Below are 57,215 nucleotides of genomic sequence, written 5' to 3'. Positions count from 1 at the left end.
ATTGACGGACCGTCAGTCCGGGCCGCCGGTACGGATACCGGCGGTCAGGCGCCGGTGAGACGCGCGACCAGCGCCTCGTGGACGACCGGCGGCAGCAGATGGGAGACGTCGCCGCCCCAGGCGGCGACCTCCTTGACCAGGCTGGAGGAGAGGAAGCTGTAGGTCGGGTTGGTCGGGACGAAGAGGGTCTCGACGCCGGAGAGGCCGTTGTTCATCTGGGCCATCTGCAGCTCGTAGTCGAAGTCGCTGACCGCCCGCAGGCCCTTGACGATGGCGGGGATGTCCCGGGCCTTGCAGAAGTCGACCAGGAGTCCGTGGTGGGACTCGACGGAGACGTTTCCGTACTCGGAGGTGACCGAGCGGATCAGGTCCATCCGCTCGTCGACGGTGAACAGCCCCTTCTTGGACTGGTTGATCATCACCGCGACATGGACGGTGTCGTACAGCTTGGAGGCGCGGGCGATGATGTCGAGATGCCCGTTGGTGATGGGGTCGAAAGACCCCGGACAGACTGCGCGGCGCACTGGAAGTCCCTCGCTCTCCGGCCCGCTCATGGGGCGTCTTCGCACGTAGAAGCCTCTGCGCAGACAGAGGCGGCGCGACCGTACCAAAGCGTTCCCTCGCCGTAGCGACGGGCCCGCAGCGGCTCGAAACCCCTCGGCCAGCTGAAGGTTCCGCCTCTGGTGCTGCGTTCCACGGTGGCGAGCGCGTCGTCGGTGAGCCAGCCCTGGGCCCGGAGTGTGAGGAGGATCTCCCGAAGATCGTCGTCGGTGACGGCGTACGGCGGGTCGAGGAAGACCACGTCGTAGGGCTCCTCGGGGGGCGGTCCCGTCACGATCTGCTCGGCCCGGCCGGTGCGGACCTCGGCGCCGGGGAGCCCGAGGGCGCGGACGTTCTCCCGGACGGTGCGGGCGGCCCGGGCGTCGGCCTCGACCAGCAGGGCGTGGGAGGCGCCCCGGGAGAGCGCCTCCAGTCCGACCGCGCCGGAGCCCGCGTACAGATCGGCGATCCGCAGCCCGTCGAGCGGGCCGAGGAACGCCTCCCAGCTGGAGAAGAGGCCCTCGCGAGCGCGGTCGGACGTGGGGCGGGTGCCGGTGCCGGGCGGAACGGCGAGTCGGCGTCCGCCGGCACTGCCGGCGATCACGCGGGTCATCTCGGTCCTCACACAGTCGTGGTCGGGGCCGGTCCGGCCCCTCGCCGCCCAGTCTCTCAGCTCGCCGCGGGGGCGGCGCGACACGGTCCCGGGCCCGGGACCGCGGGCGGGGGCGCGGGCTCAGCCCTTGTCGAGATACCGCTCGCGCTCCTCGTCCAGCAGGGCGTCCAGGGCCAGCCGCAGCCCGGGGGCGCGCTCCAGCTCCGGGTCCTCGCGCACGGTCCGCACGGCCTCCTCGCGGGCGGCGGCGATGACCTCCTCGTCGTCGATGACGGTGAGCATCCGCAGCGAGGAGCGGACGCCGGACTGCGCCTGGCCGAGGACATCGCCCTCGCGCCGCTGCTCCAGGTCGATCCGGGACAGCTCGAAGCCGTCGAGCGTGGCGGCGACCGCGCCGAGGCGGGCCCGGGCGGGACTGGCCTCGGGCATGTCGGTGACCAGCAGACAGAGCCCCGGGGCCGAGCCGCGGCCGACCCGGCCGCGGAGCTGGTGGAGCTGGGAGACGCCGAAGCGGTCGGCGTCCATGATCACCATCGCGGTGGCGTTGGGCACATTGACGCCGACCTCGATGACGGTGGTGGCGACCAGGACGTCCACCTCGCCCGCGGCGAAGCGGCGCATCACGCCGTCCTTGTCGTCGGGGTGCATCCTGCCGTGCAGCACCTCGACGCTCAGCCCCTGGAGCGGTCCCCGGCGCAGCTCTTCGGCGACGTCGAGCACGGCGAGCGGGGGGCGTTTCCCGTCCTCCTCGGCGGCGGGCTTCTTCTTGGGCTTCTCGTCCTCGTCGTCCCCGATGCGGGGGCAGACCACATAGGCCTGGTGGCCCTTGTCGACCTCCTCGCGGACCCGGTCCCAGGCGCGGGCCAGGAAGTGGGGCTTGTCCTGGGCGGGGACGACATGGCTGGCGATCGGGGAGCGGCCGGCCGGGAGCTGGTCCAGCACCGAGGTCTCCAGATCGCCGAAGACGGTCATGGCGACCGTCCTCGGGATGGGGGTGGCGGTCATCACCAGCAGATGCGGGGGCTGCTTGCCCTTGGAGCGCAGGGCGTCGCGCTGCTCGACGCCGAAGCGGTGCTGCTCGTCCACCACCACCAGGCCCAGATCGTGGAACTGGACCTTGTCCTCGATCAGGGCGTGGGTGCCGATGACGATGCCCGCGTCGCCGCTGACCAGGTCGAGCAGGGCGGTCCGGCGGGCGGCGGCGCCCATGGAGCCGGTGAGCAGCACCACCTTGGTGGCGTGCTCCGCGCCGCCCAGCATCCCGCCCTCGGCCAGCTCGCCCATCATCTCCACGACGGAGCGGTGGTGCTGCTGGGCGAGGACCTCGGTGGGCGCGAGCATCGCGGCCTGGCCGCCGGCGTCCACCACGGCGAGCATCGCGCGCAGCGCGACCAGGGTCTTTCCGGAGCCGACCTCGCCCTGGAGCAGCCGGTGCATCGGGTGCTCGGCGGCCAGCTCGGCGAAGATCTCCGCGGTGACCTTCAGCTGGCCGTCGGTGAGGGTGAAGGGCAGTCGCGCGTCGAAGGCGTCGAGGATGCCGCCGGGGCGGGGGCGGCGGGCGACGGCGGGCAATTGCGCGTCGGCGAGCCGGCGGCGGGCGAGCGCGACCTGGAGGACGAACGCCTCATCCCACTTCAGCCGCTCCCTGGCGGCCTCGACGTCGGCCCTGGTGTGCGGGCGGTGGATCTTGAGCAGGGCCTCGGGGAGAGGGACGAAGCCGCGGCCCTCGCGCAGGGCCGGGGGCAGCGGGTCGGCCGCCTCGCCGGCCCGGGGCAGCACCGCGTCGACCGCTTTGGCGATCTTCCAGGACTCCATGCCCTTGCAGGCGGGGTAGATGGGGATGAGCGCGCCGGCCCAGGACTCGACGTCGACCGCGTCCTCCTCCCCGCCGAGCTTGGCGTAGGAGGGGTGGGCGAGCTGGAGCCTGCGGTTGAAGACCGAGACCCGGCCGGCGAACATCGCCCGGCTGCCGGGCAGCAGATCCTTCTGCGGCTTGTGGACGCCCCGGCCGAAGAAGACCAGCTGGAGCCGGCCGCTGCCGTCGGTGATGGTGACTTCCAGGCGCTTGCCCCGGCCGCCGTTGAAGGTGTGCACCCGGGCGTCGGCGACCTGGGCGACCACGGTCACGTCCTCGTCGAGCGGAAGCTCGGCCAGCGGGGTGAGCCGGCCGCGCTCCTCGTACCGGCGGGGGTAGTGGTGGAGCAGATCGCTGACGGTGTCCAGGCCGAGCTGGTCGGTGAGCACCTTGGCGGTGGCGGGTCCGAGCGTCTTCTTCAGAGGCTCGTTCAGGGGTTCATCGGGCACGGGCACGCGGTCCATTGCACACCACCGCACTGACAGCCGGCGTCATCGGCGGGGTGTCCGGGGCGCGCGGGGGCCGGGGGCGGCCCCGTACGGACCAGTGCGCGGGGCGGGTCACTCGACGCCGATCTGCAGCAGGGGGGAGCCCCGGCCGCCTTCGTAGACGAGGGTGTCGACGGCGAGATAGGTCTCCCGGACATGGCGTTCCAGCAGGGCGGGGAAGCCCGCCGGGTCGGGGAGGGCCTCGCCGAGGACGAGGGTGACCAGCTCGCCGCCGGCCGCCAGCATGCGGTCCAGGACGGCGGTGGCGGTCGCGGTCAGATCGGCGCCGATGACGGCGACGTCGCCGTCCATCAGCCCCAGCACGTCTCCGGCCTGGCAGACGCCCGCGGAGGTCCAGGACTGCCGCTCGGCCACGGTCAGCTCGGCGTACCGGGTGGCGCCGGCCGCCGCCGTCATCGCGACCACGTCCTCGTCGAAGCGGCGTCCGGGCTCGTGGACCGCGAGCGCGGCGATGCCCTGGACCGCGGCGCGGGTGGGGACGAGCGCGACCCGGATCCCCTCCGTACGGGCCTGTTCGGCCGCGGCGGCCGCGGTGTGGCGCAGTTCGGCCGCGTTGGGGAGGAGGACCACCTCGCGGGCGTGCGCGCGGCGGATCGCGTCGACGAGTTCGCCGCTGGCGGGCCGCTCCCCGGGGCGGGTCGGCACCGTCGTCGCCCCGGCCTCGGCGCAGATCCGGGCGAGCCCCTCGCCGGGGACGACCGCGACGACCGCCCGCTGGACCGGTTCGGGGAGGCGGTCGGCGGTGTGCGCGCCGTCGAAGTGGGTGACGCGGATCCGGTACGGGCGTCCCGCCTCGACCCCGGCCTCGACGGCGGCGCCCGCGTCGTCGACATGGACGTGCACGTTCCACAGGCCGTCGCCGCCGACGACGACGAGGGACTCCCCCAGGGCGTCGAGGCGGGTCCGGAGCGCGGCGACGGCCTCGTCGGCGGCCTCCAGGAGGTAGATGACCTCGAAGGCGGGGCCGTCGGCGGCGCAGGGGGCGCCGGCCCCGGCGGGGACGGTCCCGGGGCGGGCCGGGGCGGGCCGGGCCGCCGGGGCCTCGCCGGTCACCGCCTCGACCAGCGCGCCGAGCACCGCGAGCAGTCCCCGGCCGCCGGCGTCCACGACTCCGGCGCGGCCGAGGACGGCGAGCTGTCCGGGGGTGGCCTCCAGGGCGGCGAAGGCTCCGTCGTAGGCGGCCCGGGCGGTCGGTCCGGCGGCGTCCGTGTCCGCGCGGGCGGCGGCTTCGGCGGCGGCGGAGGCGACCGTGAGGATGGTGCCCTCGACGGGGTGGGCGACGGCCTCGCGGGCGAGTTCGGCGGCCCCCCGGAGCGCTCCGGCGAGCCGGTCGCCCGCGCCGATCCGCTCCGCCATGCCGCGCAGCAGCTGGGCGAGGATCGTGCCGGAGTTGCCGCGGGCCCCGATCAGGGCGCCGTGCGCCATGGCCCGCGCGGCGTCGGCGGCGCCGGGCCGGGAGCCGCCGGTCTCGTGGGCGGCGAAGACCGCCTCGACGGCCTGGGCGGCGGATTCGAGGGTCAGATAGAGATTGGTGCCGGTGTCGCCGTCGGCGACGGGGTAGACATTGATCGCGTCGATCTCCGCGCGCTCGCGGCCGAGGGCCTCCAGGGATCGCGCGCACCAGATCCGTACCGCTGGGGCGTCGAGATTCTGCGGCACCTGGTGGTCCTCCTTGGGCGGCCGGGCGGGGCGGGCGGGAAACAGCCGGGCAGGGCCCTGAGCGGCGTCGCACCGCAGGGTAGACCCCGGCGGGCGGCGGCGGGCGGAGTGGGGGCGGCGGCAGTCGTGGTAGTTTCGTAGGGCGGATGCAGTCGTTGTATGCTGCTCCGGTTGCCCGATGAAAGTCGGGCCATTCCCCCGGCAGGCCACCGAATCAGATCACTGATTTCCGGCACGCCGGATTTCACTGTAAGTGCATCTGAAGTCTTTGGAGTGACCCGTGGCTGCCAACTGCGACGTCTGCGGCAAGGGGCCGGGCTTCGGCAACAACATTTCGCACTCGCACCGCCGTACGTCTCGTCGCTGGAACCCGAACATCCAGCGTGTGCGTGCCGTGGTCGGTCGGACGCCGAAGCGGCTCAATGTCTGCACCTCGTGCATCAAGGCCGGCAAGGTCTCGCGCTAAAGGTGAAGATCTCCACGCGAGTGGGGTTGATCCTGTCGTAGCGCAGCCCCTGCGGTTGCCTTGAAAAGCCGGTCCACCTCGGTGGGCCGGCTTTTCGCCGTACCCGAAAGTCCTGGGCGGGGCCCGCTGATCCCGGGTCGGGGTCCACGGGAAGTCCCGCCGACCCCGGCGAGGTCCCTCTCCGCGTCCCCCGGTCTCCCGGGGAACGCGCGAGGAGGCCGCTTCGTCAGGTGAGGGGCTGGCGGAAGCGCCAGCCGTGGTCGACCGGGCCGATGCCCGCGCCCAGGGGGAAGCCGGCCGCTATCGCGCCGGTCACATACTCCTTCGCCGCCCGGACCGCCTCGGGGACCGTGAGCCCCTTCGCCAGACCGGCCGCGATCGCCGACGCGAGGGTGCAGCCCGTGCCGTGCGTATGCCGGTTGTCGTACCGCTCCGCGCGCAGCCACACCTCCCGCGAGCCGTCGCTGAGCAGATCCACCGCGTCGCCGGGGAGATGGCCGCCCTTGATCAGCACCCAGCGGGGTCCGAGGGCGAGCATGGCGTCGGCGGCCCGGCTCAGCTCGCTCTCCTCGGTGACGCGGACGCCCGTGAGCTGTGCCACTTCGTCCAGATTGGGGGTGGCGAGAGTGGCGACGGGGAGCAGTTTGCGGCGTACGGAGTCGAGCGCGGAGGCCGCGAGCAGGGAGTCGCCGTGCTTGGAGACCCCGACCGGGTCGACGACCACCGGGGCGTCGGTCTCGGCGAGCAGCTCGGCGACGGTCTCCACCAGGGGGGCCGAGGCAAGCATTCCGGTCTTCACCGCCTGGACGCCGATGTCGTCGGCGACGCTGCGGTACTGGGCGCGTACCGCCTCGGCGGGCAGCTCCCAGTAGCCCTGCACGCCGAGTGAGTTCTGCGCGGTGACGGCGGCGATCACGCTCATGCCGTGGGTGCCGAGCGCCAGCATGGTCTTCAGGTCGGCCTGAATGCCCGCGCCGCCGCCGGAGTCGGAGCCCGCGACAGTGAGGACGAGAGGCAGTTTCACGATCCCTCCGAGGAGCCGAAGTGGTCCCAGCCGCCCTTGCTGTGCCAGGGCGCGCCGTCGACGGTCACCTGGGGCAGGGCGGAGGGGTGGAGGACTTCTCCGATGACTTTCCAGCGTGCGGGCAGTTTGGTGTCGCGGGGGAAGGTCGCGACGATCGCGTGGTCCTCTCCCCCGGTGAGCACCCACTGCAGCGGGTCGACGCCGACGGCCTGGCCGATGTCGTACATCTGGCTCGGCACGTCGACGGCTCCGGAGCGCAGGTCGATGCGGACCTTGCTGGCGTCGGCGATATGGCCGAGGTCGGCGACGAGTCCGTCGCTGATGTCGCACATGGCGGTCGCGCCGAGTCCGGCCGCCGCGGGTCCCGCGTGGTACGGCGGCTCGGGGCGGCGGTGGGCCTCGACGAAGGCGCGCGGGGAGCGGAAGCCCCGGGAGAGCACCGCGTGCCCGGCGGCGGACCAGCCCAGCCAGCCGGTGTAGGCGACGACGTCGCCGGGGCGGGCTCCGGCCCGGGTGACCGGTTCGTGGTTGCGGAGATCGCCGAGGGCGGTGATGGCGAGGGTGATCAGTTCACCGCGTACGACATCGCCGCCGACCACGGCCGCGCCCGCGACCTGGCACTCGTCGCGGATGCCGTCCATCAGCTCGGTGGCCCAGGTGACGGGCAGCTCGGCCGGGACGACGAGGCCGAGGAGGATCGCGGTGGGAACCGCGCCCATGGCCGCGATGTCGGCGAGGTTCTGCGCGGCCGCCTTGCGGCCCACGTCGTACGCCGTCGACCAGTCGCGCCGGAAGTGCCGGCCCTCCAGGAGGACGTCCGTGCTCGCCACGACCCTGCGGTCGGGCGCGGCCACGACCGCGGCGTCGTCTCCCGGTCCGATCCGGACCGCGGGGGTGGAGGTGAGGCGGGAGGTCAGCTCTTTGATGAGCCCGAACTCCCCCAACTCGCCCACAGTGCCCTTCACCCGAGTCTCACCTCTCCGTCGTCCTGCCGGACCGCCGCCCGGCCGGAACCCGCCCGCCGGAGCCCCCTCCGGCGGAACCCACCCGCCGGTCGCTCCGGCGGAAAACTCCTCCGCCGCCGAGGCCGGCGGAAACCCGTGCCACACCGCGTACGCCGTCCGGCGCGGGGGTCTCCCCGCAGCGCGTGACGACGCGATACCGTGGCGTCCCTTTCTCTCCCCCGGCGTCTCCCCACCGACCGTGGGGGACAGAGCCCCGGGGCGCCCTGGAGGTTCCGTGGTACAGGCGTACATCCTGATTCAGACCGAGGTGGGCAAGGCGTCGAGCGTCGCCGAGACCATCGGAGGGATTCCGGGAGTGATTCAGGCCGAGGACGTGACCGGCCCCTATGACGTCATTGTGCGGGCCCAGGCCGATACGGTCGACGCCCTGGGCCGGCTGGTGGTCGCCAAGGTCCAGCAAGTCGAGGGCATCACGCGTACCCTCACCTGCCCGGTCGTGCACCTGTAGCCCCCGTCCGCACCGGGCCGGTGATTCCCGCCGGCCGCTCCGTACCGCGCCCCGCCCTCGCCGTCTCCCCGCCCGTCGCCCTGGGCTGCGATCGTACTGCGCCCGGGCGTCCCGCGGCCGGGGAAGGGGAGTTCGAGAACCGGTCGCCGACGGGAGGTCCGGGCTTCCGGGCCGGCCGGCGCGGCCCGGAAGCCCGGGCCGCCCGGCCGGTTCGGGCCGGCTCAGCGCAGCCCGGTGGAGCGGCGCAGCGCGGCCCTGATCAGCAGGTCCACCAGCTCCGGGTAGTCGACGCCGGTCTCCTGCCACATCCGCGGATACATGGAGATCGGGGTGAAGCCGGGCATGGTGTTGATCTCGTTGATGACGAACTCGCCGCTCTCGGTGAGGAAGAAGTCGGCGCGGACGAGTCCCTCGCAGGAGACGGCCTCGAAGGCGTCGACGGCGAGCCGGCGCACCTCGGCGGTCTGTTCCTCGGTGAGCGGCGCGGGCACCAGACCGGCCGCCGAGTCGATGTACTTGGCCTCGAAGTCGTAGAACTCGTGGGACTGGACCGGCGGGATCTCGGCCGGGACGCTGGCGCGCGGCCCGTCCTCGAACTCCAGCACGCCGCACTCGATCTCCCGGCCGCGCAGCAGCGCCTCGACGAGGAACTTGGGGTCGTGCCGCCGGGCCTCCTCGATCGCGTCGTCGAGCCCGGAGAGGTCGTCGACCTTGGTGATGCCGATGGAGGATCCGGCGCGCGCGGGCTTCACGAAGAGCGGCCAGCCGTGGTCGCCGGCGAAGTCGATGATCTTCTTGCGGGCGGCGGAGGGATCCAGCTCCCACTCGCGCGGGCGGATCACCTCGTAGGGGCCGACGGGCAGTCCGAAGGAGATGAAGACCCGCTTCATGTACTCCTTGTCCTGGCCGACGGCGGAGGCCAGCACGCCGGAGCCGACATAGGGGATTCCGGCCAGCTCCAGCAGTCCCTGGAGGGTGCCGTCCTCTCCGTACGGGCCGTGCAGCACCGGGAAGACGGCGTCGACCTCGCCGAGCGCCTTCGGCACCGCGCCGGGCTCGGTGTAGACGATCTCACGGCTGCCGGGGTCGACGGAGAGCACCACGCTGCCCTCGTCGGACTCGACGAGCTGCTCGACGCCGGGGGTCCGGCGGTCGGCGATCGTCATCCGGTCCGGGTCGTCGGCGGTGAGCGCCCAGCGGCCGTCGGCCGTGATGCCGATGGGCAGGACGTCGTACTGGGAGCGGTCGATCGCCCGCAGCACCGCGCCCGCGGTGACCGTGGAGATCCCGTGTTCGGAGCTGCGTCCGCCGAAGACGACGGCCACACGCGGCTTGCGGAGCGGCTGCCCGGGGGCTGACGGCCCGGGGCTCTGGGGGAGGTTCTCGGTGCTCATATCGCCATGAGACTACCGTGCGGACGGCGCGCCACGGAGGGCTGGCACGGCCTCGGAGCGAAGCCCGCGCGCGGACCGGGCCGGCGGGCCGGGGGGCCGTGCCGGCCCGGGATCCGTCCCGGGGCGCGTACGGGTCAGCGGCGTTCGGGCTTGGCGCTGCGCGACATGAGTTCCTTGAGCGCGACGACCGGCGGCTTGCCCTCGTGGACGATGCCGACGACGGTCTCGGCGATGGGCATGTCGACGCCGTGGCGGCGCGCCAGATCGAGTACGGACTCGCAGGACTTGACGCCCTCGGCGGTCTGCCGGGTGACCGCGATGGTCTCCTGGAGCGTCATGCCCCGGCCGAGGTTGACGCCGAAGGTGTGGTTGCGCGAGAGCGGCGACGAGCAGGTCGCCACCAGGTCGCCGAGGCCCGCGAGTCCGGAGAAGGTGAGCGGGTCGGCGCCCATCGCGAGGCCGAGCCGGGTGGTCTCGGCCAGTCCCCGGGTGATGAGGGATCCCTTGGCGTTGTCGCCGAGGCCCATGCCGTCCGCGATGCCGACGGCGAGGCCGATGACGTTCTTCACCGCGCCGCCGAGTTCGCAGCCGAGGACGTCGGTGTTGGTGTACGGGCGGAAGTAGGGGGTGTGGCAGGAGGACTGGAGCCGCTGGGCGACGGCCTCGTCCGGGCAGGCGACGACGGCGGCGGCCGGGCGGCGCTGGGCGATCTCCTTGGCCAGATTGGGTCCGGTGACCACGGCGACCCGTTCGGCGGGGACGCCCGCGACCTCCTGGACGACCTCGCTCATCCGCTTGGCGCTGCCGAGTTCGATGCCCTTCATCAGGGAGACGAGGACGGTGTCGGCGGGCAGCAGCGGGGCCCAGGCGGCGAGATTGCCCCGCAGGGTCTGGGAGGGGACGGCGAGAACGGTGAAGTCCGCGCCGTCCAGCGCCTCGGCGGGGTCGGTGGTCGCCCGCAGGGCGGCCGGGAGTTCGATCCCGGGGAGGTAGTCGGGGTTGGTACGGGTGGTGTTGACGGCCTCGGCCAGCTCGGCGCGGCGGCCCCAGAGGGTCACGTCGCAGCCCGCGTCGGCGAGCACCATGCCGAAGGCCGTTCCCCATGAGCCGGTTCCGAAGACGGCCGCCTTGGCGCGGTGAGTCACAGTGTTCCTTCCCCTGCGGCCTTGCGCCGCTGTTCTGCCCGTGCGGTGCGGTGGTCGTACGGCTCGGCCGGGGCCTTCTCGTCGCGTACGTCCTCCAGCAGCGCGGTGATCTCGGCCATGATGGCCTCGGTCGCCTCGCGCAGCACCTCGGGGGTCGGCTCCCGATCGTAGAACCGGCTCAGATCGACGGCGGGTCCGGCCTGCACAATCAGGGTCTTGCGGGGGAAGAGCCGGAACTTCCGCTCCCTGGCGTACGGCGGCATGGCCAGATGGGCGCCCCACTGGGCGACGGGCACGACGGGCACCTTGGTCTGGAGGGCGATCCGGGCGGCCCCGGTCTTGCCCGCCATGGGCCACAGGTCGGGGTCGCGGGTGAGGGTGCCCTCGGGGTAGAAGGCCACGCATTCGCCCTGCTCGATGGCGGCGACGGCGGCGCGATAGGCGTCCAGGGCGTCGGTCGTCTCACGGTAGACGGGGATCTGGCGGGTGCCCCGGAGCATCATCCCGACGAAGGGCGTCCGGAAGAGTGCGGCCTTCGCCAGAAAGCGCGGCACTCGTCCGGTGTTGTACTGGTAGTGCGCATACGAAAGGGGGTCGAGATACGAGTTGTGATTGACCACGGTGATGAATCCGCCGTCGGCCGGAATGTGTTCCATTCCCCGCCAGTCCCGCTTGAACAGAACCAACAGCGGCGGTTTAGCGATGACCGCCGCCAGGCGGTACCAGAAGCCGATTCTACGGCGGGACACTCGGACACCCTTCCTCGCTGACCGGGCCTTTGCCCGGATGCCGGGGGACAAGTGTCGCCCCCGGCACCTGGTCTGTCGAGCACACCGTACGCCCCGGTCACCGGACCGGACCTCCTGATGCGGCGGGCTCCGGGCCACAATGGGACCCCATGCGCACGGACGGAGACCCAGCCACGAACACCGACCCGCCGGCCCACTGGTCGCTGGTGGTCCCGCTGAAACCCCTCGTACTGGCCAAGAGCCGACTGGCCCCCGCGGCGGACGGCGTTCTGCGGCCCCGGCTCGCCCTCGCCTTCGCCCTGGACACGGTCGCGGCGGCGCTGGCCAGCCCGGCCGTGAGGGATGTGGCAGTTGTCACGGACGATCACGTGGCGGGCGCCGAGCTGGCCGCGCTGGGGGCGCGGATCGTGCCGGACACCCCGGCGGCGGGGCTCAACGCGGCCCTGGTCCACGGGGCCCTGGCGGTGCGCCGGAGCAGACCGGGGGCGGCGGTGGCCGCGCTCAACGCCGATCTGCCCGCACTGCGCCCGCTGGAATTGGCGCGGGTGCTCGCCCACGCGGCGGGATTTCCCCGGGCATTTCTGACGGACGCGGCCGGGGTCGGCACCACGCTGCTCTGTGCGAGAGGCGGCTCCGAATTGCGGCCGGGATTCGGCGGGCCGTCCCGCCGTCGTCATTCGGCCTCGGGTGCGGTGGAAATCGCGCTCGACGGCGTCGATTCCGTGCGACAGGATGTGGACACCGCGGCGGATCTGGCGGCGGCGCGCGCTCTGGGAGTGGGCGCGCACACCGCGCGGCGACTGGCGGCGGGCGCTCTCACGACGGACCGCTGAGCCGTTTTCGCGGGCTGTCGCGGGCCGGGCATTAGGGTGGCGTTCATGCAGGCGACCTCGTACACATACGACTTTGAAACCCGCGGCGGGAGCGTGCTCCTCGACGACGGCACCCCGGTGGAATTCGACGCGGCGGCCTTTGACGCGGGCGGGCTGCGGCTGCTGCGGCCGGGGCAGCGGGTCCGTATCGAGACGGAGGGCGAGGGCGAGAGCCTCCGGATCACCCTGGTGACCCTCCAGACCCTCTGAAGGCCCTGAGCGCCCCGCTCGCGCCGCCGAGGGGCCTGTCCGGCGGATTCCCCCGGACGCCATCGGATTCCGGCCTCAGCGGCCGGAAAAGGCCCTTCTGGGGCGCGGCGGCCTGGACACCCGCCCCCGGGCACGCCGCGGGCCGGGCTCCCCGAGGGGAGCCCGGCCCGGCGCGTCCGTGCCCGGTGGTCCGGTGCCGTTACCTCTTCCTGGCGGTGGCGCTCTTCTTGGCGGCGGTCTTGCGCGCCGTGGCCTTCTTGGCGGGCGCCTTCTTCGCGGTCGCCTTCTTGGCGGGCGCGGTCTTCTTCGCGACGGCGGCCTTCTTGGCGGGAGCCGCCTTCTTCGCCGGGGTCGCCTTCTTGGCGACGGCGGCCTTCTTGGCGGTGGTCGCCTTCTTCGCGACCGCCTTCTTCGCCGTCGTGGCCTTCTTCGCCACGGTCTTCTTCACCGCGGTGGCCTTCTTGGCGGTGGTCGCCTTCTTGGCGGTGGCCTTCTTCGCCGCGGCCTTGGTGGTCGTCCGGGTGGAAGCACCGCCCGAGAGGCTGCCCTTGGGCGCCTTCTTGACCGAGACCTCGCCGCCGCGCGGGAGCTTCTTCGAGCCGCTGACCAGGTCCTTGAAGCCCTGACCGGCGCGGAAGCGCGGTACGGAGGTCTTCTTGACCCGGACCCGCTCACCCGTCTGCGGGTTGCGGGCGTAGCGGGCGGGACGGTCGACCTTCTCGAACGAGCCGAAGCCGGTGACCGAGACACGGTCTCCGGCGACGACCGCGCGGACGATCGCGTCAAGCACCGCGTCGACGGCGTCTGCGGCCTGCTGACGGCCGCCGAGCTTGTCGGCAATCGCTTCTACGAGCTGCGCCTTGTTCACGTCTTCCCCTTCGGAGACATCGCCTGGACGAATGCGCCCAGGCTTTTTCGCACGTTAGGCAGATATATACCGCAAATCAAACACGAAACGGTCTAATCACCCTAGTGCCGCAACGAAGTCGACTGCGGAAGTCGTCTCCGTGGAGTTCGGGTGTCAGTCGCCTTCAGGGAATCGGCCCTCGTCGAGGTCCTTCATCAAGCGGTCCAGACGCCGTGCGGCATCCGGGAGATCGTGCTTCGCCGCGGCCGTGATGACCAGCAGCTTCCGGGTCAGCGCCATCCGTACGCTCTCCGGGACTTGCAGTGTGCGCACAGCGGTGTGCGCTTCCTTCAATCGGGCCGCGACAGCCGCATAGAGCTTGAGTTGGCTGTCGCGTTCCATGCACCGATTGTGCCATCTGGGGCGAGTTGTCGCCCGGCAGGGTCTCAACAGACGGCTGCGCCCCCCACCGGACGGTGAGGGGCGCAGTCGGGTAAAACCGCTGATCAGACCTGAATCGTGCGTGGTTTGAAGGCCGGCCGGGAGGCCTCGTAGGCGGCGATGTCGCCTTCGTTCTGAAGGGTGAGGCTGATGTCGTCCAGCCCGTTCAGCAGCCGCCAGCGGGCGTTCTCGTCCAGCTCGAAGGGGGCCGTGAGACCCTCGGCGCGGACCTCGCGGGCCTCCAGGTCGACGGTGATCTCGGCGGTGGGGTCGGCGTCGGTCAGCGCCCACAGCCGGTCCACGGTCTCCTGCGGGAGAACGACGGTCAGCAGACCGTTCTTGAGCGAGTTGCCCCGGAAGATGTCGGCGAACCGGGAGGAGATGACGGTCTTGAAGCCGTAGTTCTGGAGCGCCCAGACGGCGTGCTCACGGGAGGAGCCGGTGCCGAAGTCGGGTCCGGCGACCAGCACCGTGGCGCCCTGGCGCTCGGGACGGTTGAAGACGAACTCGGGGTCCTTGCGCCAGGCCTCGAAGAGCCCGTCCTCGAACCCGTCCCGGGTGACCTTCTTCAGCCAGTGGGCGGGGATGATCTGGTCGGTGTCGACATTGCTGCGGCGCAGCGGGACGGCCCGGCCGGTGTGTGCGGTGAATGCTTCCATGGCTGATCAGACTCCAGCGGGCGTACGGGCGGCGTCGTCGGACAGGTCGGCCGGGCAGGCCAGGTGACCGAGGACGGCGGTGGCGGCGGCGACCTGGGGGGAGACCAGATGGGTCCGTCCGCCCTTGCCCTGCCGGCCCTCGAAGTTGCGGTTGGAGGTGGACGCGGAACGCTCGCCGGGCGCGAGTTGATCCGGGTTCATGCCCAGACACATCGAACAGCCGGCGTGCCGCCATTCGGCGCCCGAGGCGGTGAAGACCTTGTCCAGGCCCTCCGCGACGGCCTGGAGGGAGACCCTGACCGAGCCGGGGACGACCAGCATCCGTACCCCGTCGGCGACTTTGCGGCCCTCCAGGATCGAGGCCGCCGAGCGCAGGTCTTCGATACGGCCGTTGGTGCACGAGCCTACGAAGACGGTGTCCACCTTGATGTCCCGCAGCTGCTGTCCGGCGGTCAACCCCATGTACTCCAGGGCCTTTTCGGCGGCGAGCCGCTCCGAAGCGTCCTCGTACGAAGCCGGGTCGGGGACGCTGGCGGAGAGCGGGGCGCCCTGGCCCGGATTGGTGCCCCAGGTGACGAACGGGGCCAGCGAGGCGGCGTCGATGACGACCTCGGCGTCGAAGACGGCGTCGTCGTCGGTGCGGAGCGTCTTCCAGTAGGCGACCGCCGCGTCCCAGTCCTCGCCCTGCGGCGCGTGGTCGCGTCCGCGCAGGTACTCGAAGGTGGTCTCGTCGGGGGCGATCATGCCCGCGCGGGCGCCGGCCTCGATGGACATGTTGCAGACGGTCATCCGCGCTTCCATCGAGAGCTTCTCGACGGCCGGGCCCCGGTACTCCAGGACATAGCCCTGGCCGCCGCCGGTGCCGATCTTCGCGATGATCGCCAGGATGAGGTCCTTGGCGGTGACGCCGTCGGGCAGCTCGCCGTCGACGGTGATCGCCATGGTCTTGGGGCGGGCCATCGGGAGCGTCTGGGTGGCGAGCACATGCTCGACCTGGGAGGTGCCGATGCCGAAGGCCAGCGCGCCGAACGCGCCGTGGGTGGAGGTGTGCGAGTCGCCGCAGACCACGGTGGTGCCGGGCTGGGTCAGCCCCAGCTGGGGGCCGACGACGTGGACGACGCCCTGCTCGACGTCGCCCAGCGGGTGCAGCCGCACGCCGAACTCCGCGCAGTTCTTGCGCAGGGTCTCCAACTGCACGCGGGAGACCGGGTCGGCGATGGGCTTGTCGATGTCGACGGTGGGGGTGTTGTGGTCCTCGGTGGCGATGGTGAGGTCCAGGCGGCGTACCCGGCGGCCGTTGTGCCGGAGGCCGTCGAAGGCCTGGGGGCTGGTCACCTCGTGCAGCAGGTGCAGATCGATGAAGAGGAGGTCGGGCTCGCCCTCGGCGCGCCGGACGACATGGTCGTCCCAGACCTTCTCCGCGAGTGTCCTACCCATCGCTTTCCCTCCGGCCGGCCGCTCTGCCGGCGCTTCTAGACACCTGTCGCGAGCCCATGGTTCCGGGGCCGCCTCTACAGACTGGCGGGTTCTCGGGAAATGTGAACTTGCGTTTCACAGTGTGAGACGCAAGTATCGTTGCATGGACAACTCTAGCGGCGTGGGCGTTCTCGACAAGGCGGCTCTGGTATTGAGCGCACTGGAGTCCGGTCCGGCCACCCTCGCCGGGCTGGTCGCGGCGACCGGGCTGGCACGGCCCACGGCCCACCGCCTGGCCGTGGCACTGGAACACCACCGCATGGTGGCGAGGGACATGCAGGGCCGCTTCATCCTGGGCCCCCGGCTCTCGGAGCTGGCCGCGGCGGCCGGCGAGGACCGGCTGCTGGCCACGGCGGGCCCGGTGCTCACCCATCTCCGCGATGTGACCGGCGAGAGCGCGCAGCTCTACCGCCGGCAGGGAGACATGCGGATCTGTGTGGCGGCGGCGGAGCGGCTGTCCGGTCTGCGGGACACCGTGCCGGTCGGCTCCACGCTCACCATGAAGGCCGGCTCCTCCGCGCAGATCCTGATGGCCTGGGAGGAGCCCGAGCGGCTGCACCGGGGCCTCCAGGGCGCGCGCTTCACGGCGACGGCCCTCTCGGGCGTACGGCGCCGGGGCTGGGCCCAGTCGATCGGCGAGCGCGAGCCGGGCGTGGCCTCGGTCTCCGCTCCGGTGCGCGGCCCGTCCAACCGTGTGGTGGCCGCGGTCTCGGTCTCCGGGCCGATCGAGCGTCTGACCCGGCACCCGGGCCGGATGCACGCCCAGGCGGTCATCGACTCCGCCGCCCGGCTGAGCGAGGCGCTGCGCCGCAGCGGCTGACTCCGGATCGCTCGACCGTCCGGCCGTGGTCCGCGGGGCTCCCGCGGACCACGGCCAACTCGGTTCCGGGGGCCCGCGCTTACCCGGGCTCGCGAGCGGCCGGGAACACGAAGAAGCCCCCCGCGTCACCGCGGGGGGCTTCTTCTCTGCGTACCCCCGACCGGATTCGAACCGGCGCTACCGCCTTGAGAGGGCGGCGTGCTAGGCCGCTACACAACGGGGGCAAGACTGAGATCGTGAGATCTGCTGGGCTACCAGGACTCGAACCTAGACTAAATGAACCAGAATCACTCGTGCTGCCAATTACACCATAGCCCATGGTGGTTTAGACCAGTACCCCCGACCGGATTCGAACCGGCGCTACCGCCTTGAGAGGGCGGCGTGCTAGGCCGCTACACAACGGGGGCCCTAGCGATCCCACCCGGCCGGAGCCGGGTGATGTCACTGCGCGGTCATCGGGTGCGACCCTGATGATCAGCAGGATGGATCTGTACCCCCGACCGGATTCGAACCGGCGCTACTGCCTTGAGAGGGCAGCGTGCTAGGCCGCTACACAACGGGGGCTTTGCAGATAAAGCTCTGCGAGCTGGCCTACCAGGACTCGAACCTAGACTAACTGAACCAGAATCAGTCGTGCTGCCAATTACACCATAGGCCACCAAAACGCAACCCCCGGTGGGGGGCTTGTTTGGCTTGCGCCTTCCGGTCCGGCCTCTTGGCCTTTCCGTGCGGCGCAGGAAGAACATTACCCGAAGGTGGACGACGCTCCAAAACGGGTATCGCCCCGCAACAGAGCGGGAAGCTGGTCGAGACCGGTGATCCGGATCAGCTCGGGCCGGCCGCCGGCGCCGGCGCGGTCGAGCCAGACGCCGGTGAGCCCCGCCTCGGCGGCGCCGCGCGCGTCGATGTCCGGCTCGTCGCCGACGTACAGGACCTCCCCGGGCGGCAGCCCCAGGGCCTCGCAGCCCCGGTGGAAGGCCTCGGCGAAGGGCTTGGCGACGCCCAGCTCGGGCCCGCAGAGCACGGCCTCGAAGCGGTCGTACACGCCCAGGGTCCGCAGTTTGCGGTCCTGGACCTGGATCGAGGCGTTGGTGAGGACCGCGTGGCGGTACTCCCCCGCCAGGGCGTCCAGGACGGGCAGCGCGTCGGGGAAGAGGGACCAGGCGGCCTCGTAGTGGACGAGATAGCGGTCGAACCAGCCGTCGGCGTCCGCGTCGCTCAGCGAGGCGTGTCCGGTGAAGCTCCGCACCCGGTCGCGGCGCTGGCCCTGCCAGTCGGTCTCCCCGGCGGAGAAGCGCTCCCAGTGCAGGGCCGTGACCTCGCGCCAACGGTCGAGGGCCTGGTCGGCGGAGGGGAATCCGCCGGCCAGGCCCTCGGCCCGGAGATGGTGCGACATGCCGGCCCGGTCGGCCGTGCGGTAGTCGAAGAGGGTGTCGTCCACGTCCCAGAGGATCGCGCGTATGGGCATGATCCAAAGGTAGCGGGGCGGGCGGCCCCTCCGCCCGGCGTTCTATCCGGCGAGTTTGGCCAGGGCCGCGTCGATCCGCGCCAGGGTCTTGTCCCGGCCGAGGATCTGGAGCGACTCGAAGAGCGGCAGACCGACCGTGCGGCCGGTGACCGCGACCCGGACCGGGGCCTGGGCCTTGCCGAGCTTGAGGCCGTGGGCCTCGCCCGCGGCCAGGACCGCCTCCTTGAGGGAGTCGGGGCTCGTCCAGTCCGCCGCGTCGAGCTTCTCGCGGGCCGTGACCAGCAGCGCGTCCGAGCCCTCCTTCATCGCCTTGGTCCAGGAGACCTCGTCCTCGACGGGGGCGTCCAGGAAGAGGAAGTCGACATTGGCGGTGATGTCGGAGAGCACGGTGAGCCGGGTCTGGGCGTACGGGGCGATCGCCTCCCAGGCGGCCCGGTCGAACCGTTCCGGGGCCCAGTTCGCGTACGGGGCCTCCAGCCACGGGGCGCAGGCCTCGGCGAACGCCTTCACATCGAGGCGGCGGATGTGGTCGGCGTTGATCGCCTCGGCCTTCTTGAGGTCGAAGCGGGCCGGGTTGGCGTTGACGTCGGCGATGTCGAACCGCTCGATCAGCTCGGCGACCGAGAAGACGTCCTGGTCGGCGGAGAAGGACCAGCCGAGCAGCGAGAGATAGTTGAGCAGGCCCTCGGGCAGGAAGCCGCGCTCGCGGTAGAGGTTGAGCGAGGCCTGCGGGTCGCGCTTGGAGAGCTTCTTGTTGCCCTCCCCCATGACGTACGGGAGGTGGCCGAAGGCGGGGATCTCCTTGGCGACGCCCAGCTCGATCAGCGCCTTGTAGAGCGCGACCTGCCGGGGAGTGGAGGAGAGCAGATCCTCGCCGCGCAGTACGTGGGTGATCTCCATGAGCGCGTCGTCCACCGGGTTGACCAGGGTGTACAGCGGGGCGCCGTTGGCCCGGACGATGCCGTAGTCCGGCACGTTCTCCGGGGTGAAGGTCAGCTCGCCGCGGACCAGGTCGGTGAAGGTGATCGTCTCGTCGGGCATCCGGAAGCGGACGATGGCCGGGCGGCCCTCCGCCAGATACGCGGCGGTCTGCTCGGCGGTGAGGTCACGGCAGTGGCCGTCGTAGCCGGAGGGCCGGCCGGCCGCGCGGGCGGCCTCGCGGCGGGTCTCCAGCTCCTCGGCGGAGCAGTAGCAGTGGTAGGCGTGTCCGCCGTCGAGCAGCCGCTGGGCGACGTCGCGGTAGATCTCCATGCGCTCCGACTGGCGGTAGGGCGCGTGCGGGCCCCCGACCTCGGGGCCCTCGTCCCAGTCCAGGCCGAGCCAGCGCATCGAGTCGAGCAGCTGCCGGTAGGACTCCTCGGAGTCGCGGGCCGCGTCGGTGTCCTCGATACGGAAGACCATGGTGCCGCCGTTGTGCCGGGCGAAGGCCCAGTTGAAGAGGGCGGTGCGGACCAGACCCACATGGGGGTTGCCGGTCGGCGAGGGACAGAAACGTACGCGGACGTTCGCGTTAGCCACGCTTGATCACCTTGTTGGTGAGAGTGCCGATGCCTTGGACGGTGACGGCGACCTCGTCGCCGACGTTGAGGGGGCCGACTCCGGCGGGGGTGCCCGTGAGGATCACGTCTCCCGGGAGCAGCGTCATCGCCTCGGAGATGTTGACGATCAGGTCCTCGATCGAATGAGTCATCTGACTCGTCCGGCCGAGCTGGCGCTGTTCGCCGTTGACCGTGCACTGGATCGCGAGGTCGCTCGGGTCGAGGTCGGTCTCCACCCAGGGGCCGAGCGGGCAGGAGGTGTCGAAGCCCTTGGCCCTGGCCCACTGCTTCTCACGGCGCTGGACGTCGCGGGCGGTGACGTCGTTGGCGCAGGTGTAGCCGAGGATGACGTCCTTGACCCGCTCGCGCGGGACCTCCCGGCACATCCGGCCGATGACCACGGCCAGCTCGGCCTCGTGGTGCAGCTCCTGGGAGAAGGAGGGGTAGGCGATGGCGTCGCCCGGGCCGATGACCGAGGTGGAGGGCTTGAAGAAGGCGAACGGCGCGTCGGGGACCTCGTGGCCCAGCTCCGCCGCGTGCTCCGCGTAGTTGCGGCCGAACGCCACGACCTTGTTGGGGAGCACGGGCGGCAGCAGGCGGACCTTGTTCAGCGGGACCTTGGTGCCGGAGAGCTCGAAGTCCGCGAACGGGATGCCCTTGATGATGTCGAGAACGAGGCCGTCGGGGCCGTCGCCCTCGACCGCGCCGAAGGCGACATTGCCGTCGATGGAGAACCTGGCGATGCGCACGGGATGCGGCTGCCCCTCTACTACTGCTGACGCTGCTGGAGTCTGACGCTCCAGGCTAACGCGGCGGGGGCCGCCGCCTCGCGCGGCGGCGCACGCCGGGGGCCGGGGAGCCGGTCAGGAGACCGGGGCGTCCATCAGGATCGTGCGGCGGGGGTTGGCCGTCTGGGTGGGAAGATCGAGCGGGTGCTCCGGCAGCTCCGGCGCCCGCAGCTGTTCAGCGTCCTCGAGGTGCGCGAGCGTGGTGCGACGGGGGTTGGCTATGTTGCGGAGCAGCAGCGTCTTCATCGGGTGCGTCCGGCCTTCGCGGTGAGGCCGCTCGGGGAGCGGCGGTTGACAGAATGGCGTGCCTGTAAAGCGCCAGGCTAAACATGCGATTCCCCGCGAAAGCCCGGCGGGACCCTGACTCAGATGTGAGTTTGCTCACGACTTGCATGGCATTTCGGTCATTTCAGACCGGTCTCTGACCGTAAAGAAACGGACATTGACCATTCAAGCCGTCATTCCGCTCCCGATCATGGCGACTGGGGCACCCTTCACCCCTCACGAAATCAATGGGAAATGTCCCTTTGATCCCTGAACTCTTTCTACACCTGGTGACTCATCGCTCACGCCGCGTCACCCAGATCACAGCACGGTACGCCGCCCTTGTTGGAGATCCGGCACTGTGCTGGAATTCCACGCACCGCCGCGGTTTCAGGCCGGCGCGCAAGGGCGCAACGCAGCGCCGAGCGGCGGCGGGAAAGGGGGAGCAGCGCCGGTCACTCACGACCACCATCGGGGCGCACCGCGCCTCACCGACGCCGACACCGTCCCGCCGTGCCCCGGGGGACGCCTGGTCAAGAGGTTGCGACGCTAGTGCAGGGACGTTTCAAGAGGGATGGCACGGGGTCTCCCCAGGCCCGCCAGGGCAGAGGGGAAGCTGCGGCGGAACAGGAGCCGCGCGGCGCGACCGACCGCGGCTCCTCACCCCAGCACACCCAGAACCAGGGGCCCGCGACGCCCGGCGACGGCGTCGAGCGGGCCGCGCGGTCCGGTCCTGCGCCGGTTCCCGGCGCCCCCAGGCCCGGCGCGACTCCCCCCGGGGGTCCCGGCGGTCCTGGCGCGGGCGGCGGCCCCGGCGGTGGATCCGGCGGCGCGGGCGGTCCGAGCGGCCCCGGCGGTCCCGGCGCCCCCGGTGCTCCGGGCGCTCCCGGTGCTCCCGGCGGCGACAGCCCGAAGCCCGCTCCGAAGGCCAAGGGCCCCACGGACACCGGCTCGCGCATGGCGCTGCGCAACTGGCGCATCAGCACCCGTCTGATCTCCCTGCTGACCCTGCCCGTGGTCGCGGCGACCACCCTGGGCGGTCTGCGGATCAACGAGTCGATGGAGCGGATGCAGCAGCTGGATCACATGCAGCTGCTCACCGACATGACCCAGGAGGCGACCAAGCTCGCGGTCGCGCTCCAGGCCGAGCGCGACCTGACCGCCGGTCCCCTGGCCAACAACGTCAAGCAGACGGACTTCCGGATCACCGTGCCGCGTCAGGCGACGGACCGGGCCAGCCGCAGCTTCCTCGACACCACGCACGACATCCCGAACACGGACGACGACGACTCGCTGGAGAGCATCCGCGCCAACGCGAGTCAGATCGCGACCGAGGTCACCAAGCTCCAGCAGATCCGCAAGACCGCGTACGACTCCGATCTGCCGAACATGCTGACGGTGGAGAGCTACCACCAGCTGATCGAGTCCCTGCTGAGCCTCTCCCAGGACATGGCGCAGGCCACCAGCAACCCGGACATGATCAAGCGCACCCGTGCGCTGGCGGCGTTCTCGTCCGCCAAGGAGTACGCCTCCATGCAGCGCGCGATCATCGCGTCGGCGCTGCCCGGCGGAGCCGACTCCAAGGGCCCCGGCCTGGAGGAGAACGACCGGCAGTACGGCCGTGCGGCGCTGAAGAACGGCAATGACGAGCTGCGCCGGTTCTCCCGGATCTACCGGTCCTCGGGCGGCGACGCCCACGCGCTGACCGAGCCGCTGGACAAGGGCAACTCGACGGTCGCAGCCGCCGAGGAGTACGCGGAGCGGGTCTTCGCCTCCCCCGACGGTCTGAGCAGCCGCAAGAAGCGGTCGCACCTGGACTGGACCGACGACTACGGCGTCCGCATCAACCTGATGAAGCAGATCGAGTCCACGCTGCTCGGCGAGATGGAGGCCAAGGCCCGTCAGCTGCGCGAGGAGTCCCGGCAGGAAGCCATCATCAACGGTGCGCTGATCCTCGTCGTCCTCGGCGTCTCGCTCGTCGGCGCCTTCGTCGTGGCCCGCTCCATGATCCGCTCGCTGCGCAGGCTCCAGGACACCGCGACCAAGGTCGCCCAGGACCGGCTGCCCGAGCTGGTCAAGCAGCTCTCCGAGTCGGACCCGCAGGACGTCGACACCTCCGTCGAGTCGGTCGGCGTGCACTCGCGCGACGAGATCGGCAAGGTGGCCGCGGCCTTCGACGACGTGCACCGCGAGGCGGTCCGCCTCGCCGCCGAGCAGGCGCTGCTGCGAGGCAACGTCAACGCGATGTTCACCAACCTCTCGCGGCGTTCGCAGGGCCTCATCCAGCGTCAGCTCTCGCTCATCTCCGAACTGGAGTCCCGCGAGGCCGACCCGGACCAGCTGTCCTCGCTCTTCAAGCTCGACCACCTCGCGACCCGTATGCGCCGGAACGGCGAGAACCTCCTCGTCCTCGCGGGCGAGGAGCCGGGCCGGCGCTGGACCCGGCCCGTGCCGCTGGTCGACGTGCTCCGCGCCGCCGCCTCCGAGGTGGAGCAGTACGAGCGGATCGAGCTGGCCGCCGTCCCCGCGACCGAGGTCGCCGGACGCGTGGTCAACGACCTCGTGCACCTCCTCGCCGAGCTGCTGGAGAACGCGACCTCGTTCTCCTCCCCGCAGACCAAGGTCCGGGTCACCGGCCACGCCCTGCCCGACGGCCGGGTCCTGGTCGAGATCCACGACACCGGCATCGGCCTCTCCCCCGAGGACCTGGCCGCGATCAACGAGCGGCTCGCGTCGCCGCCGACCGTGGACGTCTCGGTCTCCCGCCGCATGGGTCTGTTCGTGGTCGGCCGGCTGTCGCTGCGCCACGGCATCCGCATCCAGCTGCGCCCCTCCGACTCCGGCGGCACGACCGCGCTGGTCATGCTCCCCGTCGACGTCGCCAACGGCGGCAAGAAGGCGCCCGGCGCCCCGGGTGTGCAGGGCGGCGCGATGCCGCCCGGGACCCAGGGTCCCGGCGGTGCGGGCGGCCGTCCCGGCGTCGGCCCCGGCGGTCCGGCGAACCGTTCCCAGGGCCCCGGCGGCCCCGGTGCGGGAGCGCCCTCGGGCGGCGGACTGCTCGGCGCGGGCGCACCTCCGCGCGGCCAGGTCGGCGCGGGCGGCCAGCGGGCCGCCCTGCCGAGCCGCGACGGCGGACCCGGCCAGGGCCCGGCCCAGGGCCAGGGGCGGACCGGCGGCGGTCTCGCCGGAGCCTTCGGCAACCGCGGCGCGCAGCAGAGTCCGGGCCCGAACGCGCCCGGCCGCGGGGAGTCCCCGGCCCTCGGCGGACCCCAGGGCGACCGGGGCCGCGGCCGTCAGCTGCCGCCCCCGCCGTCCGGCGGACCCCGTCCCGAGCTGCCCGGCGGCGGCGGACCGCAGCGTCCGCAGACCACCAGCTGGGGCACCGACCAGCAGCAGCCCGCCCGCCGTCGCGGTCCCGAGGACGCGCCGCGCGGCCACGACGACGGTGGAGCGGCGCACGGCGCGGGCGCGACGGCCGAGTTCAAGCGGCCCGACGCGAACGCCTCGGCGCAGGACGCGGGCGGCCCGGCGACGGAGCCGTTCCAGCTTCCGGACTTCCAGTCGCCGCCGCCGCAGCAGCGCGGTCAGTTCGTCCGCCCGGACGTCTTCGGCCCGCCGGCCTCCGGCGGACCGGGAGCGCCCGGCGGCGACCGCCCGCAGCAGCGTGGCGAGGGTCAGGGCCGCGGCCGCGGCCAGGGCCCCGCGGGCGACCCGTTCGCCCGCCCGGAGCTGGGCTCCCCGCAGCGCCAGGAGACGGCTCAGGACCCGGCCGGCTTCGGGAACCCGCGGCAGCCCGCGCCCGACCAGGGCCGTTACGCGCACTCCGACTTCCCGGACCAGCAGACCGGCCAGTACCCGCGCCCGGACCAGCGGGACCCGTCGACCGGCGGCGAGTACCCGCGCCCCGAGCGCCAGGACCCGTCGGCCGGCGGCGAGTACGCACGGCCGGATCAGCGGGACCCGTCGACCGGCGAGTACCCGCGCCCGGACCGCCAGGACCCGTCCGTCACCGGCCAGTACCCGCGCAACGACTTCCAGGACCCGCAGACCGGTCAGTACCCGCGGCCCGATCACCAGGACCCGCTGACCGGCCCGTATCCCCGGCCCGACTATCAGGACCCGTCGGCCGGCGGCGAGTATCCGCGCCCGGACCGCCAGGACCCGTCGGCCGCCGGACAGTACGCGCGCAACGACTTCCAGGACCCGCAGACGGGGCAGTTCCCGCGCCCGGACCTGGGCGCGCCGCAGCCGCCCGCGCCCGGACAGGCTCCGGCTCCGCGCGGGTTCGAGCAGAACGCCGGGCAGGACGGACGCCGTCCGCAGGCCCTGCCGCCGCAGCCGCAGCACGAGGCGCTGCCGCCGGCCGGTCCGGGAGACGGTCGTACGCCGCTGTTCGACACCCTGGAGACGGACTGGTTCCACACCCAGGGCCGGGGCAGGTCCGGCCACCCCGAGCAGCCGGGTCACCAGGACCGGCAGGGGCATCCGGAAGCGCCCGCGCGGCCCGACGACCGCCTCCGGGCGGACGGCCCGGCCCCCGCGCTGCCGCAGCGCCCTCCCGCCGAGGACGACGGGCAGGGCACGAACGGCAGCGGCTGGCGCGCCTCCCCCAACGATGAACTGGTACGCCAGGCCGAGCGGATCCGGAAGCCCGCGGCCGGCGGCGTCACCACCTCAGGTCTGCCTCGCCGGGTCCCGCGCGCCAATCTGGTCGCGGGCACGGCTCAGGAGCAGAGCACCCAAACCGGTCCGCAGGTCTCGCGAGCGCCCGACGATGTGCGCGGCCGGCTGACCAACCTCCGCCGGGGCATCCAGCAGGGTCGTCAGCAGAACACGTCGACGACCGGCAGTTTCGACCTCGGCCCCTCTCACCCGCAGGAGCGTTAGTTGAGCCCGATGAGCCAGGCGGCGCAGAATCTGAACTGGTTGATCACCAACTTTGTGGACAACACCCCCGGGGTGTCCCACACGGTGGTGGTCTCCGCCGACGGACTCCTGCTGGCCATGTCCGAAGGATTCCCGCGCGACCGCGCCGATCAGCTGGCGGCCGTCGCCTCCGGACTGACCTCGCTGACCGCGGGAGCTTCGAGGATCTTCGAAGGCGGTCCGGTGAGCCAGACCGTCGTCGAGATGGAACGCGGTTTCCTCTTCCTGATGTCCGTCTCCGACGGCTCCTCACTGGCCGTCCTGGCCCACCCCGAGTGCGACATCGGTCTGGTGGGTTACGAGATGGCGCTGCTGGTCGACCGCGCGGGCGGGGTCCTCACCCCGGACCTGCGGGCCGAGCTCCAGGGAAGTCTGCTGCATTGACCCGCCCACTCCGATCCCATCAACCCCGATAGCGCGCCCTCGCGCCGTCAACCGTCAGGTCGCCCAACCGGACCCCCACCGGCCCGCTCAGACGGCACGCCGACCACTTGCTGTCCCGCCCGGAGGACTCATGACCCCGCCAACCGCCTCTCACGATCCGTACGGCGTTCAATCGGACGCCTACGGCTATGAGGGCGACCAGCCGCTGGTGCGTCCGTACGCCATGACCGGCGGCCGTACCCGGCCGCGCTACCAGCTCGCCATCGAGGCGCTGGTCAGCACCACGGCCGACCCCGCGCTCCTCGCCGGGCTGCTCCCCGAGCACCAGCGGATCTGCCATCTGTGCCGTGAGGTCAAGTCGGTGGCCGAGGTGTCGGCCCTGCTGTCCATGCCGCTCGGCGTGGCCCGGATCCTCGTGGCCGACCTGGCCGAGGCGGGAATGGTGGCGATCCACCAGCCGGGCAACGGAGATGCCGGCGGCACGCCGGATGTGACACTGCTCGAAAGGGTGCTCAGTGGACTTCGCAAGCTCTAGCGGCGGTACCGCCCCGAGATCGACCACCAGCGCGAAGATCGTGGTGGCGGGCGGCTTCGGCGTGGGCAAGACCACGTTCGTCGGCGCCGTCTCGGAGATCAACCCGCTGCGTACCGAGGCCGTGATGACCTCCGCCTCGGCGGGCATCGACGACCTGACCCACACCGGGGACAAGACGACGACCACCGTCGCCATGGACTTCGGACGCATCACCCTGGACCAGGATCTGATCCTGTACCTGTTCGGCACCCCCGGGCAGGACCGTTTCTGGTTCATGTGGGACGACCTGGTGCGCGGCGCGATCGGCGCGGTGGTCCTGGTCGACACCCGCCGGCTCGCGGACTGCTTCCCCGCGGTCGACTACTTCGAGAACAGCGGGCTCCCGTTCGTCGTCGCCCTCAACGGGTTCGACGGCCATCAGCCGTACAACCCGGAGGAGGTCCGGGAGGCGCTGCAGATCGGCCCGGACACCCCGATCATCACCACCGACGCCCGCCACCGCGGGGACGCGAAGAGCGCTCTGATCACGCTGGTCGAGCACGCTCTGATGGCGCGGCTCAAGTAGACAGAGACGTACGGCAGTTGTCGTAGTTAGCAGGGGGCGGACTGTGTCCTTTGACACGGTCCGCCCCCATGTTCATAACGTTTCGACAGAGAATTGCCGCCGTTCGGACACCCGATGCATACGCCCGGTGCCGCTGCGCTCATATTTACCTCGCCTTTTGAAAGGGCTCGCTCTTTATGCCCGTTTTATCTCCGGGTATGATCCCTTGGAATGGCTGATTCCAACTGTTTGGAACGGACCCGCTCCACATGCTGAAATTCGACGGACTTCTGAGTAGTACGGCTCCGAACGAAACACGGCACAGCGTAGGTGCCGACGCCGAGAGGTTGTTGGTCGAGTGAGGCGAAGCACGAACGGCTCCGCGGAGCAGCAGGCACGGGGCAACTTCACCCCGCCGCCGCGCGCAGCGGCGCCGCCCGCCGACGAGCCGCCGCCACCGCCACCGGCCCCCGGCGGCTCCAGCAGCCGGCTCTCGCCGCGCAACTGGCGGGTGCCCGCCCGGCTGAACGCGATCCTCCTCATTCCGGTCGCCGTCGGCCTGGTCATGGGCGGTTTCCAGGTCAAGGGCTCGATCGACACCTGGGGCGAGGCGCAGGACGCCGAGCGGACCGCGCTGATCGTGCGGGCAGCCTCGGAGTACGGCGAAGCCCTGCTCAACGAGCGCGACCTCACGGCCCGCCCGCTGCTCACCGCCACCACCCCCGGGGACCGGAACGCCCCCGAGGTCAAAAAGGCCTACGCCGCCACCGACGCGGCCAAGGAGAAGTTCGACACGGCCGTCGGCGACCTGCCCCCCGGGCAGGGTCTGGAGCGACGGCTGAGCCTCTTCCGCGAGGAGGAGCCCGGACTGAAGAAGCTCCGGGAGGCCGCCTACACCACCAGCCTCGACCCGGTCGCCACCGAAGAGGGCTATGTCCAGGTCCAGCACTCGCTCATGGAGTTCTCCAACGAGCTGGGTCTCGGCACCGGAAATGTCACCAGTTTCGGTCGGATGGTCTATGCCATTCAACTCGCCAAGGCAGCCGAATCCCTTCAACGCTCCATTGGCACACACCTTCTGGTGCGGCCGAGCCAGAAGAAGGATGTCTTCGCCAAGCAGACCATCGCCTTCAATTCGTACAACTACCTTGAGCAGATCGCCATCGCGGAGTTCGTCTCCGGCGGCACCCAGGCCGACACCGACCGGCTCCAGGCGGTCACCGCGAAGAAGGCGGCCGAGGCCGACCGGAAGCTCCAGCAGGCCGGACTGACCCCGCCCAAGGAGGGCGACTCCGTCTTCACCGGCATGGCCCGCAGGATCGGCGCCGGCGCCGCCCCCTCGGAGCTGGCGAAGGAGGACCTCACCCCCGAGTCGTGGAACACGGCCGCCACCGCGCGCTTCGACGCGTACAGCGAGGTCGAGCGCGATCTGGTCGACCGGGCCGTCGAAGAGGCCGTCGCCATCGCCGACGACGCCAAGCAGGACGCGGTCGTCAACGCCCTGATCACCCTGATCTCCCTGCTCGCGGCCTTCGTCCTGGCCGGCGCGGTCGCCCGGCAGATGAGCCGGTCGATGCAGCAGCTGCGCACCGCGGCCTTCGCCATCGCCGAGCAGCGGCTGCCGATGCTGGTCGACCAGCTCTCCCGTACCGAGCCCGGCCGGGTCGACACCCGGGTGGAGCCGATCCCGATCGACACCCAGGACGAGATCGGCGAGGTCGCCCGCGCCTTCGACCAGGTGCACCGGGAAGCCGTCCGGCTCGCCTCCGAGCAGGCCATGCTCCGGGGCAACGTCAACGCGATCTTCACCAATCTCTCCCGCCGCAACCAGTCCCTGATCGAGGGCCAGCTGACCCTCATCTCGGACCTGGAGAACAGCGAGGCCGACCCGGACCAGCTGGCGTCCCTCTTCCGGCTGGACCATCTGGCCACCCGGATGCGCCGCAACGGCGAGAACCTCCTCGTCCTCGCGGGCGAGGAGCCGGGCCGGCGCTGGAACCAGCCGGTCCCCCTCGTGGACGTGCTGCGCGCCGCCTCCTCCGAGGTGGAGTCGTACGAGCGGATCGAGCTGACCGGAGTCCCGGAGACGGAGATCCACGGCCAGTCCGTGACCGACCTCGTGCACCTCCTGGCCGAGCTGCTGGAGAACGCCACCACGTTCTCCTCGCCGCAGACCAAGGTCCGGGTGACCGCCACCCGGCTGCCCGACGGCCGGGTCATGATCGAGATCCATGACAAGGGCATCGGCCTGACCGCCGAGGACTTCGCCGACATCAACCACAAGCTGGCCAACCCGCCGACGGTGGACGCCGCCGTCTCGCAGCGGATGGGCCTCTTCGTGGTCGGCCGCCTCGCCGACCGGCACGGCATCCGGGTGCAGCTGCGCCCCTCCGGCGAGCAGGCGGGCACCACCTCGCTGGTGATGCTCCCCGACGCGATCACCCACGGCGGCGGCGGCGAGCCGCTGCCCCAGGACGACTTCACCGTCTCGCAGATCATCCCGGAGCAGCAGTCCTTCAACGGCGCTCCGATGCTCACCGCGGCGGAGCTGGGCTTCGACGACTCCCGCTACGAGGAGAACCCGGAACCGCCGGCGGCCATCCGTCCGACGCCTGTCAACCGCTCACTGAAGCGCGAAGAGCGGCGTGCGGCACTGGCGGCGCAGACGCCGGAGGCCGAGCGCCCCCTGCCGCAGCGCTCGGACCGGCCGTACGAGCAGCCGTACGAGCAGCCGGGGTACGCGCCCGAGTTCGGCGCCCAGGGCTACGCCGAGCAGGGCTTCCCCGCCGCGGACCAGTCGCGGCAGCCGTACGGGGGCTATCCGGAGGGCGGCTTCGCGAACCCCGCCGAGCACCCCGCGCCGCAGGGTCAGGGGCATCTCGGCGCGGCGTACCCGGAGCCGGTCCACGAGACCGGCGAGCATCCGCGTCCGGCGTACGAGGACCCGTTCGCCACCCCGCCCCACCAGGGCGACTGGACGGATCAGACCGCCTACTCCACCAGCTTTGAGCCGAATTTCCAGCCAGAACCGGAGCTTGATTCCGGCGCTTCGGGCACCCCCACGAGTGGTCCCGAGAGCGTAGGCTTCGACCGTCCGGGTCACTCTTCGGGCAGCCATGAGCTGACCGAGGCGGGTCTGCCGCGGCGCGGTTCCCAGCAGAAGCCGCAGCCCGCGCAGCAGCCTCAGCAGCAGTGGCAGCAGCCCGTGGACCAGGGCGCTCAGGCGCCGCGGAGCGCCCAGTCCGAGGCGGTCGTCGGCGAGAGCGATCCCGCCGACGCCAAGGACTGGCGCTCGGCCAACGACGAGCGCTGGCATCGGGCGGAGAAGCTGCGGGAGCCGAAGGCGGGCGGAGTCACCTCGTCCGGGCTGCCGCGGCGGGTGCCCAAGGCCAATCTCATCGAGGGCGCCGCGGAGCAGACCACGCAGCAGGGCCCCCAGGTCTCGCGCGCCCCGGAGGACGTGCGGGGCAGGCTGAGCAACCTGCGCCGCGGCGTCCAGCGGGGACGCAGCGCGGGGACGGACACGAACGGACCGGCCACCTACGATCACAACGGTGGCCCGGGCAGTACCTACAACCAGGAGCGTTAGTGTGAGCCCGATGAGCCAGGCGGCGCAGAATCTCAACTGGTTGATCACCAACTTCGTGGACAACACCCCCGGGGTGTCCCACACGGTGGTGGTCTCCGCCGACGGACTCCTGCTGGCCATGTCCGAAGGATTCCCGCGCGACCGCGCCGATCAGCTGGCGGCCGTCGCCTCCGGACTGACCTCGCTGACGGCAGGCGCGTCGAGGATCTTCGAAGGCGGGGCCGTCAACCAGACGGTCGTGGAGATGGAGCGGGGCTTCCTGTTCATCATGTCCATCTCCGACGGCTCCTCGCTGGCCGTTCTCGCGCACCCGGAGGCCGATATCGGCCTGGTGGGGTACGAGATGGCACTGCTGGTGGAGCGGGCCGGAAATGTCCTGACTCCGGACCTCCGCGCGGAACTTCAGGGCAGTCTTCTCAACTAACTGGCAGACAGTGCGTTTCACGCCACCGCACCATAGGGTGCGGTGGCGCGGCTCCACAGGGACGGGACCGGCGACTCGCAGTCGGAGGAGGAAACGTGGCAACACCCCCAGGCGGACGCCCCTATGACGGCGGTGCCCACCAGACGCCGCACGAGCACTCCCGCAATCGCTACAACTCCCCCTCGACGCCGGGCAGACACGGCGCCCAGCAGCCGCCCTACCAGCAGCCGTACGCGCCCTCGTACGACCAGCAGCAGCACTACCAGGGGCAGTACGAACAGCGACCGTACGGCCAGCAGCAGCCCTACCAGCAGCAGCGGGCCGTTCCGGAGCTTCCGCACCACCAGAACGCGCACAATCCGCTGGTGCGGCCGTACGCGATGACCGGCGGCCGTACCCGGCCGCGCTACCAGCTCGCCATCGAGGCGCTGGTCAGCACCACGGCGGATCCGATGAGTCTGCAAGGGCAGTTGCCCGAGCACCAGCGGATCTGCCGACTGTGCTTCGAGATCAAGTCCGTGGCGGAGATCTCGGCACTCCTGCATATCCCCCTCGGCGTCGCCCGGATCCTCGTCGCCGACCTGGCGGAGGCCGGACTCGTCGCCATCCACCAGCCCGGCGGCGACGAGGCCGCCGGCGGCCAGCCAGATGTGACACTGCTCGAAAGGGTGCTCAGTGGACTTCGCAAGCTCTAGCGGCGGTGCAGCCCGCTCAACCACCAGCGCGAAAATCGTGGTGGCGGGCGGCTTCGGCGTGGGCAAGACCACGTTCGTCGGCGCCGTCTCGGAGATCAACCCGCTGCGTACCGAGGCCGTGATGACGTCTGCGTCGGCGGGCATCGACGACCTCACGCACACCGGGGACAAGACGACGACCACCGTCGCCATGGACTTCGGACGCATCACCCTGGACCAGGATCTGATCCTGTACCTGTTCGGCACGCCCGGGCAGGACCGTTTCTGGTTCATGTGGGACGACCTGGTGCGCGGCGCGATCGGCGCGGTGGTCCTGGTCGACACCCGCCGGCTCGCGGACTGCTTCCCCGCGGTCGACTACTTCGAGAACAGCGGGCTCCCGTTCGTGATCGCGCTCAACGGGTTCGACGGGCATCAGCCGTACAACCCGGAGGAGGTCCGGGAGGCGCTGCAGATCGGCCCGGACACTCCGATCATCACCACGGACGCGCGGCATCGCGCGGACGCGAAGAGTGCGCTGATCACGTTGGTGGAGCACGCTCTGATGGCGCGGCTGCGCTGATCGTTTCGCCGATCGTTCGCCGATCGGGCGTTGTGGCTCAGGGGCCCTCGCGTATCGCCGTCGCGGCGGGGCGGGGGCTCTGTTGCGCGCGGTTCGTCTTCCGCCCGTCCGCGCGGTTCGTCTTCCGCCCGTTCAGGCGGTGCACTTCAGCCCGTCCGGCGCTTGAGGACGGACCCCGGCCCCGGGCTGCCCGAGCCCTACCGGTCCCCAGGCTGAAGATGCGCTTCGCCTGCGGCGGGGAGACGGAAGGCCCCGGGAGCCGGTAAGGCTCTGGCCGCCGGGGGCAGGGTCCGTCCTCAAACGCCGGACGGGCTGGAAATGCACCGCCCCGGACGGGCTGGGTTCTGCCCGGGGCGACCGGGAAGCGGAAGGCCCCGGGGGCCGAGAGCCGGTAAGGCTCTGGCCGCCGGGGCCGAGGTCCGTCCTCAAACGCCGGACGGGCTGGAAATGCACCGCCCCGGACGGGCTGGGTTCTGCCCGGGGCGGCCGGGAAGCGGAAAGCCCCGGGGGCCGAGAGCCGGTAAGGCTCTGGCCGCCGGGGCCGAGGTCCGTCCTCAAGCGCCGGACGGGCTGGAAATGCACGCCCGGACGGGGTGGAGTGGAAATGCACCGGCCAGACGGGGAGATGCACCGGCCGGAGGAGCCGGAAATGCACCGGCCCGACGGGCTGGAGACGCCGCGCCGGACGGTGGGTCAGCCCTGCCAGCTGTGGGAGGGCTGGAAGCCGCGTTGGCGTTCGAGGCGGCGCCAGGCGGCGGGGGTGCGGGGGTGGGAGGGGGCGGCGGGGCCCGGCTGGGAGGCGGCGCGGGCCAGGAGGACGGCGGTGATCGCCGCCAGCTCCTCCGGGTCGCAGTCGCCCTTCTCCACCCTCAGCAGCGAAGACTCAGGAGTGCTCATGTCTGATCCGGCTCCGTTTCTCCCCGCGGCCATCACTGCGGGGGGTTGCCGTGCTTGCGCGACGGCAGGTCGGCATGCTTCGTGCGGAGCATCGCGAGCGAGGCGATGAGCACCTCGCGCGTCTCCGCGGGGTCGATGACGTCGTCGACGAGGCCCCGCTCCGCCGCGTAGTACGGATGCATCAGCTCGGACTTGTACTCCTTGACCATGCGCGTCCGCATCGCCTCGGGGTCCTCGGCCTCCGCGATCTGCCTGCGGAAGATGACGTTGGCGGCGCCCTCGGCGCCCATCACCGCGATCTCGTTGGTCGGCCAGGCGTAGGTCAGGTCCGCGCCGATGGACTGGGAGTCCATCACGATGTACGCACCGCCGTACGCCTTGCGCAGGATCAGCGAGATCCTCGGCACCGTCGCGTTGCAGTACGCGTAGAGCAGCTTCGCGCCGTGCCGGATGATCCCACCGTGCTCCTGATCGACCCCGGGGAGAAAGCCGGGTACGTCCAGAAGAGTGATGATCGGAATATTGAAAGCGTCGCACATCTGGACAAAGCGCGCAGCCTTTTCGGAGGCCTCGATGTCCAGCACCCCGGCCAGCGACTGAGGCTGATTGGCGACGATGCCGACGACCTGGCCGTCCAGCCGGGCGAGCGCGCAGATGATGTTCCTCGCCCAGCGCTCGTGGATCTCCAGGTAGTCGCCCTCGTCGACCAGTTCCTCGATCACCTGGTGCATGTCGTACGGGCGGTTCCCGTCCGCCGGCACCAGGTCGAGCAGCACGTCCGAGCGGCGGTCCGCCGGGTCGTCGGTGGCGACGGTCGGCGGGTTCTCGCGGTTGTTCTGCGGGAGCATCGACAGGAGGTAGCGGACCTCCGCGATGCAGGTCTCCTCGTCGTCGTAGGCGAAGTGCGCCACACCGCTGGTCTCGGCGTGCACATCCGCGCCGCCGAGCCCGTTCTGGGTGATCTCCTCACCGGTGACGGCCTTGACCACGTCGGGTCCGGTGATGAACATCTGGGAGGTCTCACGGACCATGAAGACGAAGTCGGTGAGGGCCGGGGAGTAGGCCGCGCCGCCCGCGCAGGGGCCGAGCATCACGCTGATCTGGGGGATCACTCCGGAGGCCCGGGTGTTCCGCTGGAAGATGCCGCCGTATCCGGCGAGCGCCGAGACGCCCTCCTGGATCCGCGCGCCGGCCCCGTCGTTCAGCGACACCAGCGGCGCGCCGGCCGAGATGGCCATGTCCATGATCTTGTGGATCTTGGTGGCGTGGGCCTCGCCCAGCGCGCCGCCGAAGATCCGGAAGTCATGGGCGTAGACGAAGACGGTACGGCCCTCGACCGTGCCCCAGCCGGTGATCACACCGTCGGTGTAGGGCTTCTTGGCCTCCAGGCCGAACCCGTTCGCCCGGTGCCGCCGCAACTGCTCCACCTCGTGGAACGAGCCCGCGTCCACCAGCAGCTCAATGCGCTCGCGCGCGGTCAGCTTGCCCTTGGCGTGCTGCGCCTCGGTCGCGCGGTCGCTCGGTCCGCGCAGGGCCTGCGCGCGCAGCTCGTGCAGCTCGGCGACGCGCCCGCGCGCGTCCGTCGGCTCGCTCGGGGTCTCGTCCACAACGGTCATGTACTGACCCTACGGATCCGACCAAGAAAACCCTTCCGTTGACTCCGTACAGTCTCGCGACCTTTCTCCTGTGAGCCTCTGACAGAACCCCTCGTCCCAGCAGCCCAACCACCAGCGCGAGGGCGGTGATGTTTGTGGAAGTCCCACAAGCTGTTCAGCTGAGTGTCACCTCGCAGCGGTGGCCCGCCCCCGCCGTCCCCCCGGTGAGCCGCAGCCGCAGCACGGGGCCGGCGGCGAGCACCTCGATCCCCGGGTCGTGGGCGAGCACCCGCCGGACGGGCCGCCGCCAGACGATCTCGACCGGCGATCCGCAGCGCGGCGGATCGCTGAGCCACAGGGCGGCCGTCCGGTCCCGGCGACGGCGTACGAGCACGCTGGCGGGCGCGCTCGCGCCGAGCGCGCCCACCGTACCGGGCCGCCAGAAGTTCGCGGCCGTCAGTCCGACGGAGGGCACGGCGACGGCCTGGCGGGCGGCGCTGTTGGCGAGGACGAGGACCCGGCGGCGGCCGGCGGCGCGCGCCGCGACGGCCCGGCGGCTCGCGCCGGGCATCAGCAGATAGGCGTATCCGGCGTTCACGGGGTCGGTTCCGTGGTCGATCCAGAGGGTCTGGTAGCGGCGGGTGGCGCGCTCGTCCGAGCCGCCGGTGTTGATGTCGCTCCAGGCCCCGGAGCGGTCCTCGCGCAGGGTGCGCAGCCGCCGGGTCCCGTACGGGAGGATCCAGCCGCCGTGGCCTTCGAGATGGGCCCAGCGGGGGCCGGTGGTGAGGGCGGCGGTCCCGTTCTCGCCCAGATTGCGGTTGTCGACGACGGTCTCGACGGGGACCCCGTCGGCGCAGCTGATGCCCGCGCCGAGGCAGATGATCGCGTCGTCGGCGCAGAACCAGGACTTGCGGGCGGTGAGGGTGGAGCCGAGGCCGAGCAGATGCTGTCCGACCGCCGCGTACTCCCCGTCGGTGACTCCGCCCACCCAGCGCGCGGCGGGTCGGGGCAGGCCCCATTCGCCGCCCTCGCGGTCGGCGAGCGGGCGGGTGGAGACGGTGGTCCCGGGCAGCCGGCGGGGGTCGACGGTCGGCCAGAACCAGTCGGTGTACTGGTCGCCCCGGTCCCCCGCGGGCCACCAGTAGAGCATTCCCGCTCCGGTGTGCCAGCCGCGCGGGTTCTCGCCGTTGCCGCATTCGTAGGAGGAGACGCGCTCGGAGGCCATGGAGATGTTGGCGGCCCAGCCGGGGCGGCGGTGGACGGCCCGGTCCATGGAGGCGAAGAGGGTGTGGCCGACCGGTTCGGGGGCCGGGGCCGCCGGGGAGGCGGCGATCGGGTGCAGCCGGGAGAGGTCGGCGACGCCGAACTGCGGGGAGCCGAGGACGGGCGAGGTCGTGTCGCGTTCGATCCAGCCCTTGATCCGGGCGTGCCAGCGCTCGCGTTCGGCCGGGCTCGCCGCGTCGGCGAGCAGGGCGATGGCGGCGATCATGGCGTGGCCGTGGAAGTGGTCGCCGCGGAGGATCCGGCGGTCGTCGTCCTTCAGCAGGCCCCGGCTGACGGCCCGGCCGTTGACGCTGTCCATCATCAGCCCGTCGTGGATCAGCGGGGCGAAGGCCCGCTCCACGCTGTCGAGGACGGTCTGGCGCGCCGGGTCGGTGACGGCCCACGGTCCCCGGGCGAGCAGGGCGAAGAGCCGGGCGAGGCCGTCGAGGAAGACCTGTCCGTAGGTGCCGGAGTAGGCGACCGAGGTGTGCTGGATGAAGGATCCGTCGGCGTAGAGGCCGTCTCCGGCGGTGACGTGGGGGAAGACGGGCGAGAGCGCGTCGCGGGCGAGGGCGATCCGGTCGGGGGCGCGGCCGAGGACTCCGCGCAGGGCGACCGAGCGGCACAGGTCGACGCGGTTGGCCCCGGTGGAGACGCCGCTGTAGTCGCGCAGCAGCGCGTCGGGGACGAAGTGGTCGACGGCGGCGAAGGCGGCCTCGCGGCGATCGGGGGTGAGCCCGTCGTACAGCACGGCGACGGTGTCCATGAGAAGGCGGGGGGTGCCGATCCGCCACTCCCACCAGTTGCCGTACGGGGTGGTGCCGGGGTGGTAGACGGTGGCGGCGAGGTGGTCGAGGCCGCGGACGGTGTCGGCGAGCAGCCCGGGGTCGGGGGTGTGGGCGTGGGCCTGGGCCATGGTCCAGAGCCGGGCGTGGCTGCGGGTGATGCCGGAGGGCGGGTCGTAGTCGTGGCCGGGCCACAGGGAGCGGGGGCCGGGGGCCATGGTGGCGCGGTGGGAGGCGGCGCGGGCGGCGGTCTCGGCGATCAGGGAGGCGTACGGCTCGGCGGTCGGGTCGTAGCCCGTGCCGAGGCTGATCTCCAGCCAGCGGAGCCGGAGGGCGCGGTACGGGTCGTCGTCAGTGGGGTTGGTGAGGTCTCTGGAGTCGTTGAGGTTTCTGGGGTCGGCAGGGCGGGCCGGATCGGCGGGGTCCGCCGCCGCGGTCGCGGTGGGGACGGGCAGCGAGGCGAGGGAGGCCAGTGAGGCGAGAGTGGTCAGGAGGGTGCGTCGGGACCAGTCGGACGGCTGGGGCACGGGAGCCTCCGGGGGCCGCGGGCGATGCGGGAGCGGGGTGAGTACGCGAGCGGGGTCGGCCAGGAGCGGGGTCGGCCAGGAGCGGATGGCGCGGGAACAGGGCGACGCGGGGAGCCGGGTGGTACGCGAGCGGTGCGGGCCGGGAGTGAGGCGGGCCGGGGCCGGGTGGTACGCCAGCGGTGCGGGCCGGGAGTGAGGCGGGTCAGGAGCGGGCGCCCGCGCCTCTTTCGGTGTAGCACGGCCTCGGCGCCGCTTTAAGGGGCCCGGACGGGATCCGGCGAGAGCCCCGGACCGGGGACGGCGACTCCCCCGCTCGGGGCCCGGCGCGCGGCCGCCCGCGATACGGCGCGAAGTCGCCCGGATGCGACAAGTCCACCCGATCGAGTGAGAGCGGTTTGCGGCCGCTCCGTCACCGCCCGGAGAGTGAACGCATCACGGCCCGGAACCGTGCTCGTGCGGGACCGGCGAGATCCGAGCGAGGTACCCCACGTGACCACGGTGACTCCGCAGACCGTTCCCACCGCGCCCGGAGGCGTCCCGGTGCTCGGCCATCTCCCGGCCCTGCTGCACGACCCGCTCGGCTTCCTCGGCTCGCTCGCCCGTGTCGGCGACGCGGTCGAGATCTCGCTGGGGCCCCGGCGGATGACGGTGGTCACCAGCCCCGCCCTGGTCCACACCCTGCTGACGGCGCTCTCCCACGACTGTCCGCGCGGCACGGTGCAGGGCGCCCTGCGGGAGGCCTTCGGCGACGGGCTGCTGATGTCGGAGGGCGCGCTGCACCGGGAGCGCCGCCGGGCCGTCCAGCCCGCGTTCACCGCCGAGCGGGTGGCGGCGCTGGCGGGCGTCGTCGGCGAGGCGGCCCGGGAGCGGATCGAGCGCTGGTCCCCCGGCCGGGCCGTGGACGTCGCCGGGGAGATGACCGCGCTCGCCCTCGACGTGGTCGCCCGCGCCCTGTTCGGCGTCCGGCTCGCCGAGGGCCCGGCCGCCGCCTTCCGGCGGGCGCTGCCCGATCTGGTGCGCGGCCAGATCGCCCGGTCGCTCTGTCCGCATCCGCTCTTCGCCCGGCTGCCGCTGCCGCTGAACCGGCGCTTCGACGCGGCCGTGCGAGTGCTGGACGCGGTGGTCGACCGGACGGTGGGCGGACCGGACGGACCGGACGGACGGGACAGACCGTACGGACGGGACAGACCGGACGGACGGGACGGCGCACCGGCCGGCCCGCTGCGCGACGCCGTCGACCCGGCCACCGGCCGGAGACTGGACCGGGCGGCCCTGCGCTCCGAGGCCGTGAGCCTGTTCGGCGCGGGCACCGAGACGGTCTCCTCCACGCTGACCTGGCTCTTCCATGAGCTGATGGGCGCGCCCGAGGTGTACGCCCGGCTGCTGGGCGAGCTGGAGGAGGCGTACGGCGACGGGCTGACGGGCGCGGCCTCGGGCGAGCCGGGGGCGGGGTGGCCGGGTGAGGCGCCGCCGTATCTGCGCGCGGTGCTGCGGGAGGTTCTGCGGCTGCACGCCCCCAACGCGTTTCTGACCCGGACGGCGGCCGCCGGGGTGCGGCTGGGCCCGTACGCCGTCCCGGCCGGGACCGAGCTGCTCTACAGCCTGACCGCGCTGCACCGGGATCCGGCGCGGTATCCCGATCCGCTCCGCTTCGACCCGGACCGCTGGGCGGACGGCGAGGGGGCCGGGGACCGGCGGCTGTTCCTGCCGTTCGGGGCGGGCCGGCACAAGTGCGTGGGCGAGGGCTTCGCGTGGATGGAGCTGGCGGTGATCGCCGCGACGGTGCTGCTGCGATGGCGGCTCGCGCCGCTTCCCGGGGCACGGGCCAGGGAGGTGGTGTGGACCACCGTCCAGGCGCGCGATGTGGTCATGACCGTCGCCCCGCGCGCGGTACGGGTCCCGGGGCCGCCCGGCGCGTCGGCGGGCGGCGCGCCGTGACGGCGGTGCGCGGGGGCCGCGCGCCCGTCCCCGTACGGCGGCCGGCGCGTACGCCCGTACGGCTGCCGGGTCCGGGCGGGGCGAAGGCGCTCCCGGACCCGCCGCCCCTCGCCGCCGCCGCCGGCGGCCGGCCCGCCGGCCCGGGGCCCGCCACCCGGATCGGCGGTCCCGGCGGTCCCGGGGAGGCGGCCGGGGACCGGCACACCGCGTGGCTGGTCCGGCACCGGCTGCTCGCCGGGGCGGAGGAGGAGCTGTACCGCTCGTACGCGCTCCCCGAGCTGATACGCCACGCCTACCCCGGGGCCCCGGTCGCCGAGCGGGAGCTGCTGACCGATCTGCTCGGCTGGTACACGGTGCTGGACGACCGCTTCGACGGTCCGCTGGGCCGCGATCCCGCCCTGGCCCGGGGGCTGGTCCGGCGGCTGACGGAGATCATGGTGACGCCGCCCGCCGTACGCCCCGCCCGCGGGGTGCTCGGCGCGTGGAGCGAGCTGTGGGTCCGGCAGTGCCGGGGCCGGACGGCGGTGTGGCGGAGCCGGGCCGCCCGGGACTGGAGCGACTGTCTGGGCACCTTCGTCGCGGAGACCGCCCACCGCAGCCGGGGCAGCCTGCCCTCCGTCGCGGAGACGACCCTGCTGCGCCGGCACGCGAGCTGTCTCTATCCGTTCATGAACATGCTGGAGCGCGTCCAGGGAGCCGAACTGCCCCGCCGGCTGCGGGCCGGGCCCGCCTGGCACCGGCTGCGCGCCCACACCGCCGACGCCGCGACGCTCGTCAACGATCTGTACTCGCTCGCCCGCGAGGAGGAGCGCGGCAGCGGATTCAACATGGTCCTGGTGCTCCGGCGCGAGCACGGGCTCGGCCGGGAGGAGGCGCTGACCGCCGTACGGAACCGGGTCCGGGTGCTGCGCCGGGAGAGCGAGCTGCTCCGGGCGCGGCTGGCGCGGGAGCACCCGGGGTGCGGCCGGTATCTGGAGGGGACCAGGGAGCTTGTGGACGGGGTCTGCGCGTGGAGCGCGACGACGGCGCGCTACAGGGGGCCGAAGAGCCAGTTGCCGGGGGTGTCGGTCGCCTCGCTGGTGTAGAACTCCTCGACGGCGGCGCGCAGCTCGTCCCCGTCGAGATGTCCGTCGCCGTCGATGTCGAGGGTAGTGAAGGCCTCGTTGAGCGGCCCGGACGGCAGGCCGAGGGTGGCTCCGTACATGGTGGTGTACTCGGCGCGGGTGATCCGGCCGTCCGCGTCGGTGTCGCACAGCTCCAGCCAGACCCGCAGCATCGCGCCCATCCGGTCCAGGAAGCCCTCGCGGTCGGCGGCGACGGCCCGGCGGACCCCGGCGCGCCACTCCTCGCGGTCGATCGCGCCGTTGCCGTCGGCGTCCATGTGCTGGAGGTCGGTCTCCCACAGGACGGTGAAGGCGTGCTGGAGCCGGCCGACGGCGTCGGGGGCGCCGGCTCCGAAGGCCGTGCCGAGCCGCCCGGCGAGACAGACCAGGTCCGCCGCGCGGATCCGGCCGTCGCCGTCCGTGTCGAGCATGTCGAAGGACCGGTCCAGCTTGGTGTCGAGAACGGTGCGTTCGCTTCCGGCGGGTTCGCTCATGGCGGGACGCTACCCGGGCCCCGGCCTGCGAAGACGCCGCCCCCGGGTGGTTTGGCGGGCGCGGTCATGACGTGGCGTCGCGCGCCCGCTCCCCCGGCGCGCCCCCGGCCGGGGCGGGTTCGGCGCGCAGATGGTTGTAGACCGTGGCGCGGGAGACGCCGAGAATCTGGGCGAGGGTGCGTACGGCGTGCTTGACCTGGAGCCAGCCCTGCGTCTCCAGCGCGCGGACCAGCTCCTTGCGGTCGGCGGTGCCCAGCTCGCGGGCGGTCCGTCCGCGAGCCGAGGCGAAGTCGTCGACGGCTCCGCGCAGTCCGTCGGCGGTCCGCGCCCGCAGGGTCTCGGCGAGCGGCCGCTCCTGCTCGTCGGTCCTCATCAGCCGGTCGAGCCCGGCGGCGGCCGCCGTGAGCACCGACAGATCGAGATTGAGGCAGAGGGCGGCGACGTAGACGCCGTCGCCGTTCTTGAGGCCGATGGAGGTGCTCTTCGCGGGGCGGCCGTCCGGGAAGCGGCCGGGGTAGTTCTGGACGACGCCGGGGAAGTCGGGGTCGTGGATCCGGGCGAGGCCGAGTTCGGTGACGGGCTCGCCCACCGAGCGGCCGGAGAGATTGTTCTCGATCGCCCGGACGGACCGGCCGGGGTCGCGCAGATCGTGGAGGACGACCTCGCAGAGTCCGGGGAACATCCGGCCGACCGCGACCGCGATCTTCTCGGCCTCGCGCAGCAGCAGTTCGTCCTCGGCGCTCATCGGGCGCTCCCCCTCGCGGTGACGCGCTCCATCGCCCCGGCGGCCTTGAGGCCGGAGCCGGTCAGGACGACGACGGTGCGGGTGCCCGGCCGGACGGCTCCGCGGGCGGCGAACTCGCCGACGGCCGCGGCGGCGGTGGCGCTGGTGGGCTCGGCGTAGAGGCCCCTGGCGGCGAGCCGTCGTACGGCGTCCTCGATCGCGGCCTCCCCGATCGCGGCCATGTCGCCGCCGGAGCGGCGGACGGCGCGGAGCACCTCGGGCAGCCGGACGGGCCGCTGGATGGCGGTGCCCTCGGCGACGGTCGGGGCGAAGTCGGTGGGGACGGCGGTCTCCGCGCCGGCCCGGAAGCTCGCGTGGAGGGGGGCGCAGTTGGCGGGCTGGGCGACCAGGAGCCGGGGCAGCCGCTCGATCTGTCCGGCGGCCAGCAGCTCGGAGAAGCCGAGGAAGCAGCCGAGGACGGTGCTGCCCGCGCCCGCGACGGTCACGATCTGGTCGGGGGCGCGGAAGCCGAGGTCCTCCCAGATCTCGTAGGCGAGGGTCTTGGTGCCCTGGAGGAAGAAGGGGTGCCAGTTGTGGCTGGCGTAGTAGGTGTCGGCGGACTGGCGCAGGGCCTCGGCGGCGGTGGCCTCCCGGTCCCCGGGGACGAGCCGGACGTCGGCCCCGTACGCCCGGCTCTGGAGGACCTTGGCGGGCGAGGTGGACTCGGGGGCGAGGATCCGGGCGCGGATGCCGGCGGCGGCGCAGTAGGCGGAGACGGACGAGCCGCCGTTGCCCGAGCTGTCCTCGACGACCTCCCGGACGCCGTGCTGGGCGAGGAAGGAGATCATCACGCTGGTGCCGCGGTCCTTGAAGCTGCCGGTCGGGGCGAACCACTCCAGCTTGTACGAGACGGGGACGCCGTCCCATTCGCCGTCGACCAGCGGGGTGCAGCCCTCGCCGAGCGAGACGGGTTCGCGGATCTCGACCGGGAGCGCGGCCCGGTAGCGCCAGATGGAGCGGCGGGCGGTGTCGACGTCGGCGCGGGTGATGCCGGGGAGGGGGCTCACCGAGAGGGGCGCGCCGCTGTCGGAGCGCCAGCGGAGCGGGTCGGTGAGCGGGTAGCGGGTCCCGGAGCGTTCATCGAGGTAGTGAGCGGTCATGTTCGACAAGATGTCCAGTCCTGGATGGCTTGTCAAGATCGAACGCCGGAACCGGGCGCGGGGCGGACGGCGGGGGCGGTGCGGGGGCGGGACCGTACGCGCTTCGGGTGACTCCGGATCCTAGAAGTTGAATATTGAACGGAATAGGTCTACAGTCATTCTCGTTGAAGCTTCAACAACCAAGGTGCGATCCGCGCCGAACCCCTTCCCCCACAGGAGTGCGTGATCATGGGTCTGTTCAACCGCAAGTCCGACACCGCCGTCGCCACCGCCCCCGCCCCCGTCGACCCGGCGCTCTCCGCGCTCAGCGGCGAGTACAGCATCGACCCGGCGCACAGCAGCATCGGGTTCACGGTCCGGCACGCCATGGTCACCAATGTGCGCGGCACCTTCGGCGAGCACGAGGGCACCCTGACGCTGAACGGGTCGGACCCGGCCGCCTCCGCCGCCGCCATCGACGTCCGGATCGAGTCGATCGACACCGGCATCGCGGACCGCGACGGCCACCTCCGCAGCGGCGACTTCTTCGACGTCGAGCAGTTCCCCCTGATGACGTTCCGCTCGACCAACGCCGAGCAGCTCGGCGGCGACAAGTACCGCGTCACCGGCGACCTCACGATCAAGGACGTGACCCGTCCGCTCGCGATCGACCTGGAGTTCAACGGCACCGCCAAGGACGTCTACGGCAACGAGCGCGTCGGCTTCGAGGGCAGCGCCGAGATCCTGCGCTCCGCATGGGGCCTGACCTGGAACGCCGCGCTGGAGACCGGCGGTGTGATGGTCAGCGACAAGGTCAAGCTGAACTTCGACATCTCGGCGATCAAGTCCGCCTGACGCCGGATTCCGCGCCCGGCCGCAGCTGACGGCCGGCGCCCCCAGAGCGCGCCCGTCCCGCCGTCCCCCCACGGCGAGGGCGGGCGCTCTGCCGTTCACGGACGCACGGACAGACGGGCGGACGGGCACCCGGACCTGGCGGGGCCCCGGGCGCCCCAGCGCTCAGAAGCCGCCGCCCCCGTCGAACCCGCCGCCCGCGTCACCGCCGCCTCCCCAGTCGCCGCCGAAGTCGGACGGCGAGAAGTCCGCGCCCGAGGTGTCCCCGCCGCCGAACTCACCGCCGCCGTACTCCGCCGCGTACGCCGGGGAGGAGAGCATTCCGCCGAGCATGGTGCCCACCAGCAGCCCCGGGAGCAGACCGCCGCCGAAGTAGCCGCCCGCCCAGGGGCCGTAGGCCGGTCCGGCCTCCCAGTAGGGGCGGCGGCCCGTCTCGGTCTCGACCGTACGGGCCATGGGGTCGAGCCCGTCGTCCAGCCGGGCGGCGTCGGCGGCGCAGACCGGGACCCGCCGGGGCGCGCCGCCCTCCGGGGTCCAGTCGCGCTCGTCGGCGGCGGGCCCGTGGCGCGGGTCGAAGAAGCAGGGGGCGCGCCGCTCGGGGAGCGGGCGGGCGGTGCGGCGGGCGTCCAGCACGGCCAGGCTGAAGCGGCCGTCCTCCAGGGCCCGGGTGACGTCCCGGACGTCGGAGGGGTGCTCGGCGGAGCCCATCAGGGACTTCGAGCGGTCGTACGCGTCGAGCGCGTGCTCGTAGTCGGTGCGCATGGCGTCGTCCGCGCCCCGCTCGGCGGGGTGGAAGTCGAGCCGGTCCAGCTCCTCGCCGAAGGCGGTGATGTCCTCGTCGACCACCACCCGGAGCTTGTCGAGGGCCGCCCGCTCCTCCTCGGCCCGGCGGCGGCGGTTGCGGCGGACGACCGTGTACGCGCCCGCGCCGGCGGCGGCCAGCACGACGCCGAAGGTGATCAGCGCGCCGGTGTTCACATCGTCGGCCGCGCCCTGGTTCCCGGTGGCGCCCCAGGAGGCCGGGGCGGTGCCGCGCAGCTGGGGCAGGGCCTGGTCGGCGAAGTTGTTCAGCTGGGTGGCGGCGTCGGCGCCCGGGGGCGTGGAGACCGCGGTGACCAGATTCCGTACGGCCTGCTGGGAGAGGACGGCGGGGTCGGCGCCCGCGTTGAAGCGCTCGCCGAGGCGTACCGCGTACAGGCCGGTGACGCCGGTCTCGGTACGGAGGTTCCGCAGCACGCTGTCCGGCGGGAACTCCGCCGCGGCGGGCAGGACGGCCACGAAGAGGGGCTTGTCGGCGTCCTTGATCTTCTGGGCGAGGGCGTCGGCGTCGGCACGGGAGAGCTGTCCGGCGGCGCGCGGGTCCACATGGACCGGGCCCTTCTTGAACGCCTCGGCCACCTCGGCGGGGCCGTCCGCGAGGGGCGCGGCGGGCCCCGGCGGACCGGCCGTGAACGGCGCGGCGACGGCGGCGGGCGCCCGGCCGGGGCCGGCGGCCGCCTGTTCGGGGCCGGTGGCGGCCTGCGCTCCCGGGGCCGCCAGGATGACGGCCGCCGAGAGCGCCGGCAGCAGACCGGACAGTGCGGAGAGCAGCCTGGTCCTCATACTTCGACGCTACCCGAAGAGGTGATTTTCCGGATGGGCGCCGTTTTCGATCATTCGGCCGGTTCGACCCCCGCGCGCAGCAGACCGTAGGTGTACGCGTCCTCCAGGGCCTGCCAGGAGGCGGCGATCACGTTGTCGGCGACGCCGACGGTGGACCACTCGCCCTGGCCGTCGCCGGTGGTGATCAGCACCCGGGTGGTGGAGTCCGTGCCGTGGCGGCCTTCGAGGATGCGGACCTTGTAGTCGACCAGCTCCAGCTTGGCGAGCGGCGGGTAGACCCGCTCCAGGCCGACCCGCATCGCCCGGTCTAGCGCGTTGACCGGGCCGTTGCCCTCGGCGGTGGCGACGATCCGCTCGCCCTTGACCCAGAGCTTCACCGTGGCCTCGTTGGCGTGGGTGCCGTCGGGGCGGTCCTCGACGATGGCGCGCCAGGACTCGGTGCGGAAGTAGGTCCGCGCCCGGCCCTCCGCCTCGGCGCGCAGCAGCAGTTCGAAGGAGGCGTCGGCGGCCTCGTAGGTGTACCCCTTCAGCTCGCGCTCCTTGACGCGTTCGACCACCCGGCCGACGAGGGCGCGGTCGCCGCCGAGGTCGATGCCCAGCTCCTTGCCCTTCAGCTCGATGGAGGCGCGGCCGGCCATGTCGGAGACGAGCATCCGCATGGTGTTGCCGACCAGCGCGGGATCGATGTGCTGGTAGAGGTCGGGGTCGACCTTGATCGCGGAGGCGTGGAGGCCGGCCTTGTGGGCGAAGGCCGAGACGCCCACATAGGGCTGGTGGGTGGAGGGCGTCAGATTGACGACCTCGGCGATCGCGTGCGAGGTGCGGGTCATCTCGGCGAGCGCGCCGGGCGGCACGACCCGGCGGTCGTACTTCAGCTCCAGGGCGGCGACGACCGGGAAGAGATTGGCGTTGCCGACGCGCTCGCCGTAGCCGTTGGCGGTGCACTGGACATGGGTCGCGCCGGCGTCGACGGCGGCGAGGGTGTTGGCGACGGCGCAGCCGGTGTCGTCCTGGGCGTGGATGCCGAGGCGGGCGCCGGTCTCGGCGAGGACGGCGGCGACGACGGTCTGGATCTGGGCGGGGAGCATGCCGCCGTTGGTGTCGCACAGGACGACGACGTCCGCGCCCGCGTCGGCGGCGGCGCGGACCACGGCGGTGGCGTACTCGGGGTTGGCGCGGTGGCCGTCGAAGAAGTGCTCGCAGTCGACGAAGACGCGGCGGCCCTGGGCGCGCAGATGGGAGACGGTGTCGCGGACCATCTCCAGGTTCTCTTCGAGGGTGGTGCGCAGCGCCAGTTCGACATGGCGGTCGTGGGACTTGGCGACCAGGGTGATGACCTGGGCGCCGGAGTCGAGGAGCGCCTTGACCTGGGGGTCGTCGGCGGCGCTGCCGCCCGCGCGGCGGGTGGCTCCGAAGGCGACGAGCTGGGCGTGCCGGAAGGTGATCTCCTGCTGGGCGCGGGAGAAGAACTCGGTGTCGCGGGGGTTGGCGCCGGGCCAGCCGCCCTCGATGAAGGCCACGCCGAAGTCGTCCAGGTGCCGGGCGATGGTCAGCTTGTCCGCGACGGTGAGGTTGATGCCTTCGCGCTGGGCCCCGTCGCGAAGGGTGGTGTCGAAGACATGGAAGCTGTCGTCGAGGCGTGAGCTGTCGTCGGTGGCCGTGCCCATGTCCGTGTCCTTGGGCTGTGTGGTCATGGCTGCTGTGACTCCTGTCGGGTGAGTGGCTCCCGGAATTTCTGGCTCCACTTGCCCCCATTTTCCCGTGCGGTCCGTATCCGGCCGGGGTGGGGCCGGAAAACGAAAAAACCCCTCGCGGGTGCGAGAGGTCTGCGCGCGGGTCTGGGGCGTGGTGGGCGCTGCGTACGGATGGTACGGAGCGATCACGGCGGACCGGCGCGCCTGCTGCCGATAATCATGGCGAACGAAAGCACGGGGGCAGTTTGCCATACGTCGACAGGGGGTGGGGGATCTGTCTCGGGATGCGGTCCTGCCGCGTGTCGGGGGGCGGCGCGCGAGGGGGCCCGGGCCCCGGCGCCGCGTGTCGGGGGCGGCGTGGCCCCGGCCCTCGCCGGGGCCCCCGCGATCCAGGGGCCCCGTCACGCGTCGACCGGTCGGTCCGCCCCCGTACGTCCTTCGGCCGGGGTCGGTCGGAGGCGCGCGGGATACCGATCACGCGGGTGCGCGGTCCCGGTCAGGAGGCGGGGACCTTGGCCGGCTCCCGGCCCTCCTCGGGCTCCCCGGCGGAGCGGCCCACCAGATTCAGATCGATGTCGCGGGTCTCGCGCATGGCGAGGTACACGATCAGCGAGACGGCCGCGCAGCCCGCCACGTACCAGGAGAAGCCCGACTCCATCCCCGCGTCCTTGAACCAGAGCGCCACATACTCGGCGGTGCCGCCGAAGAGCGCGTTGGCGATCGCGTACGGGAGCGCGACGCCCAGCGCCCGTACCCCGGTCGGGAACAGCTCCGCCTTCACACAGGCGTTGATCGAGGTGTAGCCGGTGATCACCACGAGCGCGAGCAGCGACAGCCCCAGCGCCGGCCAGAACGAGTCGGCGTGCTTGAGCATCGCCATGATCGGCACGGTCAGCAGGGTCGAGCCGACCGCGAAGGTGATCAGCAGCGGGCGGCGGCCGATCCGGTCGGAGAGCATGCCCGCGAGCGGCTGGAGACAGGCGAAGACGATCAGGGCGCAGAACGAGACCAGGGTCGCGGTCTGCTTGTCCAGCCCGGCGGAGTTGGAGAGGTACTTGGTGAGATAGGTGGTGTACGTGTAGTACGCCACGGTCCCGCCCATGGTGAGGGCGATGACGAGGAACGCCTCCCGCTTGTGCGCGAGCAGCGCCCGCAGGGTGCCCTTCTCGCTCGCGGGGGTGTCGTCGGCGGACTCCTCGTACACCTCCGTCTCCAGCATGTTGCGGCGCAGATAGAACACGACCGCCGCGCCGAGCGCGCCGATGATGAAGGGGATGCGCCAGCCCCAGCTGTGCAGGGCCTCGTCGGACATGGTGCGCTGGAGGACGATCAGCAGTCCGAGGCCGAGGATCTGGCCCGCCGTCATGGAGACGTACTGGAAGCTGGAGGCGAGGCCGCGCCGACCGGGCGCGGAGGCCTCGGTGAGATAGGTGGCGCTGGCCGCGTACTCGCCGCCGACGGAGAGGCCCTGGAGGAGACGGGCGACGAGGAGCACGGCCGCGCCGCCGTACCCGGCGACCGAGTAGGTGGGGGCGACGGCGATCAGGAGCGCGGAGGCGGACATCAGGGTGACGGTGAGCGTCAGCGCCGCCTTGCGGCCCTTGCGGTCGCCGACCCGGCCGAGCAGCCAGCCGCCGACCGGGCGCATGAAGAAGCCGACGGCGAAGATGCCCGCCGTGTTCATGAGCTTGGCGGTGTCGTTCCCCTCCGGGAAGAACGCGCCCGCGAAGTAGACCGCGAAGCTCGCGTACACGAACCAGTCGAACCACTCGACCATGTTGCCGGCCGACCCGACCCAGATCTTCTTCCAGTGCTCTCGTCCCATGGGGGGAAACCGTGCCGGAGGGGTGGGGGGCCGACAAGGGCTGCCGGGGCAACGATCGGGAGTACTTGCGTGCGTTGCGTTCCCGGCGTGGTGAGGGGCTGTGTTCCCGGCGTGGCGAGGGGCCGTGGCAGGGGGCGCGCGGCCGTCCCGGAGTGCTTCAGGACGCCGGGGCGAGCAGGGTTTCGGCGAGGAATTCGCTTACATGGGCGAGGACTTGGGGCCGTCCGGCGCCGGGGAGGCCGACGGCGACATGGACGCTGAGCCCGTCGAGCATCGCGCGCAGCCGGGCGGCGTGGCGGTCGGGGTCGACGGGGCGGAACTCGCCCCGGGAAATCCCCTCGGCGAGCAGCGCGACCAGATCGCGGTGCCAGGCGGTCTCGATCGCGCCCTGCCGGACGAGGGCGTCGTCCTCGGCGGCCCGGGAGCGGTTCCAGACCTCCAGCCAGAGCGTCCAGTGGGGATCGCGCGGGCCGTCGGGGACGTACAGCCCGACATAGGCGGTGAGGCGTTCGGCGGCGCTGCCGGGGCCGGAGAGCAGGGCGGCGCGCTCGGCCCCGAGGCGTTCCTCGCTCCACTCCAGGGTGCGCAGCAGGAGTTCGTCCTTGGTGCGGAAGTAGTAGAGGAGGTGTCCGCTGCTCATCCCGACGTCCCGGCCGAGGCCCGCCATGGTGAGCCGGTCGAGGCCGTGTTCGGCGATGGTGGCCATGGCGGCGGCGAGCACGGTCTCGCGGGGCGGGGCGATATTGCGCCGCCGGGCGTGCGGGGTCATCCGGATACCTCGGGGTGCGCTTCGTTCACTCGTACGTTCTACCTGATCGGAGCGGCGGACCGGGGCGGTCCGCCGTCAGGGGCGGGGCTGCTGCTGGGTGACGCAGTGGATGCCGCCGCCGCCCGCGAAGAGGGTCCGGGCGTCGACCTGGACGATCTCCCGGTCCGGGTGGAGACGGCCGAGGACCGCCGCCGCCCCGGCGTCGCGCGGGTCGTCGAAGGCGCACAGCACCAGACCGCCGTTGCAGAGGTAGTGGTTGATGTACGAGTAGTGCGCCCAGCCGCCCTCGTCGTCGCGCAGGACGGTGGGGGCGGGGATCTCGACGACCTCCAGCGGGCGGCCCCGGGCGTCCGTCCGGCTCCTGAGGAAGGCGGCGTTCTCGGCGCAGAGGTCGTGGTCGGGGTGGGCCGGGTCGGGCTGGGTGTGGACGACGACGGTGCCGGGGGCCGCGAAGGCGGCGACGATGTCGACATGGCCGAGGGTGCCGTAGCCGTGCGGCGGGTAGTCGGCGGTCAGCCCGCGCCGCAGCCAGATCGCCTTGGTCGTGCCGAGCCGGGCGTGGATCTCCGCCTCGACCCGCTCCCTGGTCCAGCCCGGGTTGCGCTCGGGGCCGAGCTGCACGGTCTCGGTGAGCAGCACCGTGCCCTCGCCGTCGACGTGGAGTCCGCCGCCCTCGTTGGTGAGCGGGGAGCTGTGCACGGGGACGCCCGCCAGTCCGGCGACCTCGCGGGCGAGGCCGGCGTCGTGCTCCCAGCTCGCCCACTCCTGCGCTCCCCAGCCGTTGAAGACCCAGTCCACGGCGGCGAGCCGTTCGCCGTCGGTGACGAAGGTGGGGCCGGTGTCCCGCATCCAGGCGTCGTCCAGCGCCCGTTCCACCAGGTCGATCCCCGGGCCCAGCAGCTCGCGCGCCGCCGTGGACTGGCCGGGGCCGACCACCATGGTGACCGGCTCGAAGCGGCGTACGGCTCGGGCGACCTCGGCCCACGCGCGGCGGGCCGCGGCGAGGCCGTCGCCGGTGAAGGTGTCGTTGGGGACCGGCCAGGCCATCCAGGTGCGCTCGTGCGGGGCCCATTCGGGGGGCATACGGAACATGGTCACGTCCTGGGGGGTGAGGGGGGCGGGGACATCCGGCGGGGCCGCCGGGGGGCGTCCGGGCCTGATCGGGTCCCATCGGGTCCGACCTGGTCCGACCTGGCCTGATCGGGCCTGATCGGGTCTAGAGGAAGTAGAGGCGGTTCAGGGAGACCGAGTCGGCGGGGTCGGAGCGGATCGGCTCGCCGTCGAGGGTGACCAGCCCGGTGCGGGCGTCGACGTCGACCTCGCCGAGCCGGGAGTTGAACCGGAGGTCGGCGGGCCCGATGCCCCGGGTGTCCCGGACCGCGACCCGGCGGCGGCGGGTCGGCATCGCGTCGGCTCCGCCCTCGGCGGCGGCCCGTGCCGCGAAGGCGACGGACAGCTCCGCCGGAGCGGCCCCGTACGCGCCGAACTGCGGCCCCATGACCAGCGGCTCACAGGCGTCCGTCGCCGCGTTGGGGTCGCCGGTCACCCCGTACGCGGGGAACCCGGACTTCAGCACCAGCTGCGGTTTCGCCCCGAAGAACTCCGGTCTCCAGAGCACGATGTCGGCCATCTTGCCGACCTCGACCGATCCGATCTCATGGGCGAGGCCGTGGGCGAGGGCCGGATTGAGGGTCAGTTTGGCGAGGTAGCGCAGCACCCGGGCGTTGTCGTCGTGCGGTCCGTCGCCGGGCGCCGGTCCGCGTTCGGCCTTCATCTTCCCGGCCAGCGCGAAGGTACGGCGCACGGTCTCGCCCGCGCGGCCCATGCCCTGGGCGTCGGAGGAGGTGATGCCGATCGCGCCGAGGTCGTGGAGGACGTCCTCCGCGCCCATCGTCCCGGCCCGGACGCGGTCCCGGGCCATGGCGGCGTCGCCGGGCAGCTCGGTCTTGAGGTCGTGTACGGAGACGATCATCCCGTAGTGCTCGGCGACGGCGTCCCGGCCGAAGGGGAGGGTCGGGTTGGTGGAGGAGCCGATGACGTTCGGCACGCCCGCCATCTTGAGGACGTTGGGGACATGGCCGCCGCCGCAGCCCTCGATGTGGAAGGCGTGGATCGTCCGGCCGTCCAGCACGCGCAGGGTGTCCTCGACCGACAGGCACTCGTTGAGGCCGTCGCTGTGCAGCGCGACCTGCACATCGTGCTCCTCGGCCACCCGCAGGGCGGTGTCCAGGGCCCGGGTGTGCGCGCCCATGTCCTCATGGACCTTGAATCCGCAGGCGCCGCCCTCGGCGAGCGCCTCCACCAGCGGCGCTTCGCGGGAGGACGAGCCCCGGGCGAGGAAGCCGATGTTGACGGGCCAGGCGTCGAAGGCCGCGAAGGCGTGCCGCAGGGCCCAGGGCGAGTTGACGCCGACGCCCCAGACCGGGCCGAACTCCTGGCCGATGAGGGTGGTGACGCCGGAGGCGAGGGACGCCTCCATGATCCGGGGCGAGAGCAGATGGACATGGGTGTCGACGGCTCCGGCGGTGGCGATCAGACCCTCGCCGGAGACGATCGCGGTGCCGGTCCCGGTGACGACGTCGACCCCGTCCAGGGTGTCCGGGTTCCCCGCCCGGCCGATGGCCGAGATCCGGCCCTCGCGGACGCCGATGGAGACCTTGCGGACGCCCTGGACGGCGTCGATCAGCAGGACGTTGCTGATGACGACGTCACAGGTGTCGCGGACGGCGGCGGCCCGCAGATGGAGTCCGTCGCGGGCGGTCTTGCCGAAGCCGGCGAGGAACTCGTCGCCGGGCCGCTGCGCGTCGGACTCGACGCGCACGACGAGCCCGGAGTCCCCGAGGACCACCCGGTCCCCGGCCCGGGGGCCGTGGACGGCGGCGTACTCCGACGGGTCGACGGCGGTCATACGCGGTGCTCCTCCGGGAGGACGGGGGCGGGCGGGACGGGGTCGGCCCCTCCGGGGTGTACCGGGCCGGTCCTTCCGGGCTGAGCGCGGCCGGCCCTTCCGGGGCGAACCGGGCCGGTCCTTCCGGGCTGAGCGCGGCCGGCCCCTCCGGGGCGAACCGGGTCGGACCTTCCGGGGCGGCGGCGGGCCGCCGTTCCGGCGCGGGGCGAGAGCAGACCGGTGGCGGCGGTGACCGCGGCCACCGCCAGCACGACCGCGAGCAGCGAGAGGCCCGACGGCGGCGCGCCGGGGGGCGGGTCGTCGGAGGCCCGGCCGTGCGCGGTCACCGCGATCACGGCGACGACCGCGATCATCGGTCCGCCCCCAGATATCCGCAGGCGGCGGCCTTGCGCAGGGCTTCCTCGCGGGCCCCCGGGGCGTCCAGCGGACCGTCCACCAGGCCGGCGAAGCCGATGGCGACCCGGTCCCCGCCGATCGGGACCAGCCCGACCTCGGCCTCGCCGCCCGGGTCGAAGCGGACCGAGGAGCCGGCCGGGACGCAGAGCCGCATGCCGTAGGCGGCGGCCCGGTCGAAGTCCAGCCGGGGGTTGGCCTCGAAGAAGTGGAAGTGGGAGGTGACGCTCACCGGGACGGCCGCGGTGTTGCGCACCGTCAGCCGCAGCGCGGGAGCGGGCGCGGGGCGGGCCGAGCCGGGCAGCACCGCGCCGGGGGCCTCGGCGCCCGAGCCGCCGCCCCCGATCGGGTCCGGGACCACCGCGAGCCGGGAGCCGTCGTCGAAGACCGCCTCGACCTGCACCTCGGTCACCACGTCCGCGACCCCGGGCAGCACATCGCCGGGGCCCAGGACCGAGCGGGCCGCCTCGATCGCCGCCGCGAGCCGCAGCCCGTCGCGGGCGGCCTCGCAGACCGTGTCCGCGATCAGCGCGGTCGCCTCGGGGACGTTGAGCCGCAGACCCCGGGCCCGGCGCGCCCGGGCCAGCTCGGCCGCGCCGAACAGCAGCAGCCGGTCCCGTTCGGTGGGAGTCAGTCGCACATCACCACGCCCCTGAGTTAGAACAGCACTCTAATCAAGAGGCGCGGGAGAGGGAAGAGGCCAGTTCAGCTTGATCGAGCAGCGCTCGATCAGAAGCGCTCAGCCAGTGGTCGCGGTCAGATCCCGGGCATAGGTCTCGATCGCCGCGCGGAACGGCCGCACGGTCGGGTCCTCGCTCGTCGCCGCCAGCAGCTCCAGCAGCAGCCGCACGGACTCCTCGTGACGGCCGGTGTTGAAGAGCGCCATGGCCAGAAAGGCCCGCAGTCCGCCGTGGTCGGGGAACTCGGCCACCCCCTGCCGCAGGGTCCGCTCGGCCTCCTCGTACCGCCCGAGCACCCGGTAGGTGCTGCCGAGCCCGAGCAGCGCCTCGCGGCGGTCCCGGGCGGGCAGGTCCGGTCCGGCGAGGGCGCGCTCGTAGTACGGCACGGCCTCCGCCTCCCGTCCCAGGACGTCGTGGGCCCAGGCGGTCTGGTAGGCGATCTCGGCGTCGGCGGGCAGCCGTTCGGCGAGCGCGAGCAGCCGGCGGCGGGCCTCCTCCGCGCTCCCCCGCTCCCTCAGGCGTATGGATTCGGCCAGCTCACGGTCGCGCTCGGACGCAGTCATGCCCCCATCCTCACCGATGCGGGAGGACGGGGGCATGCGGAGGACGCGGGGGCGGATCAGCCCAGTTCGTGCATCCAGCCGTGCTCGTCGGCGGCGATGCCCCGCTGGATGTCCAGCAGCGCCTCGCGCAGCTTCAGCGTCACCTCGCCCGGCCGGCCGGCGCTCTGGGTCCACTCGCCGCCCGCAGACTTCACCAGGCCGATCGGGGTGACCACCGCGGCCGTGCCGCAGGCGAAGACCTCGGTCAGGGCGCCGCTCTCGGTGTCGCGCCGCCACTGCTCGGTGGAGATCCGGCCCTCTGCGGACTCGTAGCCGAGGTCCTTGGCGAGCTTGAGCAGGGAGTCGCGGGTGATCCCGGCGAGGAGGGAGCCGGTCAGCTCGGGGGTGACGATGCGGTTCCCGTACACGAAGTACAGATTCATCCCGCCCATCTCCTCGACCCAGCGGTGCTCCAGCGCGTCCAGCCAGACGACCTGGTCGCAGCCCTGCGCGGCGGCCTCGGCCTGGGCGAGCAGCGAAGCCGCGTAGTTGCCGCCGGTCTTGGCGAAGCCCATGCCGCCGGGGACGGCGCGGACGTAGTTCTCGGAGAGCCAGACGGAGACCGGCTGGACGCCGCCGGGGAAGTAGGCGGCGGCCGGGCAGGCGATCACGATGAAGAGGTACTCGTTGGCGGGGCGCACCCCGAGGCCGACCTCGGTCGCGATCATGAACGGGCGAAGATAGAGGGAGGCTTCGCCGCCGTGCTCCGGGACCCACGCCTTGTCCTGGCGGACCAGGACGTCACAGGCCTCGACGAACAGCTCGGTGGGCAGTTCGGGCATGGCGAGCCGGCGGGCGGAGCGCTGGAAGCGCTCGGCGTTGGCGTCGGGGCGGAAGGTGGCCACGGAGCCGTCGGGGCGGCGGTACGCCTTGAGCCCCTCGAAGATCTCCTGCGCGTAGTGCAGGGTCATGTTGGCCGGGTCGAGCGAGAGGGGCGCGTACGGAGTGAGCTGGGCGTCGTGCCAGCCCACACCCTCGGTCCACTTGATGGTCACCATGTGATCGGTGAAGTGGCGGCCGAACCCGGGGTCCGCCAGGATCGCCTCCCGCTCCGCGTCGGAGAGCGGGTGCGAGGAGGGCTTCAGCTCGATCGTGGGCGTCGTCATGAGTGCTATGTCCTTCACCGTTGGTTGTGACGGACCGCGCTCACGCCGCTACTGATGCTAGGACGTCCGAGCATTCCCGCATGCCACGGCCCGGTTCCGATTATCGCCCCACGGGGGCGATGCGTGAAACAGGGTGCAACGGGTGAAAGCGGTCCCGGTCTGATGGTGCGCCCGGGAGCCGCGCAGAAGAAGCCGCCGGGCGCGGAACGCGACCCGGCGGCTTCGAGGTAAAGGCGTCGGGTCAGCTCGCTACTCGTACCGCGAGCGCGTCGCCGATCTCTTCCGTGGTGCGGAAGGTCCCGTCACGTCCCGCGAGGTCGGCGGAGACGGCCTCCTCGATGCGGACCGCCTCGGCCTCGAAGGAGAGGTGGCGCAGGAGCAGGGCGACGGAGAGGATCGTGGCCGTCGGGTCGGCCTTGCCGGTGCCCGCGATGTCGGGGGCGGACCCGTGGACGGGCTCGAACATCGACGGGAAGGCGCCCGTCGGGTTGATGTTGCCGGAGGCGGCCAGGCCGATGCCGCCGGTGACGGCCGCGGCGAGGTCGGTGAGGATGTCGCCGAAGAGATTGTCGGTGACGATGACGTCGAAGCGCTCCGGCTGGGTGACGAAGAAGATCGTCGCGGCGTCGACGTGCAGATAGTCGGTGGTGACCTCGGGGTACTCCTGGCCGACCCGGTCGAAGATGTTCTTCCACAGATGACCGGCGTAGACGAGGACGTTGTTCTTGTGGACCAGCGTCAGCTTCTTGCGGGGGCGGGAGTTCGCCCGCTCGAAGGCGTCGCGGACGACGCGCTCCACTCCGTACGCGGTGTTCAGGCTGACCTCGGTGGCGACCTCGGCGGGGGTGCCGGTGCGCAGCGAGCCGCCGTTGCCGGTGTACGGGCCCTCGGTGCCCTCGCGCACGACGACGAAGTCGATCTCGGGCTGGCCGGCGAGGGGGGTGGAGGTGTTCGGGAACAGCTTCGACGGACGCAGGTTCACGTAGTGGTCGAAGGCGAAACGCAGCTTGAGCAGCAGCCCGCGCTCCAGTACGCCGGAGGGCACGGAGGGATCACCGATCGCGCCGAGGAGGATCGCGTCGTGGCCCTTGAGGGCCTCCAGCTCCGCGTCGGGAAGGGTCTCACCCGTGCGGTGCCAGCGCTGGGCGCCGAGGTCGTAGTCCTTGGTCTCCAGCTTCACATCCTGCGGGAGGACGGAGGAGAGGACCTTCAGACCCTGGGCCACGACCTCCCGGCCGATGCCGTCACCGGGGATCACTGCGATGTTGAGGCTGCGAGACATGTCGGGCACCCTACTCTTCGTCCCACCCCATGACATGGCACGTCCACGATGTGGACCGCCCGACGGGGAGGGCGCGTTCAGCGGCCGGGGGCTCCGCCGTTGTCCCGGCGGTCCAGGGCGCGCTGGAGCGCCGCCGCCGCGTTCTTGCGGTCGGACTCGGACAGACGGCGCGCGGCATGGCGGACGCGGCGGACGGTCTCTGCGGGGATCGCGGACATGATGATCGACTCCTTGGAGATCGCGAGATGTCGAAGGCGCCGGGCGGGGCGGGGAGCGTGCCACAGGGATCGCCTGCGGGGGCACCGGCTCACAACCGCCATTCGCTGGATCGAGCGAGGCGTTCGGCTTCTACCAAGCTAAGGCAGCGGGCCCGCACTGTCTCCATAAGTAGTCGGACTTCCTACTATCTGAGACGGAGATCATGGAAACCGCAGGTCAAGTGTGGTCCTGAAGGGAGCGGCCGGGGGGGGGGGGGTGGGGGGGGGGGCCCGGCCCCCCCCCCCCCCCCCGCGGGGGGGGGGCGGCGCGGGGCGGCGGGGGGGGGGCGGCGGGGGGGGGGGGGGGGCGA

50 protein-coding genes and 5 tRNA genes are annotated in these 57,215 nt (G+C 72.4%); 16 read left to right on the top strand and 39 right to left on the bottom strand.

The genetic code is table 11. The features are described from left to right. Positions 1-44: 44 nt before the first annotated feature. The 4 genes from coaD to ACF089_RS01615 all read right to left on the bottom strand — a co-directional run bounded on the left by coaD (position 45) and on the right by ACF089_RS01615 (position 5,176). Positions 45-524, bottom strand: a complete 480-nt coding sequence (gene coaD / locus ACF089_RS01630) for a pantetheine-phosphate adenylyltransferase (protein ID WP_392020333.1) — start codon at positions 522-524, stop codon at positions 45-47. A 26-nt stretch (positions 525-550) separates the two neighbouring features. After that, on the bottom strand, positions 551-1,153 hold the full coding sequence (gene rsmD / locus ACF089_RS01625) for a 16S rRNA (guanine(966)-N(2))-methyltransferase RsmD (RefSeq protein ID WP_392020331.1): 603 nt from the start codon (positions 1,151-1,153) through the stop codon (positions 551-553). Between the two features lie 120 nt (positions 1,154-1,273). Further along, positions 1,274-3,472, bottom strand: coding sequence for an ATP-dependent DNA helicase RecG (recG, locus tag ACF089_RS01620; RefSeq protein WP_392020329.1), 2,199 nt, complete (start codon positions 3,470-3,472; stop codon positions 1,274-1,276). A gap of 96 nt (positions 3,473-3,568) precedes the next feature. Then, complete coding sequence (locus ACF089_RS01615; protein ID WP_392020326.1) at positions 3,569-5,176, bottom strand: DAK2 domain-containing protein; 1,608 nt, start codon at positions 5,174-5,176, stop codon at positions 3,569-3,571. A gap of 280 nt (positions 5,177-5,456) precedes the next feature. Between ACF089_RS01615 and rpmB the strand changes: the two genes are divergently transcribed. Continuing rightward, a complete protein-coding gene (gene rpmB / locus ACF089_RS01610) occupies positions 5,457-5,642 on the top strand; it encodes a 50S ribosomal protein L28 (RefSeq protein ID WP_003957616.1) in 186 nt (61 codons plus the stop codon). A gap of 226 nt (positions 5,643-5,868) precedes the next feature. On the opposite strand, the gene thiD is transcribed toward rpmB, so the two are convergent. Both thiD and ACF089_RS01600 read right to left on the bottom strand, forming a co-directional pair. After that, a complete protein-coding gene (thiD, locus tag ACF089_RS01605; RefSeq protein WP_392020323.1) occupies positions 5,869-6,666 on the bottom strand; it encodes a bifunctional hydroxymethylpyrimidine kinase/phosphomethylpyrimidine kinase in 798 nt (265 codons plus the stop codon). After that, the gene (locus ACF089_RS01600; protein WP_392020322.1) at positions 6,663-7,631 is read right to left on the bottom strand and encodes a thiamine-phosphate kinase; all 969 of its coding nucleotides are present in this window, start codon (positions 7,629-7,631) and stop codon (positions 6,663-6,665) included. Before ACF089_RS01600 ends, thiD begins: the two co-directional genes overlap by 4 nt. A 274-nt stretch (positions 7,632-7,905) precedes the next feature. Here ACF089_RS01600 and ACF089_RS01595 point away from each other — a divergent pair, with 274 nt between their 5' ends. Beyond that, positions 7,906-8,139, top strand: a complete 234-nt coding sequence (locus ACF089_RS01595) for an Lrp/AsnC family transcriptional regulator (protein WP_392020320.1) — start codon at positions 7,906-7,908, stop codon at positions 8,137-8,139. 221 nt (positions 8,140-8,360) lie between these two features. On the opposite strand, the gene ACF089_RS01590 is transcribed toward ACF089_RS01595, so the two are convergent. The 3 genes from ACF089_RS01590 to ACF089_RS01580 form a co-directional block, all read right to left on the bottom strand. Next, positions 8,361-9,533 carry a D-alanine--D-alanine ligase family protein gene (locus ACF089_RS01590; RefSeq protein WP_392020318.1) on the bottom strand — a complete coding sequence of 391 codons (1,173 nt, stop codon included), beginning with the start codon at positions 9,531-9,533 and terminating at the stop codon, positions 8,361-8,363. Between the two features lie 134 nt (positions 9,534-9,667). Then, positions 9,668-10,678 carry an NAD(P)H-dependent glycerol-3-phosphate dehydrogenase gene (locus ACF089_RS01585; protein WP_392020316.1) on the bottom strand — a complete coding sequence of 337 codons (1,011 nt, stop codon included), beginning with the start codon at positions 10,676-10,678 and terminating at the stop codon, positions 9,668-9,670. Beyond that, positions 10,675-11,427, bottom strand: coding sequence for a lysophospholipid acyltransferase family protein (locus ACF089_RS01580; RefSeq protein ID WP_392020315.1), 753 nt, complete (start codon positions 11,425-11,427; stop codon positions 10,675-10,677). Before ACF089_RS01580 ends, ACF089_RS01585 begins: the two co-directional genes overlap by 4 nt. A 149-nt stretch (positions 11,428-11,576) precedes the next feature. Between ACF089_RS01580 and cofC the strand changes: the two genes are divergently transcribed. Together cofC and ACF089_RS01570 are read left to right on the top strand one after the other, a co-directional pair. After that, a complete protein-coding gene (gene cofC / locus ACF089_RS01575; RefSeq protein ID WP_392020313.1) occupies positions 11,577-12,260 on the top strand; it encodes a 2-phospho-L-lactate guanylyltransferase in 684 nt (227 codons plus the stop codon). 45 nt (positions 12,261-12,305) lie between these two features. Further along, positions 12,306-12,509 (top strand): hypothetical protein, encoded by a 204-nt coding sequence (locus tag ACF089_RS01570; protein WP_392020311.1) that lies wholly within the window; start codon positions 12,306-12,308, stop codon positions 12,507-12,509. Positions 12,510-12,708: 199 nt separating this feature from the next. Here ACF089_RS01570 and ACF089_RS01565 read toward each other — a convergent pair whose 3' ends face one another. The 4 genes from ACF089_RS01565 to leuC all read right to left on the bottom strand — a co-directional run bounded on the left by ACF089_RS01565 (position 12,709) and on the right by leuC (position 15,893). Then, positions 12,709-13,377, bottom strand: a complete 669-nt coding sequence (locus ACF089_RS01565) for an HU family DNA-binding protein (RefSeq protein ID WP_392020309.1) — start codon at positions 13,375-13,377, stop codon at positions 12,709-12,711. Between the two features lie 153 nt (positions 13,378-13,530). Continuing rightward, entirely contained in the window at positions 13,531-13,758 is a 228-nt protein-coding gene (locus ACF089_RS01560) for a hypothetical protein (protein ID WP_392020307.1), read from the bottom strand. Positions 13,759-13,862: 104 nt separating this feature from the next. Next, a complete protein-coding gene (leuD, locus tag ACF089_RS01555) occupies positions 13,863-14,456 on the bottom strand; it encodes a 3-isopropylmalate dehydratase small subunit (RefSeq protein ID WP_392020306.1) in 594 nt (197 codons plus the stop codon). A 6-nt stretch (positions 14,457-14,462) separates the two neighbouring features. After that, positions 14,463-15,893, bottom strand: a complete 1,431-nt coding sequence (gene leuC, locus ACF089_RS01550) for a 3-isopropylmalate dehydratase large subunit (protein ID WP_392020302.1) — start codon at positions 15,891-15,893, stop codon at positions 14,463-14,465. Between the two features lie 142 nt (positions 15,894-16,035). Here leuC and ndgR point away from each other — a divergent pair, with 142 nt between their 5' ends. Continuing rightward, positions 16,036-16,752, top strand: coding sequence for an IclR family transcriptional regulator NdgR (ndgR, locus tag ACF089_RS01545; RefSeq protein WP_392020299.1), 717 nt, complete (start codon positions 16,036-16,038; stop codon positions 16,750-16,752). A 151-nt stretch (positions 16,753-16,903) separates the two neighbouring features. Here the strand turns inward: ndgR and ACF089_RS01540 are convergent. The 9 genes from ACF089_RS01540 to ACF089_RS01500 form a co-directional block, all read right to left on the bottom strand. Beyond that, positions 16,904-16,976: transfer RNA gene (locus ACF089_RS01540), tRNA-Glu, on the bottom strand. Between the two features lie 22 nt (positions 16,977-16,998). Beyond that, positions 16,999-17,070, bottom strand: a tRNA-Gln gene (locus tag ACF089_RS01535). Positions 17,071-17,086: 16 nt separating this feature from the next. Continuing rightward, positions 17,087-17,159 (bottom strand) — tRNA-Glu (locus tag ACF089_RS01530). A gap of 84 nt (positions 17,160-17,243) precedes the next feature. Continuing rightward, positions 17,244-17,316 (bottom strand) — tRNA-Glu (locus tag ACF089_RS01525). A gap of 22 nt (positions 17,317-17,338) precedes the next feature. Beyond that, a tRNA-Gln gene (locus ACF089_RS01520) sits at positions 17,339-17,410 on the bottom strand. Positions 17,411-17,497: 87 nt separating this feature from the next. Continuing rightward, positions 17,498-18,220, bottom strand: coding sequence for an HAD family hydrolase (locus tag ACF089_RS01515; RefSeq protein WP_392020297.1), 723 nt, complete (start codon positions 18,218-18,220; stop codon positions 17,498-17,500). Positions 18,221-18,262: 42 nt separating this feature from the next. Then, the gene (gltX, locus tag ACF089_RS01510) at positions 18,263-19,738 is read right to left on the bottom strand and encodes a glutamate--tRNA ligase (protein ID WP_392020295.1); all 1,476 of its coding nucleotides are present in this window, start codon (positions 19,736-19,738) and stop codon (positions 18,263-18,265) included. Continuing rightward, on the bottom strand, positions 19,731-20,507 hold the full coding sequence (locus ACF089_RS01505; protein WP_392020292.1) for a fumarylacetoacetate hydrolase family protein: 777 nt from the start codon (positions 20,505-20,507) through the stop codon (positions 19,731-19,733). Before ACF089_RS01505 ends, gltX begins: the two co-directional genes overlap by 8 nt. A 114-nt stretch (positions 20,508-20,621) precedes the next feature. Continuing rightward, on the bottom strand, positions 20,622-20,792 hold the full coding sequence (locus ACF089_RS01500; RefSeq protein ID WP_392020289.1) for a hypothetical protein: 171 nt from the start codon (positions 20,790-20,792) through the stop codon (positions 20,622-20,624). A gap of 570 nt (positions 20,793-21,362) precedes the next feature. Between ACF089_RS01500 and ACF089_RS01495 the strand changes: the two genes are divergently transcribed. The 8 genes from ACF089_RS01495 (at position 21,363) to ACF089_RS01460 (ending at position 32,469) form a co-directional block, all read left to right on the top strand. Beyond that, entirely contained in the window at positions 21,363-25,697 is a 4,335-nt protein-coding gene (locus ACF089_RS01495) for a nitrate- and nitrite sensing domain-containing protein (protein ID WP_392020287.1), read from the top strand. A 9-nt stretch (positions 25,698-25,706) separates the two neighbouring features. Further along, complete coding sequence (locus ACF089_RS01490) at positions 25,707-26,120, top strand: roadblock/LC7 domain-containing protein (protein ID WP_190125275.1); 414 nt, start codon at positions 25,707-25,709, stop codon at positions 26,118-26,120. 130 nt (positions 26,121-26,250) lie between these two features. Further along, a complete protein-coding gene (locus ACF089_RS01485; protein ID WP_190125145.1) occupies positions 26,251-26,655 on the top strand; it encodes a DUF742 domain-containing protein in 405 nt (134 codons plus the stop codon). Then, positions 26,636-27,220 (top strand): ATP/GTP-binding protein, encoded by a 585-nt coding sequence (locus ACF089_RS01480; RefSeq protein WP_344472893.1) that lies wholly within the window; start codon positions 26,636-26,638, stop codon positions 27,218-27,220. The genes ACF089_RS01485 and ACF089_RS01480 overlap by 20 nt, the downstream gene beginning before the upstream one ends. Before the next feature lie 337 nt (positions 27,221-27,557). Next, positions 27,558-30,788: a nitrate- and nitrite sensing domain-containing protein gene (locus ACF089_RS01475; protein ID WP_392020284.1), complete on the top strand. Its 3,231-nt coding sequence runs from the start codon at positions 27,558-27,560 to the stop codon at positions 30,786-30,788. Positions 30,789-30,798: 10 nt separating this feature from the next. Then, positions 30,799-31,212, top strand: a complete 414-nt coding sequence (locus ACF089_RS01470; RefSeq protein WP_392021548.1) for a roadblock/LC7 domain-containing protein — start codon at positions 30,799-30,801, stop codon at positions 31,210-31,212. Between the two features lie 95 nt (positions 31,213-31,307). Beyond that, complete coding sequence (locus tag ACF089_RS01465) at positions 31,308-31,907, top strand: DUF742 domain-containing protein (RefSeq protein ID WP_392020281.1); 600 nt, start codon at positions 31,308-31,310, stop codon at positions 31,905-31,907. Further along, positions 31,888-32,469 (top strand): ATP/GTP-binding protein, encoded by a 582-nt coding sequence (locus ACF089_RS01460; RefSeq protein WP_050791473.1) that lies wholly within the window; start codon positions 31,888-31,890, stop codon positions 32,467-32,469. Before ACF089_RS01465 ends, ACF089_RS01460 begins: the two co-directional genes overlap by 20 nt. A gap of 693 nt (positions 32,470-33,162) precedes the next feature. Here ACF089_RS01460 and ACF089_RS01455 read toward each other — a convergent pair. The 3 genes from ACF089_RS01455 to ACF089_RS01445 form a co-directional block, all read right to left on the bottom strand. Then, positions 33,163-33,366, bottom strand: a complete 204-nt coding sequence (locus ACF089_RS01455; protein ID WP_392020278.1) for an acyl-CoA carboxylase subunit epsilon — start codon at positions 33,364-33,366, stop codon at positions 33,163-33,165. 32 nt (positions 33,367-33,398) lie between these two features. Then, on the bottom strand, positions 33,399-34,982 hold the full coding sequence (locus tag ACF089_RS01450) for an acyl-CoA carboxylase subunit beta (protein ID WP_392020276.1): 1,584 nt from the start codon (positions 34,980-34,982) through the stop codon (positions 33,399-33,401). A 154-nt stretch (positions 34,983-35,136) separates the two neighbouring features. Then, positions 35,137-37,536 (bottom strand): polysaccharide lyase 8 family protein, encoded by a 2,400-nt coding sequence (locus tag ACF089_RS01445; protein WP_392020272.1) that lies wholly within the window; start codon positions 37,534-37,536, stop codon positions 35,137-35,139. 489 nt (positions 37,537-38,025) lie between these two features. On the opposite strand from ACF089_RS01445, the gene ACF089_RS01440 reads away from it, so the two are divergent. Both ACF089_RS01440 and ACF089_RS01435 read left to right on the top strand, forming a co-directional pair. Continuing rightward, the gene (locus ACF089_RS01440) at positions 38,026-39,474 is read left to right on the top strand and encodes a cytochrome P450 (protein WP_392020270.1); all 1,449 of its coding nucleotides are present in this window, start codon (positions 38,026-38,028) and stop codon (positions 39,472-39,474) included. Then, positions 39,471-40,559, top strand: coding sequence for a hypothetical protein (locus tag ACF089_RS01435; protein ID WP_392020268.1), 1,089 nt, complete (start codon positions 39,471-39,473; stop codon positions 40,557-40,559). Before ACF089_RS01440 ends, ACF089_RS01435 begins: the two co-directional genes overlap by 4 nt. Here ACF089_RS01435 and ACF089_RS01430 read toward each other — a convergent pair. From ACF089_RS01430 to ACF089_RS01420, 3 genes are all read right to left on the bottom strand, one after another. Then, positions 40,505-41,071 carry an EF-hand domain-containing protein gene (locus tag ACF089_RS01430; protein ID WP_392020266.1) on the bottom strand — a complete coding sequence of 189 codons (567 nt, stop codon included), beginning with the start codon at positions 41,069-41,071 and terminating at the stop codon, positions 40,505-40,507. The genes ACF089_RS01435 and ACF089_RS01430 overlap by 55 nt on opposite strands. A gap of 64 nt (positions 41,072-41,135) precedes the next feature. Next, entirely contained in the window at positions 41,136-41,816 is a 681-nt protein-coding gene (locus tag ACF089_RS01425; RefSeq protein WP_392020264.1) for a transcriptional regulator, read from the bottom strand. Beyond that, complete coding sequence (locus ACF089_RS01420) at positions 41,813-42,955, bottom strand: pyridoxal-phosphate dependent enzyme (protein ID WP_392020261.1); 1,143 nt, start codon at positions 42,953-42,955, stop codon at positions 41,813-41,815. Before ACF089_RS01420 ends, ACF089_RS01425 begins: the two co-directional genes overlap by 4 nt. Before the next feature lie 228 nt (positions 42,956-43,183). Between ACF089_RS01420 and ACF089_RS01415 the strand changes: the two genes are divergently transcribed. Next, positions 43,184-43,789 carry a YceI family protein gene (locus ACF089_RS01415; RefSeq protein ID WP_392020258.1) on the top strand — a complete coding sequence of 202 codons (606 nt, stop codon included), beginning with the start codon at positions 43,184-43,186 and terminating at the stop codon, positions 43,787-43,789. Positions 43,790-43,951: 162 nt separating this feature from the next. On the opposite strand, the gene ACF089_RS01410 is transcribed toward ACF089_RS01415, so the two are convergent. From ACF089_RS01410 to ACF089_RS01360, 11 genes are all read right to left on the bottom strand, one after another. Continuing rightward, positions 43,952-45,388, bottom strand: coding sequence for a hypothetical protein (locus ACF089_RS01410; protein ID WP_392020255.1), 1,437 nt, complete (start codon positions 45,386-45,388; stop codon positions 43,952-43,954). A 50-nt stretch (positions 45,389-45,438) separates the two neighbouring features. After that, positions 45,439-47,082 (bottom strand): citramalate synthase, encoded by a 1,644-nt coding sequence (cimA, locus tag ACF089_RS01405; protein ID WP_392020253.1) that lies wholly within the window; start codon positions 47,080-47,082, stop codon positions 45,439-45,441. A gap of 496 nt (positions 47,083-47,578) precedes the next feature. Continuing rightward, positions 47,579-48,907 carry an MFS transporter gene (locus tag ACF089_RS01400; protein WP_392020251.1) on the bottom strand — a complete coding sequence of 443 codons (1,329 nt, stop codon included), beginning with the start codon at positions 48,905-48,907 and terminating at the stop codon, positions 47,579-47,581. A 157-nt stretch (positions 48,908-49,064) separates the two neighbouring features. Continuing rightward, entirely contained in the window at positions 49,065-49,676 is a 612-nt protein-coding gene (locus ACF089_RS01395) for a TetR/AcrR family transcriptional regulator (RefSeq protein WP_392020249.1), read from the bottom strand. A gap of 75 nt (positions 49,677-49,751) precedes the next feature. Then, positions 49,752-50,759 carry an agmatine/peptidylarginine deiminase gene (locus tag ACF089_RS01390; protein WP_392020246.1) on the bottom strand — a complete coding sequence of 336 codons (1,008 nt, stop codon included), beginning with the start codon at positions 50,757-50,759 and terminating at the stop codon, positions 49,752-49,754. A 133-nt stretch (positions 50,760-50,892) separates the two neighbouring features. Further along, the gene (locus tag ACF089_RS01385) at positions 50,893-52,584 is read right to left on the bottom strand and encodes an urease subunit alpha (RefSeq protein ID WP_392020243.1); all 1,692 of its coding nucleotides are present in this window, start codon (positions 52,582-52,584) and stop codon (positions 50,893-50,895) included. Between the two features lie 349 nt (positions 52,585-52,933). Beyond that, positions 52,934-53,617 carry an urease subunit gamma gene (gene ureA, locus ACF089_RS01380; protein ID WP_392020241.1) on the bottom strand — a complete coding sequence of 228 codons (684 nt, stop codon included), beginning with the start codon at positions 53,615-53,617 and terminating at the stop codon, positions 52,934-52,936. Between the two features lie 99 nt (positions 53,618-53,716). Beyond that, entirely contained in the window at positions 53,717-54,220 is a 504-nt protein-coding gene (locus ACF089_RS01375; protein WP_392020239.1) for a tetratricopeptide repeat protein, read from the bottom strand. 56 nt (positions 54,221-54,276) lie between these two features. Further along, on the bottom strand, positions 54,277-55,365 hold the full coding sequence (locus ACF089_RS01370; RefSeq protein WP_392020236.1) for a branched-chain amino acid aminotransferase: 1,089 nt from the start codon (positions 55,363-55,365) through the stop codon (positions 54,277-54,279). Between the two features lie 241 nt (positions 55,366-55,606). Continuing rightward, entirely contained in the window at positions 55,607-56,647 is a 1,041-nt protein-coding gene (locus tag ACF089_RS01365; protein ID WP_392020234.1) for a 3-isopropylmalate dehydrogenase, read from the bottom strand. Between the two features lie 77 nt (positions 56,648-56,724). Further along, on the bottom strand, positions 56,725-56,865 hold the full coding sequence (locus ACF089_RS01360) for a hypothetical protein (RefSeq protein ID WP_392020232.1): 141 nt from the start codon (positions 56,863-56,865) through the stop codon (positions 56,725-56,727). Between the last annotated feature and the right edge of the window lie 350 nt (positions 56,866-57,215).

Source organism: Streptomyces sp. NPDC014894 (genome assembly GCF_043080985.1).
Taxonomy (GTDB): Bacteria; Actinomycetota; Actinomycetes; order Streptomycetales; family Streptomycetaceae; genus Streptomyces.
This window is presented reverse-complemented; position numbering and strand designations above follow the sequence as displayed.

Coding starts and splice junctions, on each gene's coding strand:
- ACF089_RS01370 (WP_392020236.1), bottom strand. CDS start 55,365: ATGACGACGCCCACGATCGAGCTGAAGCCCTCCTCGCACCCGCTCTCC.
- cimA (WP_392020253.1), bottom strand. CDS start 47,082: ATGACCACACAGCCCAAGGACACGGACATGGGCACGGCCACCGACGAC.
- ACF089_RS01415 (WP_392020258.1), top strand. CDS start 43,184: ATGGGTCTGTTCAACCGCAAGTCCGACACCGCCGTCGCCACCGCCCCC.
- cofC (WP_392020313.1), top strand. CDS start 11,577: ATGCGCACGGACGGAGACCCAGCCACGAACACCGACCCGCCGGCCCAC.
- rsmD (WP_392020331.1), bottom strand. CDS start 1,153: ATGACCCGCGTGATCGCCGGCAGTGCCGGCGGACGCCGACTCGCCGTT.
- ACF089_RS01590 (WP_392020318.1), bottom strand. CDS start 9,533: ATGAGCACCGAGAACCTCCCCCAGAGCCCCGGGCCGTCAGCCCCCGGG.
- recG (WP_392020329.1), bottom strand. CDS start 3,472: ATGGACCGCGTGCCCGTGCCCGATGAACCCCTGAACGAGCCTCTGAAG.
- ACF089_RS01385 (WP_392020243.1), bottom strand. CDS start 52,584: ATGACCGCCGTCGACCCGTCGGAGTACGCCGCCGTCCACGGCCCCCGG.
- ACF089_RS01425 (WP_392020264.1), bottom strand. CDS start 41,816: ATGAGCGCCGAGGACGAACTGCTGCTGCGCGAGGCCGAGAAGATCGCG.
- leuD (WP_392020306.1), bottom strand. CDS start 14,456: ATGGAAGCATTCACCGCACACACCGGCCGGGCCGTCCCGCTGCGCCGC.
- ACF089_RS01500 (WP_392020289.1), bottom strand. CDS start 20,792: ATGAAGACGCTGCTGCTCCGCAACATAGCCAACCCCCGTCGCACCACG.
- ACF089_RS01455 (WP_392020278.1), bottom strand. CDS start 33,366: ATGAGCACTCCTGAGTCTTCGCTGCTGAGGGTGGAGAAGGGCGACTGC.
- ACF089_RS01450 (WP_392020276.1), bottom strand. CDS start 34,982: ATGACCGTTGTGGACGAGACCCCGAGCGAGCCGACGGACGCGCGCGGG.
- ACF089_RS01570 (WP_392020311.1), top strand. CDS start 12,306: ATGCAGGCGACCTCGTACACATACGACTTTGAAACCCGCGGCGGGAGC.
- ACF089_RS01365 (WP_392020234.1), bottom strand. CDS start 56,647: ATGTCTCGCAGCCTCAACATCGCAGTGATCCCCGGTGACGGCATCGGC.
- ACF089_RS01470 (WP_392021548.1), top strand. CDS start 30,799: ATGAGCCAGGCGGCGCAGAATCTCAACTGGTTGATCACCAACTTCGTG.
- leuC (WP_392020302.1), bottom strand. CDS start 15,893: ATGGGTAGGACACTCGCGGAGAAGGTCTGGGACGACCATGTCGTCCGG.
- ACF089_RS01360 (WP_392020232.1), bottom strand. CDS start 56,865: ATGTCCGCGATCCCCGCAGAGACCGTCCGCCGCGTCCGCCATGCCGCG.
- ACF089_RS01560 (WP_392020307.1), bottom strand. CDS start 13,758: ATGGAACGCGACAGCCAACTCAAGCTCTATGCGGCTGTCGCGGCCCGA.
- ACF089_RS01490 (WP_190125275.1), top strand. CDS start 25,707: ATGAGCCAGGCGGCGCAGAATCTGAACTGGTTGATCACCAACTTTGTG.
- ACF089_RS01400 (WP_392020251.1), bottom strand. CDS start 48,907: ATGGGACGAGAGCACTGGAAGAAGATCTGGGTCGGGTCGGCCGGCAAC.
- ACF089_RS01430 (WP_392020266.1), bottom strand. CDS start 41,071: ATGAGCGAACCCGCCGGAAGCGAACGCACCGTTCTCGACACCAAGCTG.
- ACF089_RS01410 (WP_392020255.1), bottom strand. CDS start 45,388: ATGAGGACCAGGCTGCTCTCCGCACTGTCCGGTCTGCTGCCGGCGCTC.
- ACF089_RS01375 (WP_392020239.1), bottom strand. CDS start 54,220: ATGACTGCGTCCGAGCGCGACCGTGAGCTGGCCGAATCCATACGCCTG.
- ACF089_RS01390 (WP_392020246.1), bottom strand. CDS start 50,759: ATGCCCCCCGAATGGGCCCCGCACGAGCGCACCTGGATGGCCTGGCCG.
- ACF089_RS01420 (WP_392020261.1), bottom strand. CDS start 42,955: ATGACCGCTCACTACCTCGATGAACGCTCCGGGACCCGCTACCCGCTC.
- ACF089_RS01395 (WP_392020249.1), bottom strand. CDS start 49,676: ATGACCCCGCACGCCCGGCGGCGCAATATCGCCCCGCCCCGCGAGACC.
- ACF089_RS01485 (WP_190125145.1), top strand. CDS start 26,251: ATGACCCCGCCAACCGCCTCTCACGATCCGTACGGCGTTCAATCGGAC.
- ndgR (WP_392020299.1), top strand. CDS start 16,036: ATGGACAACTCTAGCGGCGTGGGCGTTCTCGACAAGGCGGCTCTGGTA.
- ACF089_RS01515 (WP_392020297.1), bottom strand. CDS start 18,220: ATGCCCATACGCGCGATCCTCTGGGACGTGGACGACACCCTCTTCGAC.